This is a genomic window from Rhodovibrio sodomensis (assembly GCF_016583645.1).
Lineage (GTDB): Bacteria > Pseudomonadota > Alphaproteobacteria > Kiloniellales > Rhodovibrionaceae > Rhodovibrio > Rhodovibrio sodomensis.
Genome location: NZ_NRRL01000028.1, coordinates 1 through 56,981, shown reverse-complemented (window position 1 = coordinate 56,981; position 56,981 = coordinate 1). Strand labels below are relative to the sequence as shown.

Genomic DNA, 56,981 nt, shown 5'->3' with positions numbered 1-56,981 from the left:
CTCGCCCCGGGGACCGTGACGGTGGAAAGCAACCGAAAGCTGGTGCAGCACCCCGAGGGCGGTGTCGTCAGGGAGATTTCGGTGGCGGAAGGGGCCCGCGTGCGGGAAGGCGATTTGCTGGTCAAGTTGGATCCAGTCGCACCGAGGGCCAACTTCGAGGCGGTTCGCCAAAAGCTCAATTCCGCGCTGGCGCGTCGGGCACGGCTGAAAACCGAGCGCGCGAACAAGGCGCCGATCGAGTTCCCGCGAGAGTTGGTGCAGCAGGCCGACGAGGGCGAAGCCCAGGCCCGTCAGGTGATGGCGACGGCACGCAACCAGTTCCGCCAACGCAGACAATCGCTTCAGGGCCAGACGGCGATCCAGCGCGAGCGGATCAGCCAGATCGAGCAGAAGATCGCGGGGCTGAAGGCGCAGCGCAACAGCCACGAGCGCCAGGTGTCGATCATGCGTGACGAGTTGGCGGGGCTACGTGACCTGTACGAGAAGGGCTACTACCCGCGCACACGCATTCTGGAGATGGAACGCGAGCTCGCGCGGCTGGACGGACAAATCGGCTCGACGACCGCCTCGATCGCGCAAGCCCGCAACGCGATCAGCGAGGCGCGCCTTCAAATCGAACAGCTGAGGCAAGAGTTCAACCAGGAGGTGGCGCGCTCGTTGAGCGAAGTTGAGGACCAGGTTGCCGAGCTGCGGCAGCAGCTCGTCGTCGCGGCCCAGAAGCTCGATCGCACGGCGATTCGCGCGCCTCAGGACGGGGTTGTCCAGAATCTGACAGTGCACACGGTGGGGGGCGTCGTCCGGGCCGGCGCGGAAATCATGCAGGTGATCCCTGTCCAAGACCGCTTGATCATCGAAGCCGAGGTGACGCCGCGCGACATCGATATTGTCGAGCAAGGGCAGAACGCGGAAGTGCGGATGTCAGCGCTATCCGGGCGAACCACGCCCACCCTGATCGGGACGGTGACGCACGTCTCTCCGGATCGGGTCGTCCGCGAGCAGGAGAGCGGACAGACCCGGAGCTTTTACAAGGCCAGGGTGGAGATCCCCCCCGAAGAGTTGGACAAGCTGGGTACGCAGAAGCTGCAGGCCGGCATGCCCGCGGAGGTTCTGATCAATACCGGCGAGCAGACCGTTCTGGACTACCTGATCCGTCCGATCACGGACGCGATGGCGCGCGGCTTTATCGAGCCGTAATCCGGCGCGAAAAGGCGCGTCGTGCTTATCGCGTCCCTGGCTGCGGTACGATCATACGATCGCTTGAGATGCCCGTGCTCGGCACAGGCCCCGTTCGCACATGGACCGTGCGACGCACCAGCCATCTGAGACGGAGGTCTTCGACCGCCTTGCAGCCCAGGGCGGCGGCTACGACGAGCCCTGCTTCAGATTGTGATCCGCCAGCAGCTGGTAGAAGGTCGGCCGGCTGACCCCGAGCAGCCGGGCCGCTTCGGACATGTTGCCGCCCGCGCGCCCCAGGGCCTTCTGGATCGCGTGGAACTCGCCGTTGCGCCGGGCCTCCTTGATGGTGGGCACGTGCTCCGTGCCCTGGACGTCGAGCCCGAGATCCGCGGCGGTGATCTTGCCGGTGGCGCTGACGGCGCCGCGCTTGACCCGGCTCTGCAGCTCGCGAACATTGCCGGGCCAGTCGTGCTGGGTGATCGCTGCCAGCGCGTCGGGTGCGAAGGCGAGGGCCCCCAGGCCCTGCTCGCGAGCCCAGCGGCCGAGGAAGTCCTGGGCGATCATCAGGGCGTCTTCCGGCCGGTCCCTGAGCGGCGGGATCACGATCGTGGTTTCGCCGAGGCGGTAGTACAGGTCCTCCCGGAAAGTGCCTTCGGCGACCATGGCCTTCAGATCACGGTTGGTCGCCGCGACCAGGCGGAAGTCGACGTTGATCGCCTGGCGGCCGCCCACGCGTTCGACCGACCGCTCCTGGAGCGCGCGCAGCAGTTTGCCCTGGAGGGCGAGCGGCAGGTCCGCGATCTCGTCGAGCAGCAGCGTGCCCTTGTGGGCCTTCTCGATCTTGCCGGGGGTGGTCTTGTTGGCGCCCGTGAAAGCGCCCTTCTCGTAGCCGAAGAGTTCGCTTTCCAGCAGGTTTTCCGGGATCGCGGCACAGTTGATGGCGACGTAGTGTCCCTGGGCCCGCTTGCTTTGGGAGTGCAAGGCGTGGGCAACGAGTTCCTTCCCCGTTCCGCTCTCGCCGTTGACCAGCACGGAGACGTCGGCGCGGGCGAACTGGACCACCTGCTTGGCGACCCGGCGCATCCGCTCGTTGCCGGTCAGCAGGCCCGGGATGGCTGCCTCGTGCGCGCTTTCCTGCAGGTCCCGGTTCTCACGTTCGAGGGCGTGCAGGTGACTGGCGCGTCGGACGATGAGATGCAACTCGTCGACATCGATGGGCTTACGGTAGAAGTCGTAGGCGCCGCGGTTGACGGATTCGAGCGCGTGCTGGCGTTCCTTCTGCCCCGTCATCACGATCACCTTGGTCTCCGGGGACCGCCGGAGGATGTCGCTGAGCGCCGCCAAGCCCTCGCTCGGACCGTCGGGATCGGGCGGCAGGCCAAGGTCCAGCAGCGCCACCGCCGGCGCGTCCTCGTCGACCGCGCGTACGGCCTCATCTCGATCGGCGCATTCGACGGCATCGAAGTCGGTGAACGCCCATTTCAGCTGTCGGCGCAAGCCCGGATCGTCGTCGACGATCAGGATGCGCGTGCCCTCGCTGCTCATCCCGTGGCCCCCAAGGTGGCGTCGTCGCCGGCGCCCGCCAGCGCCGGTAACTTCAGGCGCATGGTCGTACCAGAACCGGGGCTGCTGATCACGTCCAAGTCACCCCCGCGCTCGCGGGCGAACTCACGGCACTGGTAGGCGCCGACGCCGAACCCGTGGCGCTTGTTCGACCGGAAGGGCGAGAACAGGCTGTCCCGGATGAAATCGGCCGACATGCCCGGACCATCGTCGATCACGTCGACGATGGCCGCGCCCGCCTGCGTATCGACTTCCACGCTCACCCGGCCGTTCGGCCCGGTCGCCTCACCGGCGTTGGCGAGCAGGTGCCCGACGATCGCCACGAGGCGGTCCGGGTCGGCGGGGACCTCCAGGGTCTCGGCACTTGGACGAACCGCGACCTCCACCTGGCCGCCGGCGGCTTCGAATTGCTGCGCGGCCTGCTGGACCGCCGAGGCGAGCGGGGCGCGCGTCCCCTCGACCGTGGCTTCGTGGCCTTCCCGCAGCGCGTTGAGCCGGTCCACGAGGTATTGCATGCGCTCGACAGTGTAGCCGACCGTCTGGCGCATGTCCTGCTGGAACTCCGGATTGTCGGCGTAGCGGTCGAAGTTCTTGAGCATGACCGAGAGCTGGCTCATCAGGTTCTTGATGTCATGCGCGACGAACGCGTACTGCCGGTTGAAGCGCGCAAACTGCCGGTTTTCCTCCAATTCGATCGTAGCCCGCTTCTCCGCCAGCTGGCTGGCGCACTGCCGGGCGGCCAGCAGCATCAGTTCCTGGTCCTCCATGTCGAAGTCATGGTGCGCGCGCGGGGGTGCGAGAACGATGAGCCCAAGCAGACGATCCTCCTGCGGAAGCGGGACCGCGAGCCAGCAGGTGTCGCTGGAAACCTCCAGCGTCCCTTCGAGCGTACTGCCATGAAGAATCTGGAACCGTCCGTCTGATCGTTGAAAAGTCTTGGCGGGCAGTTGATTCGGCAGGCCCGGGGGCCGGAAGTTCCAGGTCGCTTGCAGGCGCGGCCGATCGCCGTCCATCAGCCACAGCGCGCCGCCGGGCACCTCCAGCACGTTCGCGCAGGCGCGGATCACGCGGTTTTCAAGGGGGCTGGTCACTTCGGTCGCCAGGGTATTCATGAGCTTGCGCCACTCGTGCTGGTAGTCGTATTTCCGCGTGAAGAAGTGACGGCTGAGAAAGAATTTGATCTTGGCCCGAGTGGTACCCGACGCGAGAAAGAAGACCATCGCGAGCGCGGAGACGAACAGGACGACGATCTGAGCCTGGACGGATAGCAGGCCCGGGTTCGCCTGGGCCACCATCCCCAAGGCGCCGACGAGGACGAAGTACGCTCCGAGCGCTATCAGGACCGTGGAGTACAGCGCTGCTTGATGAGAGACCCGGAAATCCGAACGTCCGGGCTGAAACCGGAACAGGCCGATAGCGATCGGAACAGCCGTTACCGCGCTTAGTGGACCTCGGGTTGTGAAGGCAATTGTGTTCGGAAAGGCGTTCATCCACGAGGCCGTTAAAACGGCGACGTCGTACCCGAAAAGGGCGATCAGGGGGAAGGCAAGGGCTTTCAGAGCCCACCGTTCCGACTCCCCAGCACCGCGGAACACGCTCACCGCCATGACGAGCCCGAAGGCGGCGGCGATCAGGCTCGTTACAACGACAGTTGGCGCTCCAAGGGAATCACCGATGCTGCTGTAGCCCCAAACCAAGTTGACCGAAAGTAGTACAAAAAGGGCCAGGACCGCATAAACAACCGGCAACCGAGAACGCTTGCAGGCCAGAGCTGTGAAGAAAACGGCCCAAGCCATCGGGCGAAGCGGTTCTGTTACGAGCTTGAGAAAATAGCCGAGTTCGTTTGCCAGGAAGGGCGTTACGCTCCATGAAGCGTGCGTGAGACACGCCCCGATCAGCAGGTACGAACTTAAGTGTTTTTGCGGACGCAGCGATTGAATTACCGCCAGCACCAGGAACGCGGCTGCGCTCGCTGCAAAGCCGAGACTGGGGATCATCATTTGACTACGCTCATCGACCAGTACCATTGTTTCTCGGGGGGGCAGTTTGACGGGCCTGCGTTTTGCAAGCAAACTGTCGATATGAATCGCGCCAGGGTGCCGAGAAACCGGTCGGACCTGTGACCCCATGAAGTTGCCAGATGGTCCGCAGCGGAGATGCCTAAGCGGCCCGTCGCGACCGTGCCGCGTCCTTCGGACCGCTTAATTCGGACCCGGACCCGCAGTTACGGGCCGTTCGTCACGCTTGGGCGTCTTCGCCTAATGGTGATTAGGCGGCGCTCCATATACCTGGAACAGTGAACGGCGGGCTCTCGCGCGCACCTGAAGGCCGAATTCGTCTCTGCCAACTTGGTCTACTGGGCCGATGCAGGCCCTGCGAATCCGGACCGGGCGAACAAGGGACATCAGCTTCGCTGTCATCGCTAACTGGCCGGTTAAAGCCGCGGGGCACGCGTGGGTTCGACGGGGGATGGGTCGGGCTTGGTCTCGACGAAGCCCCTAACAAGCCCCGGAAACACCTCGCGACGATCGTGCACAGTATAGCAGACAGCGCTCGCGGGCTCACCCGTGCGTATAGCCCAAGCTCCTTGGGTTGTTAGCTGGACTTTACAACATTGGGCCGAACCCGCGGCGTACCTGTCAGAATTTTTTACAGATGGCGTTGCGCGGCTAATTGCGTCGGAGCTAACCTCCTGAAAACTTGCGCAAAAACATTTTGGCATACGCTTTGCAGGGTGCTCAAACACACGCCAAACCCTGGGAGGTTTCGAATGACACGCAGGATCTTAGCACTTGCCCTGGCTTCGCCAGTTGCTCTGTGTGCGGGGCTTGCATCGGCTTCAAGTCTCGACAATACGTTGCCCGCGGGCACGTTTCAGCTAGATGACAACGACTTTGAGAACTATTATGACATCAACGGTAACGGTGTCGTAGATGCTGGTGACCGGTTTCTCCAGTTCATCGAATTTGATGACCTGAACAAAATTTCGGCGCCGCCGTCGACAACGGTAATTAACAGTGACCCAGAAACAACCGGCATTGCCGCGTTTGAGGTCTTGTCATCTGAGACTGACTCTACTGAAACTGCGATCTATGACCTCGCCGGCGGCGGCTTTGAGTCGCGACAGGTCGGTGGTCTTGAGCTCGGAAAGCTTCAGGATGGTGACACGATCTTCACCTTCCTCGATACTTTGCAGGCCGGTTTGGGCACGGGTCTACAGACGAACGTTACAAGTCAGGGTAGTTCGATGGGGGATCCACTAGGGTTCATCTTCTCCGACAGTACCGATGATATATCTACCAGTCTCCAGCTCGCGAACAGCACCTACGGTAACTTAACAGAACTCTTCAATGTGACGACATCCGGAGACTTGGAGTATACGCTGGATTTTGATGCGGGAGACGGCGATAGAGTTGGCGCAAGCGGTGGTTTCCTGCTTCAACTTGGCGGGCCGGCGTTGGCTGCTGGGCAGAACCTCGGTAATCTCGGTAACTCGGTCGTAACGATCGCGGAGGAGTTCACGCCGGGGTTCTATCTGGCGCAGCGCGGTAGCCGACCCGATTTTCGTATCATAAGCGGAACTTTCGCCAGCGCCACTGGCGGCGTCTCTGGGGATGGCATTGCCCCTACGGCTGGCATCCAAAGTAACGTCACTCTGCAGGCTGTGAGGGTTCCCTCGCCGTCGACTGGGTTGTTGTTCGGCATCGGCCTGATTGCTCTGGGCGGCGTAATTCGTCAGCAAGCACGCAGGGCCTAGCTGATCAGCGGTCTTCGCGCGGGTTGGGCTGCTGCACAAAGCTGCCCGACCCGCGTCCGCGGGAGGGCGACAGAGGTGGCCTGTTGCCATGCGCAGGTACCACCGGCTAACGATCTGTAGCCGGTAAGTGTGTCGTTCACCGACAAGGGCGGCAACCGATTGCGCACTCAGGCACGCGGCTTCTTCGGGTATGGGGCGTTCCACACGACGCACGTTGAGTGCTTTGGGGTCTGGAATCGGTATCCCGAATAAACCGTTGTGTCTTCTTGAGCGCGCTATGGCGGTGGGTCTCCACCGAACAACGCTTGGGATGGTTACGAAAGGTCTGACTCCGGTGCGCTGGGCGGGCGGTGGATCGATCGCCCGCGTCTCACGTCGGGCCCTTGATCTCCAGCATGTGCTATCTGCTGTGCCGTAAACCGTGTGTGCGGGTTGCTAACCCGTGCGGGCTGAACCTGGCCCGCGACGATCGCGATCGGTCGGTACGTTGCATGTTTCTGGGAGTCGGAGCAGGTAACAGGCCGTCGCGCCGATCGATAGCCTATGACTGGCTTACCGCGCCCGTGTAACCGCGCGGGTTACAACGACGCCGGCCAAATTGCTCGTTCGACCAAGTGTTCGTCAACGTAACCGTCCCGGGCCTCTGATTCAGCTGAGAACTTGATCGCGAAGATGCACAATAAATATAAGCGAGAAAATAAAAACGCAGTGGTGTCGTCCTACGGCAAATAAAAAATACATGTGAAAGGAATAACAACAGCACGTCTGACGTGCTATCGATAAAAGTATGTCGCATTTGATAGAAAAATGTCACATGTTGTACGAGAACGACACTCGACAGCCAATCCATAAAAACTTACCTCATTCACGCATCGTTAACAGAAGTGGTGGTTATACTGCCGCTAGGTAAATTCGGCTAAGGAGATCTGAATGCTTGACGCCAAACTGGACGCGCATTCCGAGCCGTGTATACACACTGAGAGCAAGCAACTGCAGCCGGAGGTTGACCCACAGGCGCACACACCGAGGAACGACTTTGATCGTTTTTTTGCCGTATCTCAAGCGATGTCCGAAGGCGATATGGTACTTGCATATCGTCTCCGATACCAAGTCTATTGCGTAGAGAACAACTTCGAAGACCCGGCGGATTTTTCGGACGGTCTTGAGCGTGATCGTTACGACAGGAATAGCCATCACGCGCTCTTATGGCATCGCGCAGGGGAAACCGCTGTCGGAACGGTTAGGTTGATTACACCGCAAGGATCGGGTTTTACGGGATTACCCGTAAATGAACTGCCCGACAGTCCTTTTGGCGACATGGATTTGCCGGGCAATGTTAAGGTAGCTGAAGTGTCACGCTTCTGCGTCGTAAAAGGTATGCGGCAGAGAAACGGCGAGGATCAACATGCGGATATCAAATGGCCGTACGAAGAGACCGCGCTATCTATCCGCCGGCACATGCCAAACATTTCACTCGGGATTATGAAAGGTGTTGTCTCGCTCGCGCGACGGCTCGACGTGTCGCATCTGTGCGCTGTCATGGATCCGGCATTGCTCGTGTTGTTGCGGCGCGTTGGCATAAATTTTACGCCCGTTGGACCGAAGGTGGACTATCACGGCTTACGTCAGCCGTGTCACCGTGCTCTTGCTGACATATCAGCCGAGATGCGGGAGTCCCGCCCGGAGCTGTGGGAAGTGGTGTTTGGCGGCGACGGCGAAGAGCATTGTAGGTCGAGCCAGCCACGCGGTGGTGACGGCGAAGGGATGGATGCGCTTAGACTTGGCACGACTTTTCCAACCGTGCCTTCGCCCCGCGACCCTGGATGCAGGGCTGTTCAGTTTTCTTCATGAGCCGGCATAGTCGAAGAGTTTGTCGGGGTTGAGCGCGGTTGCGTAGCGCGCTTGAGCCACGTTGCGCACGCCGTTCGCCCGGAGGATGTTGAGCGCGAAGCTGCGGATACGAGTGAAGGGCCCGGGTGGGATACGGATCCGGCTGTGATCTTCGCCCAGGGTCACGTCGCGGACGTGATGGTTGCGGTTCTCGATGGTCCAATGCGCGCGCACCGCCTCGGCGAAGTCGGCGGCGGACAGCGCGATCTGGCAGACATAGAACGCGGTTTCGCTGCGTTCAGTCCAGCGGCCTGTGGCCGGCTGCTTCAACTAGGTACACGCATGCGGCCCGCACGATCAGTCCGTCCCAGGCGGGATCCAGTTGATCGCTCACGTCGAAGGTTTCGACCGAGCGGTGCTCCTGTCGGCCGTGCCGGTTGCGAACAACCGTCTCGTCCCGGTCGCGAGGCGACTGGGACCGGGCAAGATGCTGAACGCGGCCCAGGTGGTGTGGTTGGTTGCCTTTGACCTGCGCCAAGACCGCGTTACCGCTCGTCTGGGCGGCCTCAAAGGTTTTTTTGGCAGTGGAGGGCGTCGACCGTGAACAGGACGCCGGAGACGTTCAGGTCCGCGATCATCTCTTGCACGGCAGCCACCTCGTCGCTGGACCCATCGAGTTCGGTGTGTGCCAGGATGAGCGCGTCGTCCGAGGCGAAGGCGCNCGCGCAGCGTGTTCAGCGCGGGCGCCCGGGTCAGGCGCGTGCCGAACAGCTCATTGAGCTGATGGCGCCGTTCCCGGATGAAGGTGATCACGTCGCGGTACGACCGCGCGCCCGCCAGCACGGCCAGGACCGTGAACACCATCAAGGGCGTGAAAGGATAGCGCTGCCCCCGGGTGCCGCGCGGGTCGGTGACATCTTGGAGGGCCTGCCAGAGACACGGAAACGGTGTCATGGCAACTCCGTACGCTGTTCAGAGTTGCCAACCCAGGAGTCACATCTCAGCGAGCTCGCAAAGACTCGTTTCTGGTGGATGACCCGCCGCTCGGACTCGCCTCACGCGAGGCCACTCACTCTACCCGCGAACACTGAACAGCCCTGGGAGAAGCCCTGGTGTAGTCAAGCCTGATGTTGTTGGCCATGGCGGAAGCAACTTAGAACCATTTTACACGCTTGATTTCTGGAACCCATCACTTGCACGCCCGATACAGGGAACTAGTTTTGCAGCACCGAGTGTTATGCGCCGAGCAGTTGGAGTTAGAGCTACTTTCGGAGACTATATTAATGCTCCTGCAATAAAGGCATTGATTATCAATAAGTCGGATTTACGAGGAAACAAACAGGAAGAAGTCGGTTGGGGGAAGGCAAGCGAGCTTGATCAACTTTGTACGTGTGAAGATAATGAGGTAACCGTTCTGTACAAGGGATATCTCGATCCAAGACGATGGATGCGCTTTCCAATACCCGAGCCCTCGGGTGGTTTTGTTTCCATGACAAGGGTAAGAGCGACGTTTTGTCTATTTCCCGACACTGATCCTGATGATGCGATCAATTATACCCGAGCGGGTGTCAACATCGTGTTTCGTCCCAACACTAGAGGGCACCCTGGATATCAGAATGGGAAAGCAAGGCAGCTTCATAAATCAAAGACGTTTTTCAGTCCTAGCCAAGACTTCCCCGATGAGGCATCCCTAAGATCTGGTGGTCACAAATGGGAACCTGTTCTGTCCGCTGAGCGACGGTTTCAACCAAGCACATTAAATCGCCCAGTTTTTGATGTGGAACATCAGTCGAGATGGCGCGGGAAGCCTGCTGCGCGGCGGAGCGATATCCCATATGGAATGGTTATAACTGTGACTTGCGAGAAAGATCATGAATTATATAATAAGATCGTGAGAGCGTACAGTGGAACGCTGGAGGTATTGCAGCCGCAAATAGAGATTCCGGCTTACACGTAAAGCTGTTTTCACCCCCTAGCCGCCCCCACCCCCGGCGCCCTACATTGGGGCCATGCCACAGGACACCGCGCTCGTCATCCAGGATCCGGCGGAGGTCGCGCGTCAGCGCATGACCAAGCCGGAGTCGGTTCCCTTCGACCTGCAGTCGGACTACCAGCCGGCCGGCGACCAGCCGGGGGCGATCCGGGAGATCGTGCAGGGGCTGGAGGCGCAGGAGAAGGATCAGGTGCTGCTCGGCGTCACCGGCTCCGGCAAGACCTTCACGATGGCGCACACCATCCAACAGGTGCAGCGCCCGACCCTGATCCTGGCGCCCAACAAGACGCTCGCCGCCCAGCTGTACGCGGAGATGAAGGGCTTCTTCCCGAACAACGCGGTGGAGTACTTCGTCTCCTACTACGACTACTACCAGCCGGAGGCGTACGTCCCGCGCACCGACACCTACGTCGAGAAGGAATCCTCGATCAACGAGCAGATCGACCGGATGCGCCACGCCGCCACCCGGGCGCTGTTCGAGCGCGACGACGTGGTGATCGTGGCCTCGGTCTCCTGCATCTACGGCATGGGCGCGCCGGAGACCTACTCGCGGATGACGGTCACGGTGCACCAGGGCGACCGGCTGGACCGCAACGCGTTCCTGCAGTCGCTGACCGAGCTGCAGTACAAGCGCAACGACATCAACTTCGAGCGCGGCACCTTCCGGGTGCGCGGCGACACCGTCGAGATCTTCCCGGCGCACTACGAGGACCGGGCCTGGCGGGTCTCGCTGTTCGGCGACGAGGTCGACGCGATCCATGAGTTCGACCCGCTGACCGGCAACAAGACCGACACGCTGGAGCGGATCAAGCTGTACGCCAACAGCCACTACGTCACGCCCCGGCCGACGCTCCGCCAGGCGATCAAGCAGATCAAGGAGGAGCTGAAGGAGCGCCTGGAGTACTTCAAGCAGCACAACATGCCGCTGGAGGCCGAGCGGCTGGAGCAGCGCACCACCTTCGACCTGGAGATGATGGAGGCGACCGGCTCCTGCCCCGGGATCGAGAACTACTCGCGCTACCTGACCGGCCGCAATCCGGGCGAGCCGCCGCCCACGCTGTTCGAGTACCTGCCCGACGACGCCATGCTGATCGTGGACGAGAGCCACGTCACGGTGCCGCAGCTGAACGGCATGTACCGCGGCGACACGGTGCGCAAGAAGACCCTGGCGGACTACGGCTTCCGCCTGCCCAGCTGCATGGACAACCGCCCGCTCAAGTTCGAGGAGTGGGACGCCATGCGCCCGCAGACCACCTACGTCTCGGCCACGCCGGGGCAGTGGGAGCTGCGCCAGACCGGCGGCACCTTCACCGAACAGATCATCCGCCCGACCGGCCTGATCGATCCGGTCTGCGAGATCCGGCCGACCGACGGCCAGGTCGACGACCTGATCGCCGAGGTGCAGGAGGTCCAGCACCAGGGCTACCGCGCGCTGGTCACCACGCTGACCAAGCGGATGGCGGAGGACCTGACCGAGTACCTGCACGAGGCGGGCCTGAAGGTGCGCTACATCCACTCCGACGTGGACACGCTGGAGCGCATCGAGATCATCCGCGACCTGCGCCTCGGCCACTTCGACGTGCTGGTCGGCATCAACCTGCTGCGCGAGGGCCTGGACATTCCGGAGTGCGCGCGGGTCTGCATCCTGGACGCCGACAAGGAAGGCTACCTGCGCTCCGCGACCGCGCTGATCCAGACGATCGGCCGGGCGGCGCGCAACGTCGACGGCAAGGTGATCCTGTACGCCGACCAGCGCACCAAGGCGCTCGACCAGGCGCTGGGCGAGACCGAGCGCCGGCGCGAGAAGCAGATGGCCTACAACGAGGAGCACGGCATCACCCCGGAGACGATCCGCAAGCAGATCTCCGACGTGATGCAATCGGTCTACGAAAAGGGCGACCACGTCGAGGTCGGCACCGCCAGCGGCGACGGCGAGACGCCGGGCGTGGGCCACAACCTCAAGGAATCGATCGCCGATCTGGAGAACCGCATGAAGGAGGCGGCGGCGAACCTGGAGTTCGAGGAGGCCGCCCGGCTGCGCGACGAACTCAAGAAGCTTGAGCAGGCCGACCTCGGCGTGCCGACCGAGGGGGCGTCCGGCGGCAGCGGCCGCAACGCTGGCGACTTCGCCGGCAAGGTCGCGGAGGCCGACGCGGCGTCCAAGTCGAAGCAGCAGCGCGGCAACAAGGCCGGCGGCCGGGCCGCCTCGAAGCAGCGGTCCGGCAAGCCCTCGGGCAAGCGCGCGCAACGCTAGGGAGCGCTAGGAGCACTAGGGTCGACTCCCGCGGGCGCGCGGCCGCCGGCCGCGATCTTGCCCTTGTATCTGCATACTTAGTTATGCAGGCTGGCTAACATTTGCGGGTATGCAACATATCGGATAACCGACTATAGGGTTACGCTCACAAAGCCGAGGCAATCCGATCCGTGCCCACGGTCCTACCCGCAGGAGGCTGGCGATCCGTCCACAGACTTCGGAGGCTGCAATCAACTGGCGCTACGCCAAGTGTGACCGGGACGCCGCGCCGGAACGCTTTGGACCGTTCGCGGACCTGGTCCGCCTCTGGCAAACGCGCGCACCCGGCGACGCAGGGTTGCCCGGCCGCAGCGACTTCGACGTCTTCGACTTCAAGGACTGGCTGGGGCGGATCTTCATCGCCCGCGTCGAACGCGAGCCGTTCAACCTGCGGTTTACCCTGTGGGGCACCCAGCTGACCGAATGGTGGGGCGTCGACTACACCAACAAGTCGCTCGGCTCGGTCTCGAACGACCCGCAGGCCCTGCAGGCGGTCGAACTGGCCTACTTCGAGGAGATGGACCGGGCACCCTTCATCGGACTGGCGTGCGGCCTGCTCGACCAGTACGACCGCTCGTTCATCAAGGTGATCGGCCTCGACCTGCCCCTGCTGGACGGCGGCCAGCTGAGCCAAGTGCTGTCCGCCCATCTGGAGATCGATCCCGACCGGGACATTCCGGACGTTCTGCCCGACTGTCCTGTGTTGCGGTACTTCTGAATTCGGACCCGTTACAAGCGTCGCCCGATCCGTCGTATGCACCCATGGGCTGCAGGGCGTTAACAACCCGGTCACGACCGGACCTGCATACTTCTGTTAGCGTAGAAAGCATCGGGCCGGGCTCTCCCCGCGGCCCGGGCGGCCAGACCGTCAGGTGCGACCGGCTTGCTGGTCGCCCCCGGCCGGCTTATCAGGACGGCCGAACCAACCCCAAGCTGAAGGCACGTGCGACCTTCGGCGCTTTCGCCTTACGGCGGCAGGAGCACAGCATGCGCCAACCCGATGCCGACCGCCGCGTCGCCGGCCCGATCGCGGGCCTGCTGCTGGCCGGGCTCTTGAGCCTGCCAGGCGCGGCCGCCGCGGACGGACGCGTCACGCTGAACGTCGTTACCCGCGCGGGCGGACCGGCGGTGACCGACGGCGTGGCGTTCCAGATCTGGGCGCGCGACGGTAAGCGCGCCGTGCGCAAGGTCGGCGAGCACCGCGGCGCGCCCGCCGAACTCGACTTGGCGGCGGACGAATACCGCGTGGTCACCACCTACCGGCAGGCCCGCGCGGTGACCGATTTCGCGGTCCAGGACGGCACCGCGCTCACCAAGACGGTCAACCTGAAGCTGGGGCGTGTGAAGCTGGAACTGCTGCCCGGGCCCGGCGCCGCCCCGGTGCAAAGCGATGTCGCCTGGACGGTGCGGCCCTACCGCCGCGGCGGCGGCGAGGCCGACCCGATCGCGCGCACCCGGGACGCCGCGCCCGAACTCGGCCTGTCGGCCGGCTGGTACAAGGTGGCCGCGCGACACCGTGACGGGATTTCCACCCACTTGGTGGAAGTCGCGGCCGGGCGCCGGGTCACCTACTCGCTGTTCCTGAAATAACCCGGCGGGAATCGAAACGGGCGGCGACCGCGTTGGCCGCCGCCCGTCACTCGATCGCCCGTCATTCGATCGCCCTAAGACCGGCTTAGCCTAGAGCAAGATGCTGAAAGGTGAAGCCACCTTTCAGCTGAATCTTGCTCTCTCTTCAAGCCGTTAGAACAAAATTCCCGATCAAGGTCAGCTCGACCTTCATCGATTTTGCTCTAGAACAGCTGGATCTCGACGCGGCGGTTGCGCTGCTCGCGAACGCCGTCGGCCGTCTCCACCGCCAGCTGGTTTTCGCCGCGCGCGGCGGTGCTGATCCGGTCGGCCTCGATGCCGCGGCCGCTCAGGGCCTGCTTCACCGCCTGGGCGCGCCGGAACGACAGGTTCTGGTTGTAGTCCTCCGGACCCACGGTGTCGGTGAAGCCGGTCACCGAGATCTGGGCGTCGGGACGGTCCTCGGCTGCCTCGGCAACTTGGCTCAACACCTCACGCGCATCCGAACTCAGCTGCGCGCTGTCGAAGCCGAAGTACACCGTGTAGCTCTCCGGCTCCGGACTTTCCGGCTGCTCGGGCGCGGCCGGCGCGGTCTCTGTCGTCTGCTGCGCCTGGGCCGGCTCGACCGCGTTCCGCGCGGTCTGCAGCGCCTTGTTGAAGCGCGTCCGGCAGTCCTGGATGTGATCCGCCTGGGTCTCCTCTACCCAGCAATCGAAGGCGACCTGCGCCTTTGCGGCGGCTTCCGGGGCCTTGGTGCGCGCGCTGCGGCCGAGCACGGAGACCAGGTCCGCCCGGGCTTCGCGGATCGCCGGCATCTTGCTCTGCATCTCGCGGGCGCCCTCGACGACCCGGTCGCCCTCGCCGTCGAGTTGCAGCGGCTGCACCCGTTCGCCGGCCGCCGCGCGCTGCGCCCGGCGGGCGAACAGATCGGAGGAATCGTAATCGCCGTATTCGTATTCGTGCTCCGAGCGCTCAACATAGCCCTGATACAGCGCCGAATTGAACGCCCCGCCTTGCACGTCCATGCCGCGGATGTTTTCGAGTTTGGTCCCCGCACACGACGCGAGCAGGACTGCGCACAGTCCGGTCGCGACCGTTGCACTGAGCTTGGCTGCCATGTCGCCATCCCCTTTTATTCACAGTTCTGGGGCGAAATCGCCGACGGAAGGGATCTTCCGCGATCTTGCCCGACGTGGCCCGTGCGGACAGGGCCGCACCGACCCTGCCTCCACACTTACGGATCAAACGAGCCGGCATAAACCGGACCTGCGAAAATGCATCGATGCATCACGCAAATCTCACCGGCGCCGCTGACCCTGGATGGATGCACGGCTCGGCTATTCCCGGTCAAGCCGCGCCCGCATCGCCGCCAGCGTTTCCGCGCTGACGTGATGCTCGATGCCTTCCGCGTCGGACAGCGCGGTATCCTCGCTGACCCCCAGCGTGCGCAGGAACTGCAGCACGACAGCGTGGCGCTCGCGGCTCGACTCCGCCATCTCCCGGCCGGCGCGGGTCAGGAAGATCGCGCGGTAGGGCTCGGTCTCCACCAGGCCACGGTCCTGCAGGCGGCGGACCATCTTGGCCACCGTGGCCTGGCGCACGCCCATCCGCTGGGCGATCTCGACCGCCCGCGCCTCGCCCTTGGCGTCGATCAGGTCGGCGACCAGTTCGACGTAGTCCTCGATCAGCTCGGTCTCGTGCGCCTTGCGGACGCTGGCGTGCTGGCGCGCGTGCGCCGCCGCGCCCAGCAGCTCGCCGCTGTCGGTGGAAACGTGGGAAAGCCGTGGTGTGCCGCGTGCCCGTGCCATGCCCCGCGTGATAGCCGATCCACAGGGCCTTGGCAAAAGGCGGCCGCCGACCCGTTGGACCCGCCAGGTCGTCGATTGTCAGCCGGTCAGCCGTCAGCCGGTCAGCCGTCAGCCGGTCAGCCGTCAGCCGGTCAGCCGGTCAGCCAGCGGCGCAGGCGCTGCGCGGCTTCCGCCACCTCGTCCTCGCGGCCGGCGAAGGAAAAGCGGACGAAGCGCTGGCCGCGGAATGGGTCGAAGTCGACGCCGGGCGTTGCCGCCACCCCGGTTTCGTGCAGCATGCGCTTGCAGAACGCCTGGCTGTCCTCGGTCAGATGGCCGACGTCGGCGTAGATGTAGAACGCCCCGTCGGCCGGCGCGAACCGCTCGATCCCGGCCTTGGGCAATTCGCGCAGCAGGACGTCGCGGTTGCGGCGATAGGACTGCACCACCGCCTCCAGCTCGTCGCCCGCGTCCATCGCGCCCAGCGCCGCGTACTGCGAGGGCGCCGGCGCGGAGATGAACAGGTTCTGCCCGACGCACTCCGCGGCGCGGACCATGTCCGGCGGCAGCACCAGCCAGCCGACCCGCCAACCGGTCATGGCGTAATACTTCGAGAAGGAGTTCACCACGATCGCGCTGTCCGTCGTCTCCAGCGCGGAGACGCCGCGGCCCTGGAACTCGATGCGGTGGTAGATCTCGTCGGAAATCAGGCGGATGCCGCGGGCGTGGCACGCGTCGACCAGCGCGCGCATCCCGGCCTCGTCGACCATCGTGCCGGTCGGGTTGGACGGGCTCGCCACGATCAGGCCGTCCAGCTCGCCGTCGACCTGGTCCAATAGCTCGGGGGTCGGCTGAAAGCGGCTTTCCAGGTCGGTCTGCAGCCACACCGGCTCCAGACCCAGCGCGGACAGGATGTTGCGGTAGGCCGGATAGCCGGGGGCGGCGAGGGCGACCCGGTCGCCGGCGTCGAACGCGGTCAGGAAGGCGACCACGAAACCCGCGGAAGAGCCGTTGGTCACCATCACCCGGCCCGGATCGAGGTCGGCGCCGTGCAGTGTGCGGTAGCTCTCGGCGATCCGCCGGCGCAGCGCGGGTAGGCCCAGGGCGTCGGTGTAGCCCAGCTGCTCCGTGTCGATCGCGCGCTTGGCCGCCTCGCGCGCGGTCCGCGGGGCGCCGTGGCCGGGCTGGCCGACCTCCAGATGCAGGACGTCACCGCCTTCCTGGGCGCGCGCGTTGGCCGCGCGCAGGACGTCCATTACGATAAACGGGTCGACCCTGCCGCGATCGGCGACCTTGAGACTCATGCCTGTCCTGCCTTCCGCCTGTTCGTGTCGGCACCGGCTCGGGCCCACGGCTCGGGCCCAAGGTTGGGGGCACCCTGGCTGGGCGCGCCAGCCGCGGACTACTGCGCCCGGACCGCAAGCCCGCTGCCGCGCGGGTCGACGGCGGCCGCGCAGTCCGACCCGTCGCTGTCCGCGCCGCCCTGGCAATAAATCGCCGTGAGACGGCCCAGACCAGGGCGTTTCACGAGGGCGTGACCCATCGTGCTCAGCCGTTGGGTGACGTCCTCCGGCAGGCCCGGCTCGACCTGGAGGCGGTCCGGCTGCCCGGGATGGTACAGGCGCGGCAGCCCCAGGAAGCCCTGCAAGTCCGGCTGGCCGGCGCCGGCGCTATCCAGCTTGCGCACCAGCTCGGCGGCATTCAGCACCCCGGCCGCACCGTCGCTGCCGGACACCGCCAAATAGCCGCGCCCGGTAAACTGGTTGGCGATCACGCCCGGCAGCAGGTCCGCCCCGGCCGCCGTTTCCGCCGATGGATTGGCGAGCAGCACGCCGGTGCCGATGGTGTCCGCGCCGCTGCCGAACAGGCCGTTCATGGTGAACCCGCAGGCGACCATGTTGCCGAACCGGTCGACGGCCGTAAGCCCGGCCGTCGGTACGTCGCCGGACAGCCGCGGCGGCGGCGGCGTCAGGCTGGCCGCAGGGGTCGCGGCGCCGGGATCGATGCTGTTGAAAGACGGCGTGAGCGAATTTTCCGAGAGCAGGCTTTGCGGGTCCGCGCGCTCAGCCTCCGCGGTCGACAGCCAGCGGCCGGTGCGCGACAGACTGCGCTTCCACGCCTCCGCAAGCAGATGCGCGCTGTCGCCGGACAGCGCCGGCGCGTTGTCGCCGCCCGCGCGCAGCATGCCCCAGGTCTGCCCCGCCAGCAGGCCGCTCATCGCCGGCGGCGGCGGCAGGTGCAGCTGGTGATCGCCGTAGGGCACGGTCAGGGTCGATTGCGCGCGCGCCCGGTAGCCGTTGAGCGCGCTTTCGCTGAACGGCTGGCCGACATCGCGCGCGGCCTGCGCCAGCCGTTCGGCAAACTGTCCGGTGTAGAGATAGCCCGCGCCCTGCTGGCGGATACCGGCCAGGACCGCCGACAGCGCCGGGTGGCGGATCCGCTGGCCGACCGCCGGCGGGGTGCCGTCGTCGCCCAGGAAGCGGTCCCGGGCCGCGCCGTGCAGCCGGCCGGCGCCGGCGTCGAGATCGCGCTTGAACGCCCGGCTGGTCAGGTGGCCGAAGCGCGCCAGACGCTCCGCCGGGGACACCACCTGGCGCCAGTCGCGCGCTCCGTGCCGGGCGTGCAGCAGGGCCAGGCCGCGCGCCAGTCCGGGGACCACACCGCCCTGTGCCGCGCGGCGCGGCAGGAACGAGATCGCTTCGACATTCTGCTCGGCGCGGTCGCTGACCACGCACACACCGCCGCCCCCCAGGCCGACGCGCGAGGGCAGCGTTACCGTCATGGTGAACGCCATCGCGGCGGCGGCGTCGGCGGCCGTGCCGTTGTTGGCCAGGATTTCCCGGCCCACGGTCGCGGCCCGCGGCTCGTCCGCCGCCGCCAGGCCGGCATAGCCGGAGATCAGCCGGGTTTCCTCGATGTCGCCGGAGCCGGTGCAGGCGGCGGCGAGCGCGCCGGTGGCGAGGACGGCCGCGGCGCGCGCCGCGCGGCCGAGCTTGGGAACGAGACAGCGGATCGGCCGGTCGCGCCTGGGCGGCGCACCGGCGGGGGCTGGAAGGGTCACGCCGGGTCCTCTGTCGATTGAAAGGGCGCGGTGCAGGGGATACCTTCGGACCGTGAAGCACAAGGATGCCGTCGTGCGCAAGCTCAAAGCCCTATTCGCCCTGCCGCTCGCTCTTTGCCTCGCGACAAGCCTGGGCCTGCTGCCGATCGCGGCGTCCGCGCAGAGCGACCGGCCCAGCTTCATCCGCGACGCCGAGATCGAGGAGATTGTCCGGCGCTACGCCAAGCCGGTGTTCCAGGCGGCGGGCCTGAGCGCGGATCGGATCGACGTCTACCTGATCGCCGACGAGAGTCTGAACGCCTTCGTCGCCGGCGGCATGAACATGTTCCTGCATACCGGCCTGCTGCGCCGCGCGGAGGACCCCACGCAGGTGATGGGCGTGATCGCGCACGAGGCGGGGCACATCTCCGCCGGCCATCTGGCCAGCCGCCGGCAGGAGCTGGAAGCCACCACCACCCAGATGATCACCAGCATGCTGCTGGGCCTGGGCGCGGCCGCCGCGACCGGCAGTCCGGGCGCGGGCACGGCGGTGATGTCGCTGGGCCAGACCCTGTCGATGGCCGACCTGCTGGCCTACACCCGCACGCAGGAAGGTTCGGCCGACCAGGCGGCGATAACCTACATGAAGCGCGCCGGCTATACCCCGCGCGGTCTGGTCGAATTCATGCGCATCCTGGAAGACCAGGAAGTCCTGCTGAGTTCGAGCCAGGACCCCTGGATGCGCACCCACCCGCTGACCAGCGACCGCGTTAACACCCTAGCCGCCGCAGCCCAGCGGATGGCGGACCGGGAGGACCTGCGGGCAGAGGCGCCGCCGGAGCTGGAGCGCCTGCACGCCCGGATGCAGGCGAAACTGGCCGGCTTCCTGCAGCCGCCCGCGAAGACGCTCGAGGCGTTCCCGGCCAAGAGCGACGCGATCCCGGATCGCTACGCCCGGGCGATCGCGTACTACCGCAAGCCCGAACTCCCCAAGGCGCTGGAGCTGGTCAACGGGCTGATCGAGCAGAAGCCCAAGGACCCGTACTTTCGGGAGCTGAAGGGCCAGATGCTGTTCGAGAACGGCCGGATCCAGGAAGCCCTGCCGGCCTATCGAAAAGCCGTCGATCTGGCCCCGGACCAGCCGCTGATCCGGATGGGCCTGGCCGAAGTGCAGCTGCAGACGAACAGCCGGGAGCTGACCGAGAAGGCGCTCGCCAACGCACGCCGCGTGGTCGAAGCCGAGCCTAGAAACGCGTTCGCCTGGCGGCTGGTCGGAATCGCCCACGGCCGCCTGGGCGACAAGGGCGAGGCGGCGCTGGCACTGGCGGAATACGCCATCAACCGCGGCGACCTGGGACAGGCAATCGGGCAGGCCCAGCGCGCCCAGCAGCTTCTTCAAGAACACACGCCCAGCTGGCTGCGTGCGCAGGACATCGAACGCACCGCCAAGAACCGCCGGGAGCGGCAGAACGGCTGACCACGGCATCCCAAGTCCGTGCGCGCAGCAACCACCTGTTCACCCCCGCCTGATCCGCATAAGGACACGCCCTTTACGATGACCGCCCTGGCCCGCCTGTTCCGCCGCCTGCTTGGCACGCTCGCCCTGCTCGCCCTGCCCCTGCTCGCCCTGACATTCGCCGCCGCGCCCGCCGGCGCGCAGCAAAGCACGCCCACCGGGTCCGCCGCGCCCGGGGACGCTTCGCCGTTCTCCGGGCAGGAACAGGACGCGATCGACCGCCGCGTGCGGGCGTACATCCTGGACAACCCCGAGATCATCATGCAGGCGGTCCAGATCCTGCGCGACCGGCAGGAACAGCAGGCCGAGAACGCCCGGCGCCAGGGGGTCCGCCAGCATGCGGAAGCCTTGCGCGACTCCGGCCCCCTGCCGGTGCTGGGCAACCCGGACGGCGACGTCACGATCGTCGAGTTCTTCGACTACCGCTGCCCCTACTGCAGGCAGGTTTCAAACCTCGCGCTGGCGACGGCCAAGGCCGACGGCAACGTGCGCGTGATCTACAAGGAGTACCCGATCCTGGGGCCGGACAGCGAGTTCGCCTCCCGCGCGGCGATCGCCGCGGCGATGCAGGGCGAATACGCGGCCTTCCACAAGGCCCTGATGACCGAGGTGCAGACGGTCAACCAGGACAGCGTGATGCGCCTGGCGGAGATGATGGATCTCGACATCGCGCAGCTGAAGGCGGACATGCAGTCCGACACCGTGACCCAGACGATCCAGCGCACCCGCCAACTTGGCCAGCAGCTGCGGATCAACGGGACCCCGGCCTTCATCGTCGGTACCGAGGTCGCCCCGGGCGCGATCAGCCGCGACGAGCTCGAGAAGATGATCGCGCAGGCCCGCCAGGAGGGGTGAGCCGGCGGCGCTGCCCGCCCCTCTCCCTCGCGGGGCGACTGCTGCACGCCGATTTCGATCACCGTCAGACGTCCGTCGACCCGGCCTTCCGCGATTCCGCCCTAATTCCCGCGCATCCGCAGGTCCTCGCCGCCGCCGCGGCCGGGGGACATGCTGCGCAGGGTGGCGGGGACCTGTTCCAGCGTCTTGATCACCCGGCCCAGGCGGCCGCCGATCTGCACCGTCTCGTCGATCCGACGATCCAGGAACGCCCTGGTTGCGGCGTAGTCCTCGCTCGAATCCGCTAGCCAGTACAGCAGGGTGGAGGAGTAGACGCCGGACAGCAGCCCGCGCTTGGTGTAGAAGTTGTAGTCCGCGCTGGCGTCGCCGGCGGCCGTCCAGACCGCGTCGCAAGTGCGGTACAGCAGGCGCAGGGCAAGCCGCTGGTGCTGCGGCAGGGCCAGGAACGACAGCGCCCGGCGGATTGCCTCGCGGTGCGGCTCGTTCTGTTCCAGCCGGATCCAGATCGCGAGCGCGACCTGGTCGCGCACCCGCATACTGTCGGTGGCGCGCTGCTCGAATTCCGCGAGCATGGCGTAGTCCGCGTCCGTGCTGTGCAGTTCGATCACCTCCGCCGGGCCGCCGGGAAAGGCGCTCTCCGCCTCGCGCCGGTCGACGCCAAGCTCGTCGGCGGCGGCGTTGATCGACGCCCAGGACCAGCCGTCGAACGGCACGTTTTCCAGGGTGCGCTGCATGATCTCGCGGCGCAGCTCGTCCAGGTCGCGCATCTCAGGTCTCTCCTGTGGGCTCATCGCGCGCCGCCGTGTCGGCGGGGCGCGGCGTTTCCTCGGCGTCCGTGCGAGAGGTGGCGATCTCCTCGACGAAGGCCAAGGTGGCGAGATCGCGCATCCGTTCGGGATAGAGCAGCCCGTCCAGATGGTCCACCTCGTGCTGCACCAGCCGGGCATGGAAGCCGCTGGCGACCCGCGCGACCGGCCGGCCGTCGGGGTCGAACCCGCGGTAGCGAATGTGCCGCCAGCGCGCCACCCGCCCGGTCAGGCCCGGCATCGACAGGCACGCCTCGTAGCCTTCGTCGACAGCCGCGCCCAGCGGCTCGACGCTGGGGTTCAGCAGGCTTGTCAGCCCCACGCCGTCGGCCGCCGTCTCCGGCTCCGGCAGGTCGTCCAGCTGGGCGACCGAGCGGCGCTGGCGCTCCGCGTCGACCTTGAAGACGATCGCGCGCAGCGGCTGGAACACCTGCGGCGCGGCGAGCCCGGTGCCGTGGGCGGCCGCCATCGTCTCCGCCATGTCGTCCAGGAATTGCCGCATGGCCGCGTCCAGCGGCAGCGCGACCTCGGTTGCCCGCCGGCGGAGCACCGGCTGACCCATACGGGCGATTTCCAGAACGGCCATGGCTGCGGGCTCGCGGCTTGACTTACGGGGCGGTGAGGCGGGCGGTACCGATACGCCAGGACGATGGCGCCGGTCCGCCCCGCCCGCAAGGGCGCTTGCCGCTGCCCTAAAACTTCGCCCGCCGGATCGCTTTCCCGCCGGACCCGCCTTCACATAGGGGTAAGCGTGTGATAGACCCGCCACACTCGACGGCTCGGGCGACTGTGCCGCGCGGCCCGGGATGCCCCGGCAGGCCGCGTGATGGCATTGGGTCCGTCCTGGGCCAAGTCGACCAAGGACACGCCGCCCACCCCGATGCGGTTTCGGGGTCCGCTCGGGCGGCCTCAAGGGTCGGAACCGCGAAAGGAGTGTGAGCGTAACCGTGCAGGTACACGTCCGCGACAACAACGTCGATCAGGCCCTGCGCGCGCTGAAGAAGAAGATGCAGCGCGAGGGTGTTTTCCGCGAGATGAAGCTTCGTCGGCACTACGAGAAGCCGTCGGAGAAGAAGGCCCGCGAGCAGGCCGAGGCCGTGCGCCGCTGGCGCAAGCTGCAGCGCAAGCGCCGCGAGCGCGAGGGCTTTTAAAGCCTCCGGGCTTGCGATCCCGCCGGTCCGGCGGGGTCCAGCGACCGATCCGATACACGGCGAGCCGCCGGCAGCGCAACGCGCCGGCGGCTTTTCGTGTTTGCTGCGCCGTTAAGTCGGCCGGTTCCCGCAGCGCGGCCAAAGCCCCTCTCCCTCGAGGGCAGAGGAAGCGTGAGGGTGGGACTCCGCGCCGTCACGCCGGGACTTCCAGCCTCACCTGCCCTCTCCCTTGAGGGAGACTTTTGCACGCGGGCATCAGCATCCGTGTGGGGTCTTCGACACGCCAGCCTGCGGCTGGCTACTCAGCATAAAGCTGTATGTAAGCGTCTGACGAACCTACAACTTCATCCTGAGTAGGACGCCGAAGGCGTCCGTGTCGAAGGACCCCATACGGGCGCCCACGCGAGCTGTGCACAAGTCTCCCTCAATGGAAAGCGGCCGTCCGGGGCGGTCGTCCTACACGCCCCTTCAATCCAGCTTGGGATCGAGCGTGAACAGCTCCTGCGGCCGCCGTACGCCGCGCAGGGCGTGGCGGCCGAGCGAGACCAGACGGTCGCGGCTGCCCGGGCCGGCGTCGACGAACGCGCTGGAGACGACGGCGTCCTTGTCGACCGCCTTGGCCATGTCGGCGATCCGGCTGGCCTCGTTGACCGCCGGCCCCACCACGGTGAAGTCCAGGCGTTCCGGGCTGCCGATGTTGCCGTAATAGACCCGGCCGACGTGCAGGCCGAGGTAGAGCGTCGTCGTGACCTCGCCGCGCCGGTCGCGGGCGCGGTTCAGCTCGCCGATCGTGGCAAAGGTGTCCTCCGCCGCGTCCAGCGCGGCGGCGCAGGCCCGGTCCGCGTCACCCGCGCCGGTACCGCCGTCGATCGGGAAGATCGCCAGCAGTCCGTCGCCCATGAACTTCAGCACTTCGCCGCCGTACCGCTCGACCGCGGCGACCTGCGCCTCGGCATAGGCGTTCAGCAGCGGGACCACTTGGTCGGGATCGACCTCGTCGGCGATCTTGGTGAAACCGTGCAGGTCGGACAGCCACAGCACCGCCTGGATCTCCTCGGCGGCGCCGCGCACGATCCCGCCGCGCAAGACCCGGCGGCCGGCGTTGCGCCCCAGATAGGTCTCCATCAGCGCATAGGTCATGCGCGGACCGGTAGCCAGCCGCATCGCGCCCGAGATCGCCGCGACGCTGGCGCGCAGCCGGTCCAGGGCGGCTTCGCTGAACCCGTCCGCCGCGCGGGTGGCGAAGGTCAGGAAGGTCATGTCGTTCTCGCCCAGGATGTGCGGACCCTGGCGGCGCAGCATGAAGGCGACGTAGTCCCGCACCCCGTCGGCGACGGCCTCGTCGACCACCGGAAACTCGCCTTCTACGTAGTTGGTCCCGACCCGCCGGCGCAGTTCGGGCGAACCGGTCTCATGCAGCTGGGCGAGCGGGCTGACCTCCCATTCCGCCTGGTCGTCGTCGAACCGATCCAGATCGTGGCGGCTGACCGTGCCCTCGCGGCTGTCCCAGCGGTACAGCTGGCCGTCCAGCAGCGGATGGATCAGCTCGATCCCGGCGAACGCTCGGTCGACGGGCACCGCCGCACGACGCAGCCGGTCGCAGGCGCCGGCCAGAATGTGTTCCTCCGACGTGCCGGTTTCCGCGGCCTCCGCCAGCCAGCGCAACAGTCCCGGCACCTCCGCCGAGCCGTCGCGCGGGCGCGGGCAGCAAGCCAGCGGGCCGCTTTCGGGCGGCCCGGCCGGCGTGGGGTCGGGGATCTGCGCGGTGTCGGGGATCGGCGCGGTGTCTTGGGAGTCGTCCATGGGCTCGCTGCCCTTCCTGGAGTTCGTCGATTCGGATCGGCGGCGGGTCCCTCTCGCTCGAGGGAGACTTTTACACGCGGGCACGCGCATCCGTGTGGGGGGCTTCGACACGCCAGCCTGCGGTGGGCACCTCAGCCATGAAGCTGTATGTAAGCATCTGCCAAACCTACAACTTCATCCTGAGCAGGACGGCGAAGGCCCCCATACGAGCGTTTAGCGAGCTGCGCAAAAGTCTCCTCAAGGCAGAGGGGATGCGTGCCGTGCAGCTTACAGATAGCGCGCAAAAGAACGGGCGGCGACCCCGAAGGGATCGCCGCCCGCGTCGTCTGCCGCTGGCGCCCGGCGCGTCCGGCCGGGCGCGCGGGGTTACTGGTCTTCCAGCGCCTTGACGATGCTTTCGGTCATCTGCTTGGCGTCGCCGAACAGCATCATCGTGTTGTCGCGGTAGAACAGCGGGTTGTCGATGCCCGCGTAGCCCGGCGACAGGGAGCGCTTGACGAACAGCACGGTCTTGGCGTCGTCCACCTTCAACACCGGCATGCCGTAGATCGGCGACTGCGGATCGTCCTCCGCGGCCGGGTTGGTGATGTCGTTGGCGCCGATCACGAACGCGACGTCGGTCTGCTGGAAATCGCGGTTGATCTCCTCCATCTCCAGCACCTCGTCGTACGGCACGTTCGCCTCCGCCAGCAGCACGTTCATGTGCCCCGGCATGCGCCCGGCGACCGGGTGAATGGCGTAGCGCACGTTGACGCCCATGCCCTTGAGCATGTCCGCCATCTCGCGCACCGCCTGCTGCGCCTGACCCACGGCCAGACCGTAGCCCGGCACGATGATCACCGAGCCCGCGTTGGCGAGAATGAACGAGGCGTCCTCCGCGCTGCCGGAGTTGACCGACTTGTCGCCGGTGTCCGCCGATCCCGCGCCGGCTTCGCCGCCGAAGCCGCCCAGGATGACGTTGAAGAACGACCGGTTCATCCCCTTGCACATGATGTACGAGAGGATAGCGCCGGACGAGCCGACCAGCGCGCCGGTGATGATCAGCAGGTTGTTGCCGAGCGTGAAGCCGACGCCGGCCGCCGCCCAGCCGGAGTAGCTGTTCAGCATCGAGACGATCACCGGCATGTCCGCGCCGCCGATCGGGATGATCAGCAGCACGCCGAGCGCCAGCGCGATCACCACGATCGCCCAGAAAGCCCACTGCGGCTGGCTGACCGCGAACAGCACCACCAGCAGCACGATGGCGACGCCGAGCGCGGCGTTGAACAGGTGCTGGCCCGGGAACACCACGGGCTTGCCCGTGATCAGACCCTGCAGCTTGCCGAACGCGAGGATCGAGCCCGTAAAGGTGATCGCGCCGATGCCCGCGCCGATCGCCATCTCGATCAGGCTGGCGGTCTTGATGTCGCCCGGCACGCCGATGTTGTAGGCTTCCGGCGCGTAGAACGCGGAGCCCGCGACCAGGACCGCCGCCAGACCGACCAGCGAGTGGAAGGCGGCGACCAGCTGCGGCAGCGCGGTCATGTCGATCGTGCGCGCGATCACCGCGCCGGCGGTGCCGCCGACCGCGATCGCGACGATGATGCCGACATAGCTGGTGACGATCGGCGAGGCGATGGTCGCCAGGATGGCCAGCGTCATGCCGACCATGCCGAACATGTTGCCCTGAAGACTGGTCTTCGGGTGCGACAGGCCCCTCAGTGCCATGATGAAGCAGACCGAGGCGACCAGGTAGACGAACGTCGTCAAATCCTGAGACATCTAAGAACGGCCCCCCGGTTATTTCTTTTTAAACATGGACAGCATGCGCTGCGTCACGATGAACCCGCCGAAAATGTTCACCGACGCCAGCACGACCGCCGCCAGACCGAAGCCCTTGGAAAGGTCGAACCCCGCCGGGCCGGCGGCCAGCAGCGCGCCCACGATGATCACCGACGACACCGCGTTGGTCACCGCCATCAGCGGCGAGTGCAGCGCCGGGGTGACGCGCCAGACCACGTGGTAGCCGACGAAGATCGCCAGAATGAACACGGTCAGGCCAAACATGAAGTTGTGGCCGCCGCTTTCGCTGGCCTGCCGCGCGGCATCGCCCGCGCGGGCGGGCAAATCGCCGGCCTGCGCGGCGAGCGCGTTCGCCGTCGTCGACAGCTGATCGGCCAGGTCGCGCAGGCGCTCGGCCGTCGACTGCATCTCCTGTGCGGAGTCTGCCATGACTTAGCTCTCCTTCCCCTGGGCGCCGCCGCCGGAGCGTTTGGCGCCGGAGCGGTTGGCGCCGGAGCTGTCCGCGCCAGAGCTGTCGGCGCCAGAGCCGTCCGCGGACGAGCCGCCCGACTTGCCGGCGCCCGACTTGCCGGCGCCCGACTTGCCCCCCGACGCCTTCGAGCCCGACGCTTTGGCGCCCGACGCCTTGGTGGCGCCGCTCTTGCTCGAAGACGCCTTAGTGCCCGACGCCTTGCTGCCGGATGCCTTGCTAGCGGACGCCTTGCTGGCGCCGCCCGAGCCGCTGCTCGCGCCGCCGCCGCCGTCTCTCCCGGACGGCCCGCCCTTGCCCTTGGCCGGGACGGCGTCCTTGACCCGTTCGTGGATCACCTCGCCGTCCTGGGTCAGGCGGGTGCCCGAGACCAGCTGGTCGTCCATGTTCACTTTCAGCTGCTTGGACTCCTTGTCCACCATCAGCTGCAGGAAATTGAACAGGTTGCGGGCGTACAGGCTGGACGCGGACACGGCAACGCGGCTCGGCCAGTTCGCGTAGCCGACCAGCGTGACGCCGTGTTTCTCGACCACCTGATCGAACTCGGACAATTCGCAGTTGCCGCCCTGCTCGACCGCCAGATCGACCACGATCGAGCCGGGCTTCATCGACTTGACCATGTCGGCCGTGACCAGCTTCGGCGCCGGCCGCCCGGGGATCAGCGCGGTGGTGATCACGACGTCCATCTTCTTGATCGTCTCGGCGATCAGCTCCGCCTGCTTCTTCTTATAGGCGTCACTCATTTCCTTGGCGTAGCCGCCCGCGGCCTCGGCCTCCTTGAACTCCTCGTCCTCGACCGCGACGAACGAGGCGCCCAGGCTTTCCACCTGCTCCTTGGCGGCCGGCCGGACATCGGTCGCGGAGACCACGCCGCCCAGGCGCCGGGCGGTGGCGATCGCCTGCAGGCCGGCCACGCCGGCGCCCATCACGAGCACCTTGGCGGGCGGCACGGTGCCGGCGGCCGTCATCATCATCGGAAAGCCGCGCTTGAACTGCGACGACGCGTCGACCACCGCCCGGTAGCCGGCCAGGTTCGCCTGACTGGACAGGGTGTCCATCGCCTGCGCCCGCGAGATCCGCGGCATGAATTCCATGGCGAACGCCTCGACGCCCGCGTCGGCATAGGCGCGCACGGCCTCCGGCGACTGGGTGGGATCGAGGTTGCCGATCAACAGCACGCCCTTCTTGAGCGGAGCCAGTTCGTCGGTACTGCCCTGTTCGCCCTTGATGATCGGCCGGCGCACCTTGAACACCACGTCGGCATCCTTGACGCAGGACGCGTAATCCTTGGCGATCGTGGCCCCGGCGTTCTTGAACTGCTCGTCCGGGATCGACGCGCCGTCGCCGGCGCCGGTTTCAACCGCGACCTCGACCTTATCGGCCGGCAGGCCCAGCAGTTTCTTCACCGTATCCGGCGAGGCTGCGACACGGGCTTCGCCGTGACGACGCTCCTTCGGAATGGCGATCTTCATATCGTCCTGAGACCCCCCAAGAGTTCGCCGCGGCGGATTGAGCCCGCCGCGGACCACGCGACAAGATTGCAAGCCGCGGGCGATTTGTGAAGAGGCGACCTGTATGCGTATGCGGGAAGGGTGGACACGTACGGGTCCGTACGTGCCGCATGTGCCCCGCACGTGTCCAGGGCCAATTTCAACCGGCCCGGGCCCGCCGTGGGGCCGACCGCCCCGCCCCGTGTAGCGCAAACGCGGCCCGGGCGGAACCGCTTTCGGCGCGGATCAGGCGGCGTCCTGGGTGTCGTTCTCCGCGATCACGGTCAGGATCCGCTCCGCGACCGCCCGGCTGGAGCGCGGGTTCTGGCCGGTGACGAAGCCCTGGTCGTGGACCGCGCAACCGCGGAACGGCGACGATTTCTCGAACCGCGCGCCGAGCTCCTTCAGCCGACTTTCCAGCAGGAACGGCACCGTCTCGGCGAGCCCGACCTGCTGCTCCTCGGCGTCGGTGAAGGCGTTCAGCCGGACCCCCCGGATCAGCGGGCTGCCGTCGGCCCGCTTGGCCGCGATCAGCCCCGCCGGGCCGTGGCAGACCGCGCCCAGGATCCGGCCGTGGCCGTGTGCAGCCGTCAGCAGCCGGCCCAACTCGGCGTTGTCAGGAAAGTCCCACATCGTGCCGTGCCCGCCGGCAAGGAAGATCGCGGCGTAGCCGGCTGGGTCCAACTCACCGACCGGAACGGTTTCGCGCAATTTGGCGCAGGCGTCTGGATCGGCGCGGAAGCGCGCGACGCTGCCCGGCTGTTCCGCCGGATCGCCCGGCAGCGAACTCGGGTCGTGCGGCGGTTCACCGCCTGCGATCGACGCGATGTCGACGGCGTAGCCCGCGTCGACGAACGCCCAGTACGGCGCCGCCAGTTCCTCGTAGTGAAAGCCGGTGGGGGTGCCGGTCGTTCCCAGTGTGCCGTGTGATGTCAGCACGATCGCGATCCGCGCGTCTTGCTGTGCCATCGCGCCTTCTCCCGTGACGATCGGCCGTGGGCGCTTGCGGCGCGGCGTGCGCACGCGCGCCGGCGGCCTGGCGGTGGCGGCCTGGCGGTTGGCGGCCCGGCGGCGGCCGGACCGCGGCCGCGGGGCCCTGCAATCCATGTCTAAAAGTCGCCCCCCGCGGTTCGGTTTCAAGGGTGTGACCCGGGCGCGCCGTCGCCCGCGCAGCTGCGGACCGCGTCGCGCGATTGGCACACCAACGTCACGCAGACTTTGGCAGAACATCGGCATCGGACGAACGTCGCGGTCCGGCGTTCGGGTCCGGCGTCATCGACCAGGGAGCGCCCTCGTGACCCCTCACCCGCTGCCCAAGACGGCCGTTTGGCCCGCCGGTCCAACGGTCGCCGTCCGCCGGCCCATCGCGACTTTCGCGGGAACGATCGCCGTGTTGGCCGGCCTCGCCCTGGCACCCGCGGCGGCGGAGCCGTCGACCGGCGCCAGCCAGCCCCGCGCCCCGGAAGCCGAGCGCGCGGTCGCCCGGCTGGGCGAGCGGCTGGTCACCACCGTCAACGACGCCAGCAAGGACACCGGCGCCCGCGAACGCGCGCTGGAAAACGCCTTGCGCGCGGCGCTGGACTTCGACGCGCTGGCGGACTTCGTGCTGGGCCGCTATGCGGCCGAGTTGAGCGCCGATCAGAAGGCGACCTTCCAACGGACCTTCTCCGCCTACGTCGTCGGCACCTATGCCCGGGTGATGGCGGGCAACGCGATCGACGACTTGGACGTGGTGAAGTCGCGCAAGGTGAGCGCCGATACCGCCGCGGTCGCGACCCGGGTCGCCCGCCGAACCGCCGACGACACGCGCTGGATCTGGCGCCTGCACCGCCGGGAACCGGGCTGCTGGGGCGTGGTCGATCTGCAGACCCCGGCGGCCTCGCTCGCGGTCAACTATCGCTCGGCGTTCGGCAACCTCCTGGACCGGCGCGGTTTCGACGGACTGATCCAGCAGATCCACGCCCACACCAAGCGCGAAGCCGTCCTGCCGTCCGAGAACCGGGCGATCCTGATGCTGATCCGCGGCCTGCAAGCCAACAGGCTTGCATTAACCGCTCAATAACCCTACCCCGCGGGCGAGGTGTGGGGGCACCTCGGAAGACGAGAGAGCGGCTGTTACATGAGATTTCCGATCCGTCCGGCGATGGCCCCGCGCGCCGTCATGGCCGCGGTCGTGCTGTTGTCCGCCAGCGGCTGCACGCACGTCGGCGTGTCGCCCGCTCACGCCAACGATCCATCCGTGGACGCGCTGAAAGCACCGTCCATCGCGCCCAACCCGGCGGGTAGCGGCGGCAACGGCCCAGCCGACAACGTCTCCAGGTTCGACCTGCGGTTAGCTGCCGCCGGGCCCGCGCAGGTCCAGCCGCCACTGGTGCGCATGCGCCGGCTCGACCTGGACCGTGTGCGCCAGGGCGCGCAACTGGTCCCGCAGGCGAAGGTCACCGACCTTCCCGCACGCCTCGCGAGGGTCGACCGGGTCGGGGCGCGCAAGCGTCTATTCATCAAGACAATATTGCCGGCCGTGCTGCGCGCCAACGCGGAAATTCGCGAACAACGCGACTTCGTCACCACGCTGATCGCGCTCGACATCCCGCCCGACGAGCTGCCCCAGGGCATGGCCGACAAGCTGCAGGATCTGGCGGACCAGTACCAGGTCGAGCCCGCCAACCTGCAGAAACTGAAACGGCGTGTGGACATCGTGCCGCCGGCCCTTGTGCTCGCCCAGGCGGCGATCGAGACGGGCTGGGGCACCAGCCGGTTCGCCCAGCAGGGCAACGCCCTGTTCGGCCAGCACACGCGCGATCCGGACGTGCCCGGCATGGTCCCGCAAGGCTTGGAAGATCCGGACTTCCGGGTGCGCGCCTTCGCGACGGTCACGGCCTCCGTGGAGGCCTATCTGCGCAACCTGAACACCCATCCGGCCTATGCCGAGTTGCGCACGATCCGCGCCGAGGCGCGGGCCCAAGGCGCCTATCCCGACAGCGCGGAGATGGCCGCGGGGTTGCTCGACTACTCGGCGCGCGGGCAGGACTACGTCTCGGACATCCGCGTGACGATCCGGGCCAACGACCTGCAGGCGTTCGCCGGAGCGCGCCTGCGCCCGCGGGCGGATCAGCTGGTCGACGCGAGCTCGTTCACCGACGACTAGAGCAAGATGCTGAAAGGCAAGTCCACCTTTCAGCATCTGGTCCTAATGCCGGCTCGGCTGGGCGTACGCCGCTGGCGCATCCAGTGCCAGCGGGGCGCCCTCATCCGCCGCCAGCGCCTGGCGGATCACCTCGACCCCGCATTGGCCGGTGCCGGTCGCGCAGCGCCGGCAGTTGGCGCGCAGCAGCTGGTGAAAATCCTCGCTGATACTCAGCAGGGCGCCGCAGGCATCGCGTGCGGGATGGCGCTTGGGATCGCTCGGCTCGGTCATGGCGGTGGGCTCGGTCGTGCGCGGGAAATGGCGGTTAGAGCAAGATGCTGACAGGTGAAGCCACCTTTCAGCTGAATCTTGCTCTCTCATCAAGCAGTTAGAGCAAAATTCACGATGAAGGCCGACTCGATCTTCATCGATTTTGCTCTAGCCGGAGCCTGGACGGCGCCACTTAACAAGCTGTGAAAAGCGCGTCCGCTCTTTCGTAGTACGTCTAATCCGACCCGCCGTTACATCTTCGGTACTTCGGCTATACGCCAACACCCAGCGTCTCTCCGCCTAGCATCTTCCGGTCCAGGCGTTCTGTTCAGCGGCCGCCGCTGCCATCGCCGGTCCCGCGTTCGCTGCGCCGGCGCCGGCGCGGCGCGATGTGGCGGGCGAACCAGCTGCCGGTCTCGGTTAGCTTTTCCGTGTCGCCGTTCGCCTGTTCGCGCTCCTCCAGCAATTCGTCGAGCAGCGCGTAGTCGTTGCGCCGGAAGGCGTTCAGGCTTTCCTCGACCCGCGCGTCGTCCGTGCCGGACAGGCGCAGCACGGTCGCGCCCAGCTGCAGGCTGGCTTCCACCGCTTCGGAGACCACCGCGCTGGCGCCGGCCAGTTCCAGGCGCTTACGGTGCCGGCCGTCGCGGGCGCGCGAGACGATCGTGAACGCCGAATCGTGGCCGCGCAGGGCGCCGACCGCGCGCTCGGCCAGCCCCGGCTGGTCGAGTGTGATCACCGCCGCCCGCGCGCGTTCCAGCCCGGCGGCGCGCAATACCTCCAGCCGGCTGGCATCGCCGAAGTAGACCGGCATGTTCTCGTTCCGCCCGCGGCGCACGCGCTCCATGTCGAAATCGAGCGCGACGTAGGGCACGTCGTTGCGCTCCAACAGCTTACAGACCGTCCAGCCGACCCGGCCGAACCCGGCGACCAGCACGTGATGGTCCAGATCGCCGGTGGCTTCCTCCAGCTGCTCGGCGCTGCCCGCGGGCCGACTCTCGTGGCCGAACCAGCGCCGGCCGGCCCAGGCGAACACCGGGGTGGTCGCCATCGAGATCGCGACCACCGCCAGCAGCGCCTGGCCCACCGGGGCGCTCACCACGTCGAGCTGCAGGGCGAGGCCCAGGATGACGAACGCGAACTCCCCGCCCTGCGCGAGTAGCAGCGCGACCCGCGCGGCCATCCGGTGACCCTGGCGGAAGGCGCGCAGCAGCGCGTACAGGATCGCCGCCTTGCCGGCCAGCAGCGCCACCGCCAGACCCAGCAGCGGGAACAGGTTGTCGACGATCCGGCCCAGATCGATCGACATGCCCACGGTGATGAAGAACAGGCCGAGGAACAGACCGCGGAACGGCTGGATGTCCGCCTCGATCTGGTGGCGATACTCGGTATCGGCGAGCAGCAGGCCCGCCAGGAACGCGCCCAGCGCCATCGACATGCCCGCCTGCGCGGTCGCGTAGCCGGTGGCGAGCACGATCAACAGATTCGTGGCGGCGAAGATCTCGGGGTTCCGGGTCTCCGCGATCACCCGGTAGACCGGGCGCAGGAACAGCCGGCCGATCAGCAGGATCGCGCCGATCGCGATCGCGGCCTTGACCGCGGCCAGGCCGAGCGCGCCCACGATGTTGGTCGACCCGCCGGCCAGGATCGGCAGCAGGGCCAACAGCGGCACCACGGCGAGGTCCTGGAACAGCAGCACCGCGACCGAGAGCCGGCCGTGGCGGTCCGCCAGTTCGCGCCGCTCGATCAGCAGCTGCAGCACGGTCGCCGTCGACGACAGCGCGAGCGCGCCGCCCAGGATCAAGGCGGTCTCCACGCTGAGCCCGGCGGCCATCGCGACGCCAGCGATCGCGGCCGAGGTCAGGGCGACCTGGGCCAGCCCGAGGCCGAAGATCAGATGGCGCATCTCGACCAGCCGGCGCAGCGGCAGGTCGAGACCGATCGTGAACAGCAGGAAGATCACGCCGAACTCGGCGAGCAGCTCGGTGCCCGCGGGGTCCTGGACCAGACCCGCGGCGTACGGCCCGATCAGCATGCCCGCGGTCAGGTAGCCCAGCACCGGCGTGATCCGCAGCCGCTGGAACAGCGCGACGCACAGGATCGCCGCCAGCAGGATGATCAGCACGTCGTTCAGGTGGCCGTGGTCGGGCATCGGGATCGCTTACGGGTTTGCCTGGGGCGATTTGGGCTGGGGCGATTTGGGCTCGGCGCGGCTAAGCCGGACTCCAGTCCGAAGGCGGGGGCCGCCTTCAGGCGTTCTGCGCTAGACGGCGTTGGGGCTAACGCGCCCCTTGTATCACGGGCACGCGGTTAAACCAGCCGGGCCGGCCCCCTCAGCCGCCCTCACCGACCCGGAACAGCCGCCCGCGTTCGGTCACCAGCACGGTCGCCAGGGTGCACAGGGCGAGCACCGTGAAGCCGATCGTGACCGGCCGCACCGTGCCGTCGAACTGCGCGCCGACCAGTCCGGCAAGGCTGGCCCCCGCCGCCATCATCCAGAAGCCGACCAGCGAGGAGCCGACCCCCGCGACCCGGCCAAGCGGCTCCATCGCCAGCGCGTTGAAGTTCGGCACCACGTGGCCGAAGCAGAAGAACGTGCCGGCGCAGAACAGCGCGTACACCACCAGCGGCGGCTCCGCCGGGAAGCCGAACACCGCCATGCCGCCGCACAGCGCCAGGTACGCCAGCAGCGCCGCGTGCGACACCCGGCGCATGCCGAGCTTTTCCACGATCCGGGAGTTGGAGAACGAGGCCGCGACAACGGCGAACGCGATCGCGCCGAACAGCAGCGTGAACGCCTGCCCCAGGCCGTAGACCCGGGTAAATACCTGCTCGGCGGTGGAGACGTAGGTCATCATGTTGCCGAACATGAACCCGATGGCGAGCGTGTAGCCCACGCACTGCGGCGTGGTCAGCATGGTCTTCACCGCCGTCTTCAGCGGCACGGCGGCGCCCGGCGGGCAGGTCTCTTCCAGCCGCAGCGCCGACCACAGCGCGAGCCCGGCGCCGGCCAGCACCAGAAAGGCGAAGATCCAGCGCCAGGGCCCGAGCAGCAGCACGCCGCTGCCCAGCGTGGGCGCGATCACCGGCACCATGATGAACACCATCATGACGAACGACATCACCTTGGACATGCCGCGTCCGGCGTAGCGGTCGCGCACCACCGCCATCGCGACGACCCGCGGGGCGGCCGCCCCCAGCCCCTGGATCACCCGGCCGATCAGAAGGGTGACGAAGTCCGGCGCCGCCGCGGCCAGCAGGCTGCCGACGGCGTAAACCAGCAGGCCGGTCATCAGGATCGGCTTGCGGCCCAGCCGGTCGGACAGCGGGCCGGCGTAGAGGTGTCCGGCGGAAAAGCCGAACAGGTAGACGACGATCACCAGCTGGGCGGCGTTCGGGTCGGCCAGCTGGAAGGCGCGCCCGATCGCCGGCAGGGCCGGCAGCATCATGTCCAGCGACAACGCGGTCAGCGCCATCATGCCGGCAATCAGCACGATGAATTCCGGGAACGCGATCCGGCTTTCCGCCGGCCGCGCGGGCGTGTCGGTCGCCTGGGTCATGAAACGCGTGGAATCCGGGTGGCGGACAGAGGCGCGGCGGCGCGCTGCCGCACCTTATGGCACGAACCGCGCGCGCTACCAAAGTCGCGCCGCGCAACCCTGTGTCCACCCTTTCGCCGGGTGTACGTCCCGATCGGCGTCGGGCGTACGGGTGTACGTCTGCCGCGGCCGACCGGCGCGGATCAGGCTGTCTGCCTGTGGCAACCGCCGTCAGGCATCCGTCGGCAGGGCCGCGGCCGGCTCAGGATGCAGTTGTGTCCCTTAAAACAGCCCGCTTCCTGCTGAGCAGGCGCGGCAGGCGCCGTGTCGAACCCCGCCCGACGGGGCCCGCAGGCCCGCTTACGTCCCGCAGAAGGTGTTCCGGACGATCTCGTTCTGCGCCGGCGGCTGGGCGAGGTCGGCGTGCTCGGGATGGTCGGCGAACGGCTCCGCCAGCACGGTCAGCAGCGCGTCCAGCGGGCTGTGGTCGCCGGCCAGGATGCCGTCGTAGGCGCGGTAGACGTGGTGCTTGCGCAGCACGAAGGCCGGGTTGACCGCGCGCATCGCGGCCTTGCGGTCGCTGTCCGCCCGCGCCTCGCGCGCGAGGCGCGGGCGCCACTGCTGCGCCCACGCGTCGAACGACGCGGGATCGCGGAACAGCGCCCGCAGTTGCTCGTCGTGGCCCGTATCCGCGCCGTCGGCGTCCGACAGCCGGCGGAAGGTGAGCGTGAAGTCGGCGCTTTCCTCCGCCATCCGGCGCAGCAGGTCGAGCGCCAGGTCCACATCCCCTTCCTGCTCGGTCTGCAGCCCGATCTTGGCGCGCAGGCCGGCGTTGAAGCGGGCGTCGAACGCCGGCTCGAACGCGCCCAGCGCGTCGTAGGCCGCCTGCTTGCCCTGCTCGGTATCCTCCGAGAGCAGCGGCAGCAGCGTCTCGGCGAAACGGCAAAGGTTCCAGTGCGCCATCTGCGGCTGCTGGTTGAAGGCGTAGCGCCCGCCCATGTCGACGGCGGAGAAGCAGGCCGCCGGGTGGTAGCTGTCCATCCAGGCGAACGGGCCGTAGTCGATCGTCTCGCCGACGATCGAGACGTTGTCGGTGTTCATCACCCCGTGGATGAAGCCGACCAGCATCCACTGCGCGACCAGGTCGCCGGTGCGCCGCGTGACTTCCTGGAGCAGAGCGGCGTACGGGCTATCGGCCGCCTTCAGTTCCGGATAGTGCCGGTCGAGCACGTAGTCGGCGAGCTGCTTGACGCCCTGCTGGTCGCCGTTCCGGGCGAAGTACTCGAAGGTGCCGACGCGCACGTGGCTGGTCGCCACCCGCGCGATCACGCCGCCCGGGCGGATGTCCTCCCGGATCACCCGCTCGCCCGTGGTGACCATGGCGAGGGCGCGCGTCGTGGGCACGCCCAGCGCGGCCATCGCCTCGCTGCCCAGATACTCCGCGACCACCGGGAACAGCGCCGCGCGGCCGTCGCCCATCCGGGAAAACGGCGTCTTGCCCGCGCCCTTCAACTGGACGTCGCGCTTGACCCCGTTGCGGTCGGTCAGCTCGCCCAGCAGCACGGCGCGGCCGTCGCCCAGCTGCGGCACCCAGTTGCCGAACTGGTGGCCGGCGTACGCCTGGGCGATCGGATCGGCGCTTTCGGGCACCCGGTTGCCGGCGAACACCTGCAGCGCCGCGTCGGTCTCCAGCTGATCCGGATCCAGCCCGAGCTCGCGGGCCAGCGTCCCGTTCACACGCAAGAACTTCGGGTCGCGCACCTGGGCCGGCTGCACCCGGGCGTAGAAGCGCTCCGGCAGACGGGCATAGCTGGTCTCGAAGCCGAAGACGTCCGGCCTGTCGCGTGCACCGTCCTGCGTGCGGTCGGCGGGGCCGGCGGGCTGCGCGTCGCTGAGCGCCATGACGGTCAGGCCTTTCCTTGCCAGTTGGATCGGGCAGATACCCGAGCTGGAATGTAGGCCTCTTGCTGTGAAAACAAAACCGCCGGGCACCCGGCTATTATGACACGACCCGGCGGAGACCATGGCTCTCGCAACTGCGCCAAGGGCGGCCGTGTTTGCCGATTCCCCGATCGCGCCTCTGGTGACAGCGCCGTACTGAGGCGCGATCCGAAAACATCGCGCCGCGAAGCATCCGGTCGACGCCCCAGTCGGCACCCCCGGTGGGCGTGTGTGCCGCCGCCCGCGCGCTACTCCTCCGGCTCGGTCGAGAGCATCAGCGGATGGCCTTCCTGCCGCGCCATCTCGCAGGCTTCCTGCGCCTTGGTCTCGGCGATGTCCTTGGCATAGACGGCGACCAGCGCGGTGCCCTGCTGATGCGCCGCCATCATCACGCTGTAGGCCTTGGATTCGTTCATCCCGAACACGCTGTACAGCACTGCCACGACGAACTCGCGCGGGGTGTAGTCGTCGTTGTGCAGCAGCACCTTGTACATGCGCGGCCGCGCCGTCTTGGTGCTGGTCGTGGTTTTCGGGGTGACGACGTCTTCACTCATCGCACGAACCCGGCTTGGATACCGAGGCGCCTGGGCGCCCGACGTGGGGGCACGCCGGTCGATCGCGGGCGCGCCGCCGGCCGCGCCCACGCCGATAACGCGCACCGGCGCGGCCGCACGGGGACAGAGCGGGCTTACCCCCTCGGTCCAACCGGCCCTGATCCTACTGGCCCTGACCCTGCTGCTGGGCCTTCATCATGCCCAGCACCTTCCGGCGCAAGTTCTCGTCTTTGCGCGCGTCCTGCGCGATCTGCTGGTACTCGCGGCTGCTGATGCCCTCGGTCGCGGCGATCTCCTGCTCGACCGCCTGGCGCGCCTGCATCCGGACCTTCTCGAACTGCGCGCGGTCCTGGTTCTGGCGGGCCTGGCGCAGCTGCGGCCGGTACTCCTGCATCACGGTACGCACCTTGGCCGCGGCCACGGCGAACGATTCCAGCTTGGCGTCGGAGTAGTCCGGCGTCTGCTGCTGCGACGGCTGGCCGGAGCCCTGGTTACCCGAGTTCTGGGCGGCGGCCGGACCGGACACACCGGCGACGGCGAGGCCCGCCACGGCGGCCAGCGCGATGGCGAGGGCGCGCAACGGGGAGCGGCTGGTCATGGAGACTCTCCTTTCAAGGTCAGTCTCGGTTGGGGGCGATCCGACGAGCGCCCGGCGGAACACCGGCCGGCGCGCAGCGGCGGCCGGCACGGGACGGCACGGCACGGCACGGCACGTCTGCGCACCAACGTTGGGTCGAACACGGCGATCGCAACCGTTAGCATGTGAGATTCCGGTTTCAGCCGTGCGTGAGACGGGCGGCCAGATGCAAGTCTTCCGGCCGGTTGAGCGTGCAGCCGAGGTCGCGCAGCCGGCCGTCGCCCAGGCCGTAGATCCAGCCGTGCACCGAGACCCGCTGTCCGCGCCGCCAGGCACCCTGCACGATCGGCGTTTGGGCGACGTTGGTCGCCTGTCGGACGACGTTGATCTCGCACAGCCGGTCGGCCCGCGCCGCCTCGCCGTCGTGGGCGGCCAGGTCCTCCGCGTGCTGGTCGCACAGGCCGCGCAGCGGCTCCAGCCAGTTGTCGATCAGCCCCAACTCGACCCGCCGCAGCGCCGCGCGCACGCCGCCGCAGCCGTAATGGCCGCAGACGATCACGTGGCGCACCCGCAGGATCTCCACCGCGTACTGCAGCACCGACAGCATGTTCAGGTCGGACGCGACCACCAGGTTGGCGACGTTGCGGTGCACGAACAGTTCGCCCGGATGCAGATCGACGATCTCGTTCGCCGGCACCCGGCTGTCGGAACAGCCGATCCAGAGGTACTCCGGGCTCTGCTGCTCACTCAGCATGCGGAAGTAGTCGGGGTCTTCCGCATCCTTCTGCGCCGCCCAGCGGGCGTTGTTGTCGAGCAGGTCCTTCAGCGACATGGCCTGCCTCCTGCTTAGCCGTCGTGTGTCTTGACGCGCCCCGGCCGACGCGCGGCGGCGCTACAGCTCGTCGACCTCCAGCAGGTCGCCGCGATCGCCCAGGTCGTCGCGCACCCGCGTCCGGATCGCCGGGTCCAGGCGCTCGGACTCCAGCTCGAAGATCCCGCAACTGCCCAGCGCCGCGCGCAGGTCGGGCGTCCGGCCCAGATACTTCAGCAGCACCTTGCCCGCCGTGGGCTTGCGTCCGCGCACGGTGGGCGCCCCGGTCTGGATGCCAATGACCACCGTAATCGGGTTCTCGTAGCTGGGATACAGGATCAACTGGGTGATCGAGGAGCCCAGCAGCGACTCGTGCTCGATGACGTAAATCCGGTCGCCCAGCAGCAGCGCCGAGCCCTCGTACTTCATCACCGTGCGCGTCGCGCCCGGCCGGGGCGGGCGGATCGCCTCCATGGTCTTCCAGGTGTACTCGTCGCCATGCCGGCCGATCGCCGCCAGGGAGACAGTGACGTAGCCCGGGTAGCCGCAGGCGTAGGCGATCCGCAGGTAGTACCCCAGATACCGGTCAAGCCCGCCGCGGCTGCGCTCGACCAGCCGGGCGTAGACGCCGAGCGGCCCCTGCCGGCCGAGGCTCACGCCGCGCGCGCTGCCGGGCGCGGCGGCCAGCTCGGCGAAGCGCGCGGGCGGCAAGTCCAGGTCGTCCGGCTGGATGCCGAAAAAGTCCGCCAGACGCCGGCGGTTGTGACGCGAGGGACGGACCTGCCCGCTCAAGTATTTGTTGAACTGCTGCCGGTTGATACCCAGCCGCCGGCATACCTCGGAGATCGAGGGGTAGAAGCCGCACAGGTAGCGCAGATTTGCTGCCCAGGGCGGTTCGCTCATCAAAGCCCCTCAAGGTGCGTCAGGTTGCGACAGGACCTGCATAAGCCAGTGAACTTGCCCTGTCACGCCGTTTCGGCCCTGAGCAAAATCGATGAAGGTCGGGTCGACCTTCATCGTGAATTTTGCTCTAACTGCTTGAAGAGAGAGCAAGATTCAGCTGAAAGGTGGGTTCACCTTTCAGCATCTTGCTCTAGCATCGGCGCCAGCCGACCCGATGCAAGACGCCAACCGGACAGTCTGGAGACCCGATGCGCCGAGTGACCGACTTCCCCAACGCGGTCGAAGAACACCGACACGTCGCCGTGCCGATGCCCGACGGCACCACCCTGTCCGCCCGTCTGTGGCTGCCCGAGGATGCCCACGCGGCGCCGGTTCCCGCGATCCTGGAGTACATTCCCTACCGCAAGAACGACGCCACCTACCCGCGCGACGCGGAGGTGCACCGCTACTTCGCCGGCCACGGCTACGCCAGCGTGCGTCTGGACATCCGCGGCAGCGGCGAATCCGAGGGCATCCTGACCGACGAGTACACCGAGCAGGAGCTGCAGGACGGCTTCGACGCCATCCAGTGGCTCGCCCGGCAGCCCTGGTGCTCGGGCAAGGTCGGCATGATCGGGATCTCCTGGGGCGGCTTCAACGGCCTGCAGGTCGCGGCCAAGCGCCCGCCGGCGCTGTCGGCGGTGGTCTCGGTCTGCTCGACCGACGACCGCTACGCCGACGACGTGCACTACATGAACGGCTGCCTCTTGAACGACAACTTGTCCTGGGCATCGACCATGTTCGCCCGCAACACCGCCCCGCCCGACCCGACGATCGTGGGCGAAGACCGCTGGCGGGCGATGTGGCTGGAGCGCCTGGAGCACACCGGACACTGGCTGATCCCCTGGCTGACCCACCAGCGCCGCGACGCCTACTGGAAGCACGGCTCGGTGTGCGAGGACTTCACCGATATCCGCTGCCCGGTGATGGCGGTCAGCGGCTACGCCGACGGCTACGTCCGCTCCGTCTTCCGGCTGCTGGAGAACCTGGACGTGCCGCGCAAGGGGCTGGTCGGCCCGTGGGCGCACAAATACCCGCACCTGGGCCGCCCGGGCCCGGCGATCGGCTTCCAGCAGGAATGCCTGCGCTGGTGGGACCGCTACCTGAAGGACACCGACAACGGGGTCGACCGCGATCCCATGCTGCACGCCTACATCCAGGACCCGGCTGAGCCGCGCCCGGACTACGACGAACGCCCGGGCCGCTGGATCGCCGAGGATGCCTGGCCGAGCGCCAACGTCCAGACCGCACGCTACCTGCTGACCGCGGCGGGGACGCTCGCTGCCGCGGACGGCGCCCACGCGGCGGCGCGCGAAGAGACCGTGCTCGTCCACCACTCCCCCGGCTGGGTCGGCGGCCAGGGCGGCAAGTGGTGTTCCTACGCCAACCCCGGCGATCAGCCGGGCGACCAGCGCCCGGACGACGCCGGCAGCCTGGTCTTCGACACCGCCCCGCTTCAGGCGGACGTCGACGTCCTCGGCCAGCCGGTCCTGGACCTGACCTTCAGCGTCGACCAGCCGGTGGCGATGATCGCGGTGCGGCTCAACGACGTGCACCCGGACGGCCCGGTGACTCGCGCCACCTACGCTCCGTTCAACCTGTGCCACCGCGGCGGGCACGAGACGCCGGAGAAACTGGAGCCCGGCCGGCGCTACCGCGTGCGCGTGCCGCTCAAGCACGTCGGCCAGCGCTTCGCCGCCGGTCACCGCATCCGGGTGGCGATCTCGACCGGCTACTGGCCGCTCGCCTGGCCGTCGCCGGAGCCGGTGACGCTTTCGCTGGTCGCCGGGACGACCGCGCTGGAATTGCCCGCGCGCACGCCGCAGCCGGACGACGGCACCCGCACGCCCGTGCTGGAGCCCGAGGCCGCCCACGGCGCCGAGCGCGAGGTGATCCGCCCCAGCAGCCACCGCTGGCAGATCACCGACGCGATGGAAAGCCGCCGGCGGACCGTCTACATCAGCGAGGACTACTCCAAGGCCTACCAGCCGGCCAACGACCTTACGCTGGGCTACCGTGGCGACGAGTGGCTGACCCTCGACGGCGATGCCCCCACCAGCGCCACCGGTACGACCCAGTGGTGGGTCGCGTTCGAGCGCCCCGGCTGGGACGTGCGCACCGTCACCTCGACCAAGCTCACCTGCGATGCGGAGAACTTCTACGTCGAGGCGGAGATGACCGCCCACGAGAACGGCGAGCAGGCGTTCCACAAGACCTGGCAGCGCACGATCCCGCGCGATCACCTGTAGGCTTGACCCGGGTTGCCACGGCGGGTGCGCGGCGTCGACCCCGTGCCCGATGCGCCGCCGCAGCCGTGCGGTACCTTTCGCACCCTGACGCAGATGCAGCGTCACGTGGCGCACAACACAGAACGCCTGCGAAATTGCACGCCGCACGGCCATGCGTTCACAGTTCCCGTCCGTGCACACACGACATAGCATCGGCGGTCCGCCCGGCCGCGCGAACCGGGCGACCCTGCGGGACATCTACCGCCCCGGCACCAGACCACTCGGGAGGCTCAAACAGCTATGACCGATCAAGACATCCGCTTGCCCAAGGCCGCGCTCGACCGCCGCGGCTTCCTCAAGGGCACGGCCGCCGTCGGCGCCGGCGCGATGCTGGCGAACATGCCGATCACCCGCCACGCCTTCGCCCAAGGGGCCAAGGGCGGGACCCTGCGCGCCCGCGCCTACGCCGACATCGACGCGCTGGACCCGGGCTTCTATCAGAACGCCTACAACGTCGATGTGATGAACTGCATCTACTCCAAGCTGATCCACTACAAGCCCGGGCGCGAGTGGGACTGGGAACTGCAGGCCGCGGAGAGCATCGAGCAGGTGGATTCCACGCACATCCGCTTCAAGCTGCGCGAAGGAATGATGTTCACCGGCGGCTACGGCGAGATGACGGCGGAGGACGTGAAGTTCTCCTTCGAGCGGATCATCCAGCACGACAGCCCGGTGAAGGGCGACTGGGGGCCCCTGGAGCGCGTCGACGTGGAAGATAAGTACACCGGCGTGATCGTGCTCAACGAGCCGTTCCAGCCGCTATGGAACATCACCCTGCCCTACGGCTGCGGCCACATCGTCTCCAAGAAAGCCGTCATGGAGGCGACGAAGAACGGCGGCAACTTCGGCATGGAGCCGCCGTGCTTCTCCGGCCCCTATGTCCTGGCCGAATGGAAGCCCGACCAGTACGTCAAGCTGACCCGCAATCCGGATTATACCGGTCCGGACGAGGTCGCCTTCGACGAGATCCGCATCTTCCCGATGGACGACGAAAAGACCGCGGAGATCGCCTACGAGGCCGGCGACATCGACTACACCGGGATCAGCCTGGCCTCGCTGAACCGCTACAAGCAGGACAAGCCGGACAACACCACGATCCGCGAGCACCCGTCGCTGTATTACGTCTGGATCGGGATGAACACGGACCATCCCAAGCTGAAGGACAAGCGGGTCCGTCAGGCGATCCAGTACGCCATCAACGTCCCGCAGATCCTGCAGGCCGCTTATTTCGGCCAGGCCGAGGTCGCCAACGGCATCGTCGCGCCCGGCCTGATCGGCCACCGGGAGCGGACCATCGTGCCGCCCGAGGGCAACCAGGCGAAGGCGAAGCAACTGCTGGCCGAAGCTGGGGCCGAAGGCCTGGAGGTCACGGTCGACACCCTGAACGCCTCCAAGTGGAAGACGATCGCGGAAATCGCGCAGGCCCAACTGGCCCAGGTCGGCATCACCCTGCAGATCAACGTGCAGGATTCCGGGTCGTTCTGGACCCTCGGCATGGAGAGCGAGGGCGACCGCTGGAAGGATCTGCAGCTGATCATCAACCGTTTCTCCATGGTCCCGGACCCGTACTACGCCACGCAGTGGTTTACCTGCGAGCAGGTCGGCGTGTGGAACTGGGAGCGCTTCTGCAACGAAAAATACGACAAACTTCACAACAAGGCGGTCAGCGAGACCGACCCCGAGAAGCGCGACCGTATGTACCGCGAAATGCAAGACATCATGGAGGAGTCCGGCGCCTACCGCTTCCTGACCCACGAGGGCAGCCCGATCATGTACCGGAACACGATCGTCGAACCGGCCACGCGCCCGGACGGTCGCCCGCTGTACCGCTACGCGAACAAGGCGTAGACGCAGGCGACCGTCCCGGCCGTCCGCGCCGGCAACGGCCGCTTCGGAGGGTCCCTCTCCCTTGAGGGGAGAGGACAGGTGAGGGTGAGACTCCTCGCCGTGACGCCGGGGAGTCCCACCCTCACCCTCCCACCGGCCTGCGGCCGGCGGGCCCCTCCCTCTCCCCTCAAGGGAGAGGGGATGGGTCGCGCGACCTGCCGACCCTCACAGCCCCCTCCACAGCAGCGAGCGTGCGAACCGTGTGGATCTACTTCACGAGACGTCTGTTTCTGGCGCTGGCGATCGTCGCGGTGGCGGTGACGCTGCTCTACGTGATGATCCACGCCGTGCCGGGCGACCCAGCATCGATCATGCTGGGCCCGCGCGCCACGCCGGAATTGAAGGCCGAGCTGCGCGCGAAGATGGGCCTGGACGAGCCGCTGCCGATCCAGATCCTGGGCTTCTTCGGCGACCTGCTGCGCGGCGATCTGGGCACCGACGTCTTCACCGGCCGGGAGGTCGGGCAAATCGTCTTCGAGAAGGTGCCGTTCACGGTCACGCTGATCGCCACGTCGATCGGCTGGGCGGCGCTGATCGGCATTCCGCTCGGCTGCTATTCGGCGATCCGGCGCAACACCATCGTCGACAAGGTGACGGGCGTGCTCTCGGTCAGCACGATCGCGATCCCCTCTTTCGTGATGGCGATCTACGCGCTGTTGATCTTCGCGGTCTGGCTGAAGGTGCTGCCCGCGATCGGCGCGGGCGCGGGCGGCTTGCTCGATACGCTCACCCACCTGATCCTGCCGGCCTTCGCCGTCGGCGTGTCGTGGGTCGGCTATCTGGCCCGGGTGGTGCGCGCCTCGATGCTGGAGGTGCTGGGCGAGAACCACGTGCGCATGGCGCGCGCCTTCGGCCTCCCGGAGAAGCGGATCGTGTTCCGCTACGCCCTGCCGATCGCGGTGCTGCCGACGATCACGCTGATGGGGGTGGGCGTGGCCTACCTGCTGTCGGGCGCGGTGTTCGCGGAGGTGGTGTTCGCCCGCCCGGGGATCGGGGCGCTGATCGTGGATGCGGTCGACAGCCGAAACTACCCGGTGGTGATGGGCTGCGTGGTGGTCACGACGACCCTGTTCGTCGCCGCGACCACGCTGGCCGACCTGATCAACGCGCTGCTCGATCCGCGCGCACGGGAGGGCTGAGGCCATGCGTACCAGCGATACCACCGCGGCCGAAGAGAGCCGCGCCGAAGCCGACACGGTACGCGGCGCCGGCGCGCTGCTGCAGACATGGCGTCTGCTGCGCCGCGACCAGTTGGGCATGCTAGGCCTGGTGCTGGTCGTGATCATGGTCGGCAGCGCGATCTTCGCCGACCTGATCGTGCCCTACGACCCGACCCAGATCATGGTCGGCCCGCGCATGGCGCCGCCGTCCTGGGACCACTTGCTGGGTACCGACCACCTGGGCCGGGACACCCTGTCGCGCGTGATCGCGGGCGGCCAGGTCGCCTTTCTGGTGGCGCTCGCCTCGCTCGGCGCGGCGCTCAGCTTCGGGCTGCTGCTGGGCCTGACCGCCGGGTTCGGGCCGCAGTGGCTCGACAACGGCTTCCTGCTGCTGTTCGACGGCGTCCGCGCCTTCCCGGTGATCATCTTCGGGCTGGCGACCGTGACCCTGCTGGGCCCCAGCCTGTGGACGGTGATCTTCGTCGTCGCGGTGACCTCGATCCCGATCTACGCGCGGATCGTGCGCACCCAGACGCAGGCGATGAAGAACAACGAGTTCATCGTCGCCGAGCGCGCCATGGGCGCCGGCACGCCGCGCATCCTGGGGGTGCACGTGCTGCCCAATGTGATCGGGCCGCTGCTGATCCTCGCCTCGATGGACGTGCCGCTGGTGATCACGACGGAAGCGGGTCTGTCGTTCCTGGGCATGGGCGTGCGCCCACCCACCCCGTCCTGGGGCACGATCCTGAACGACGGCTACAGCTACATCCGCAACTCCCCCTGGCCGGTGATCGCCGGCGGCATCCCGATCGTGATCACCACGCTCGGCTTCACCTTCCTGGGCGAGGCGCTGCGCGACATCTTCGACCCCAAGCTGCGCAAGGACCTGTAGCCATGGCGAACGCCAGACCCACGTCCGGCGGCCCGGCGACCGGGTCCGCCGGCGCCGAGCCGCCGCTGCTCTCCGTGCGCAACCTGTCGCTCGACTTCGGCAGTCCGAAGGGCCGCGTGCACGCCCTGCGCGACGTCTCGCTGGAGGTCCCGAAGGGCCGGATCGTCGGGATCGTGGGCGAAAGCGGCTGCGGCAAGTCCACCCTCGCCTCCGCGATCATCCGGCTGCTGGCGGCCAACGCGGAAGTCGTCGGCGGCAGCGTGGAATTCGAGGGCCAGGACCTGATGGCCCTGTCGGAGCGCAAGATGCGCGACCTGCGCGGCCGGCGCATGTCGATGATCTTCCAGGACCCGATGACCGCGCTCAATCCGGTGCGCACGATCGAGGCGCAGATGCTGGACATCCAGTACCGCGAGCCGGCCGACGAGCAGGAGAAGCGCCGCCGGGCGATCGCGATGCTGGATACCGTCGGCATCCCGGACCCGGCGAACCGGCTAAAGGCCTACCCGCACCAGTTCTCCGGCGGCATGCGCCAGCGCATCTGCATCGCCATGGCGCTCTTGGTCGAGCCGGCGCTGGTCCTGGCGGACGAGCCGACGACCGCGCTCGACGCCACGCTGGAGGTGCAGATCGTCAACCTGTTGAAGCGCCTGCAGGCGGAGATGGGCTGCTCGGTGATGTTCGTCTCCCACCACCTGGGCACGGTCGCGGAGCTGTGCGACGACGTCGTCGTGATGTACGCGGGCGAGGTCGTGGAGAGCGGCCCGGTGCGCGATATCTTCCGCAACCCGGGTCACCCCTACACCCAGGCCCTGCTCGCCTGCGATCCCGGCCGGATCAAGCAGAAGACGCGCGAGCTGCCGACCATTCCGGGGGAAGTGCCGAACCTCGTCAGCGTGCCCCACGGCTGCATCTTCAAGAGCCGCTGCCGCGAAGTGCACGACCGCTGCGAGGCGGAAGTGCCGGGCGTGCACCCGGTGAGCAACGAGCGCCACCGCGCCAAGTGCCATCTGCGCGAACCCGGCAAGGCGGCAACCCGCGCGGAGGCGAAGGCATGAGCGATCTGCTGACCGTTCGGGACCTGCGCGTGCGCTTCCGGGTGGCGAGCCCGGTCAAGGCGCTGATGACCGGCATGAAGGACCCGTTCATCGACGCCGTCTGCGGGGTCGACTTTGGAATCGCCGAGGGCGAGACGCTGGGCTTGGTCGGCGAATCCGGCTCCGGTAAGTCGACCATCGCGCGCGCGGTCATGGGCCTGGTGCCCGCGGCCAGCGGCAGCGTGACCTTCGACGGCCAGCAGCTGGTCGGCCTGCCCAACCGGCAGTTCAACAGGGTCCGCCGGGACCTGGCGATGATGTTCCAGGACCCGGTCGGCTCGCTGTCGCCGCGCCTGACCATCCGCTCCCTGGTGACCGAGCCGTTCCGCATCCACGGCGCGGGCGACCGGGAGCTGGACCAGGAGGCCAAGCGCCTGCTGGAGATGGTGGGCCTGAGCGCGGACTTCGGCCGGCGCTTCCCGCACCAGCTCTCCGGCGGTCAGGCCCGGCGGGTGGGCGTGGCGCGCGCGCTCGCCATGGACCCCAAGCTGATCATCGCCGACGAGCCGACCGCCGGCCTCGACGTCTCGGTCCAGGGCGAGGTGTTGAACCTGCTGGCCCGGCTGCAGCGCGAGCTGGGACTGTCGATCCTGATCATCACCCACAACCTGAACGTGGTGCGTCACATCACCGACCGCATGGCGATCATGTATCTCGGCCGGTTCGTCGAGCACGGGCCCACGGAGCAGGTCTTCCACCACCCGCGCCACCCCTATACCGAGGCGCTGCTCTCCGCGAACCCGGAACCGGACCCGGACGCGGCCAGCTCGCGGGTGGAGATCTCGGGCGAAGTGCCGTCGCTGATGAACCGCCCGACCGGCTGCGAGTTCCACACCCGCTGCCCCTACGTGGGCGACCGCTGCCGCCACGAGGCGCCGCCGGTCACCCAGGACGACCACGGCCGCGCCTTCACCTGCCACTACCCGCTGGGCGACCGCCAAGCGGCGGAGTGAGGGCGACGCGCCGGGGCGCACTGTCCTCGCGCGCCGCCGTGGGTCGGCACGGAACAGGTCGAGACCGCGATCCGACGACACGTCGGAGCCGCTTTACCTGGCGTCCGCTGAGCGCGTGTGTGCGGACGTCGTCGACTTGGACGACTGGGGTGCAGGGCTACACAGCCTGGCCCGGTTTCGGGACCCGAACATCGACGACCAGGCGGTTGCCGACCAGGCTTGGCGCCCGCGGCTTGGGCCTGCAGCCGGTGTCCGCCTATTACCTCGATACGCCCCGCGAACGGGGCCTGGTCCTCGGCTTCGCGAACGTCGAGACAGACGACGCCGAAGGCTGTATCCGGCAGTTGCGCCACGCCATCGACACCACGCTCCAATAAACACCGGCCTGCAAACCTGGGCGTTCTCGACGCTCGTCGGTCGTCAGCCTACCCCAGCAGCCGTTTCATCCACTCCGGCAGGGCGAAGGCGGCGGCGTGCATGTCGGCGTTGTAGTAGTCGGTTTGGATGCCGCTCGCCTCGACCGCGCGGCGCAGCGATGAGGCGTCGGCCGTTCCCAGGTCGAGGCCGTTGGCGCCCCAGGTGAGCGCCATGAATCCGCCGGTGTAGGTGGGCACCACCGTGACGTAGACGCCGGCGTCCTGGAACACGCCCTGCAGCAGCTTGTGCGTCTCGGTGAGTTCGTCGCCCTGGTAGAACGGGCAGCCGGTCTGGAACACGCCGACGCCGCGGCCTGCGAGCGCGCTTTGCAGGCGGCTGTAGAAGTCGTTGGCGAACAGGCTCTGCGCCGGGCCGACCGGGTCCGGGCGGTCGGCGATCGCGAGGTCGTAGGTCCCCTCCGCCGTGCGGCCCAGGAACTCGAACGCGTCCTCGGGGTAGAAGGTCAGGCGCTCGTCGTCGAACGCGCCCTTGTGGACGTGGCCGAAGAACTCCTTGGCGACATCCACCACCTCGGCGTCGATGTCGACCAGGTCGACCCGCTCGACGCCCGGGTGCTTCAGCACCTCCTCGGCGACCGCGCCGTCGCCGCCGCCCACGATCAGCACGCGCTTGACCGCGCCGTGCTCGAACACCGGCGGGTGGACCAGCATCTCCGAATACGCGCTCTCGTCCCGGTCGGTCAGCTGCAGGATGCCGTCCAGCACCAGCACCCGGCCGTTGGCGACGCTGTCGAACACCTGGATGTGCTGAAAGGCGCTTTCCCGGTCGACCAGCGGGTCGCCCTGGAGGTGCAGCATCTGCTCGTAGCCGGTGTGCAGGGTCTCCCGGAAAGTGCGCATGGCAAGCTGGCTCCCGATCAAGGCAGCGAGGGAACGGACAACGCGGGCCGGGCCGCTGGCCCGCGGATCGGCGTAGAACACGGCCCGCTGGGGGTCAAGGTCGCGCCCCCGCCCACCTCGGGGGGCGAGCGGGTTGCATGGCGGTCCGCGCGCACGCACGATTCCAGCAGGGCCCGTGGGCGACGGGCACGTCGCGAACAACACGGACCAGCAAGGTCCCAGGCCACCCGATCTTGTTGGGGAGGATGCCTTGGCGGCAAGCGAAACCCTGCGCGACCGTGCGGTCGGCGCGCTGCTCGGCTGCGCGGTGGGCGATGCGATCGGCGAGCTCGCGTTTACCCACGCCAGCAAGGATCGCCTGCAGGCCGCGGTCGCGCGCGCCCAGCATCTGGTCTACACCGACGACACCGCGATGGCGATCGCGGTGGCCAACGCGCTTGTTGAGGACGGCCTGATCCACGCCCAGGCGCTGGGCGACCGCTTCGCCCGCGGCTTCCAACTGGAGCCCTGGCGCGGCTACGGACCGGGCCCGCCCGCAATCTTCAAGACGGTGGCCGAGACCGGCCGCGCGTACGAGGAGGTTGCGCGCGAGCTGTACGGCGGCGAGGGATCGCTCGGCAACGGCGCGGCGATGCGGGCCGCCCCGCTCGGGGTGGCCTACCGCGACACCGAGCGCTTGCCGGCCGCCTGCGACACCGCGAGCGCGGTCACGCACGCCCATCCGGTCGGACGCGACGCCGCCCTCTTGGTCGCGCGCGCGGTCGGCCAGGCGATCGAGGCGGCCATCGAGGGCCGGCGGATCCGCCCGCACGCGCTCGCGCAGCACCTGACCGACGGCTGCCGCAGCGAGGAGATGCGCCACAAGATGCAGGCGGTGACCGACTATCTGGAGGCGGGGGCGCAGGCCGAGGCGGTCGCCGATGCGGTCGGGCGCAGCGTCTCGGCCCCGGAAAGCGTGCCGTTCGCGGTCTACGCCTTCCTCGCCACGCCGGACGACTTCGAGGCGTGCCTGGACACCGCGGCGCTGCACGGCGGCGACCGCGATACGCTGGCCGCGATGGCCGGCAGCATCGCCGGCGCCTATCTGGGCGAGCCTGCAATTCCCGCCCCCTGGCGCAGCCGGATCGAGCACCGCTGCCAACTGCGCGAACTCGCCCGCCGCCTGGCCGACGCGTTCCCGGACAGCGCCCGAGCCGCGGCGGCGCAGTAAATATTTATTCCCGTCTTCCACTGGGAGGAGGGGCTAGTCTTGCTGAGTCGCAAAATCCGGATCGTTTTTCCGCGCTTCCCGCAAGATGTTGTGGTGGGTTTGAGGATTCGGTCCAGGGGCGGGAGGCGACGGGGGATCTGGGGTGGGATGAGGGAACGGCAGCGCGGTTTGCAGGCTATGTCGAGGGCGTGGCGAAGTGTCTGGGCCACCAGGATCGGGTCGATCCCTTCCGGCGCTATTGCACGCGGCTGTTGCTGCCCGGCGCGCGCAAGTCAGTCGAGCCGATGGCGGCCCGGTTGCGCCCGGATCGCACGGCGCCGGAGCATCAGGCCCTGCTGCACTTCGTGGGCCAGTCGCCTCGTGGGCCAGTCGCCCTTGGGACGCCGGCGGCCTGCTGAACGCGGTGCGCGCGGCGGTGCTGCCGGCGATGACGGCGGCAGGTCCGGTGCGCGCCTGGATCGTCGACGACACCGCGTTTCCCAAGAAGGGCACCCATTCGGTGGGCGTGGCCCGGCAGGACTGCGGCCAACTGGGCAAGCAGGAGAACTGTCAGGTGGCGGTGTCGCTGTCGGTGGCCGCCGAGGCGGCCTCGCTGCCGATCGCCCGGCAGCTCTACCTGCCCAAGGCGTGGAGCGACGACCTGCCGCGGCGCGCCAAGGCCAAGGTGCCCGCCGGGGTCGCCTTTCGCACCAAGCCCCAGATCGCCCTGGGGCAGATCACCGCGGCACGGGCCGCGGGCGTGCCCGCCGGGGTGGTGCTGGCCGCCGAGGCGCTGGCCCGCCCGGACGCTGCCCGCCGAGGCCTGGCAAACCGTGGCCTGGCGCGACGGCACGAACGGCCCGCTCGCGGGGCGCTTCGCCGCGGTGCGCGTGCGCCCGGCCCAGGGCGACCATCGCCGGGCCACCCCGCGGCCGCCGCACTGGCTGCTGATCGAATGGCCCCCCGAGGAGACCGACCCCAGCGGCGTCTGGCTGTCCACGCTGCCCGAGACCACCCCACTCGCCGACCTCGTGCGCCAGGCCAAGGAGCGCTGGCGAATCGAGCGCGACTATCAGGAGCTCAAACAGGAACTCGGCCTGGGCCACTACGAGGGCCGAGGCTGGCCCGGCTTTCACCACCACGCGGCGCTGTGCGTCGCCGCCTACGGATTCCTGGTCGCCGAACGGGCGGCTTTTCCCCCCTCAGGACCTGCCCCCGCCGGGCGACGCCAAACGCCTGGACTTCCCAAAAGTGGACGACCCGACCGCGCCCCCGCTGCGACCGGAACGCCACGTCCGAACCTCCATCGCACCCCTGCGCCGGCACGTTGAACGGGCGCTCGCGCGACTGCTCCCGCGATGCCCCAGTTGCCACCAATGCCTACCCGCCGCGCCCCCAAACCGGTTACGCTTATGACGCAGTAAGACTAATGCCGGGTGGCGTTCTCCGGCGCTTCCTCCTCGTCGGCGAGCCGTTCGGCGAGGTCGAGCAGGACGCGCTCGGCCCAGGCCGCGCCCTCGTCGTCCAGGCGCGCGAACGAGCCGACCACCTCGTCCAGCGGATCGTCGGTCAGCACCTGCTGGCCGGCCTCGGTCAGCTCGATCGGGCCGCGGAAGCCGCGCTTCACCAGATAGCCCTTGCCGACCAGCGTGGACACGGTGGTCGACGCGGTGCCCATGGTGGTGCGGTGCGCCTTGGCGAAGTCGCTGAGCGAACGCTTGTCGCTGGCCGCCAGCTTGAAGTAGCGCAGCGCCGACCACTGCGCGGGGTGCATGCCGCGGTGGTAGTTGCGCTGCAGGTAGCGGCGCATCACCGATTCCAGCAGCAGCGCCAGCCGGTAGGGCCGCGAGACGGAGATCCCCTCGCCGCGCTCCAGGTCGCCCAGGGAGCGCTCGAACGCGACGTAGACCTGGGGATCGTCGTCCGCGCCGGTCAGCCCGGCCGGCCGCGGCGAGCACACGGCCATGATCTCGGCGAAATACGGCGTGCCGTCGCCGCGGTAGTTCAGCAGGACCGTGCCGGCGTGGCCGTCGCTGTGCAGCCGCTCGACGAAGTTGCGCGCCATCTGCCGGTCGGTCTCCGGCCCCTGCAGGATGCTGGGCGAGCGGCCGACCAGGTGGTCGCGCGTGTAGCCGCACATGTCGCAGAACGCGGTGTTGCAGTAGAGGATGTCGAAGCCGCTGCCGTTCGGCCGGCTGCCGGTCACCAGCATCGGCACGTCGAGATCGTCGCCGTGATCGAACAGCGTGTCGATCATGCTGGGCTGCTCCGCCAGCACGTTCGCCAGCACGCTGGCTGCATGCGAGATCGTCGTTCCCTCGCTGGGCGAGGCGCCCGTGGTCGCCGGATTATGTTGGTTCATGGTTATACCGTGCCCGTTGTTCCGTATGGCATTCGCCGCGTCACGCGCCTGCCGCCGCGCGCATGTGCGACCTTACCATTCGCTACGTTAGCACTGCTTAGCGCCCGGCCGGTTGATCCGGAGCAAGTGCTGCCTGGTTTTTTACAGTCGCGGTCAAACCGCCCCGTGTTTTGACTGCGATAAGTTTGCATCCCAAAGCGGCGGGAATTCAAGTCCTGCCAACGTCCCGGCCGCGCGCTTGCGCGATATCGGCGAAACCGTCGCGCGCCAGCAGCCCGGCCAGCTCGGCCTTGATCCGCGCCACCGCGGCCGGGCCGTCGTAGATCAGGGCGGTATACAGCTGCACCAGGCTGGCCCCGGCGCGGATCTTGGCGTAGGCGTCGGCCCCGCTGGCGACCCCGCCGACGCCGACCATCAAAAGTCGCCCCTCGGTCCGCCGGGTCATCTCGGCCAACAGCTCGGTCGACGGCTCGAACAGCGGCCGGCCCGACAGCCCGCCGGTCTCCGCCCGGGCCGGGCTTTGCAGGCCGTCCGGGCGGGCCATCGTGGTGTTGGAGACGATCAGGCCGTCCAGCTCCAGCGCCAGCGCCACCTCGGCGATGTCGGCGCGGTCCTGCGCGCTCAGATCCGGGGCGATCTTGAGCAGAAGCGCCGGCGGGGCGTCCGCCATCAGCTCCCGGCGGACCGCCTGCAGATGGCCCAGCAGCCGGGCCAGCGTGTCCTTGCCCTGCAGCGCGCGCAGTCCGGGCGTGTTCGGGGAGGAGACGTTGATCGCGAGGTAGTCGGCGTAGCGCGACAGCCGGCGCAGGCCGGCCTCGTAATCCGCCTGCGGATCGGTGCTGGTCTTGTTGATGCCGAGGTTGACGCCGACCACCCCGCGCCCGCCGGTGCGCCGGTAGCGCCCCAGGTGGGCGTCGGCGCGGTCCAGGCCGCCGCTGTTGAAGCCCAACCGGTTGACGATCGCCCGGTCGGCCGGCAGCCGGAAGATCCGCGGCTTGGGATTGCCCGGCTGCGGCCGGGGCGTGACCGTGCCGACCTCGACGAACCCGAAGCCGACATCGAGCAGGCCGGCAACCGCCTCCGCGTCCTTGTCGAAGCCGGCGGCCAGCCCGAGCGGATTGGCGAGATCGCGGCCGAACGCGCGCACGGCCAGGCTCGCCGGATCGCCGCCCGCCAGCTTCGGCCCCAGCCCGCGTTTCAGCGCGGCGATCGCGAGGTCGTGCGCGCGCTCCGGCGGCAGCCGGCGCAGCAGCGGCGCGCCCAGGTCGGCGAGCGCCATCAGCCGGCGCCATCCGGCCGGGCCGCGCCCGGGTCGGCGGTACCCGGCCGGGCGTGCGCGGGAAGCACGTGCCGGCCCGCGGCGTCGAGCGGCAGGTCGTGAACCGACCGCACGACGGCGGGGTCGAGCGCGGCGTAAAGATGGGGGAACAGCGTGCGATCGCGCGATTCCTCCCACACCAGCGCATCGCCCAGCGCGTCCGCGGCGACCTCCAGCAGGCACAAGCCCGGCTGCCCGGCGAGGTGCGTCGCCAGCGTGCCGGCCAGCGTGCCCGGCGTGGAGAAGTGGATGAAGCCGTCCCGCCGGTCGAGCGGCCCGCCCCGGTAAACCCCCTCGGCCCGCGCCGCGCGCCAGGCTTCCCAGGGGCAGACGTGAAAGATCACCGATGCCATGACGGGCCGGAGCCTAGCGGAGCCGACCGCGGATGGAAACGGGTGGCACGCCGCTACCCCTTCGCGCCCGTCAGCGGGGCCAGCAGGCGGTCGAGCAGGCCGGGGTCGGGGGGCTGGCCGGCGGCGATGCGCTTGTCCTGGCTGCGTTTGGCGACGTTGATGCCGAGCACCGACAGCGCGACGCCCCAGATCACCGACAGGTGGGTGGTCGCGGCCAGCAGCTCGCCCGCGAACTGCGGCGTCATCACGATGGCGTAGGTCAGGCCGCCGGTCTGCGCGGTCCAGGCGAGCGCGACCGCGTAGCCGAAGGTCGGCCGCCAGCGCCGGACGTAGGGGTCGCTGCTCGACGCCTCGGTGCGCATCGTGCGGTTGATCTGGGCCAGCACGCGGGTGTCGCGCCGGGCCTCGATCTCGGCCATGCGTTCGACGTGGCGGTTGGCGGCGGCGAGCTGCTGGGTGTCGATCTCGCCGCGGTCGAGCTTGCCGCCGACATCGTCGAGCGCGTCGGCGGCGGCCTTGGCGGTCGGGTCGTCGATCACGCGCAGGCCGCTGGAGACCAGCTTGCCGAGCAGCGGGATGCCGACACTGGCGAGCAGGGCTGGAATCATCGGGTTTCTCCTGAGCGGGGCCGCGCACGCCGCCCCTGGGTGACGGAATCAGCGGGGATCACGGGTAGAAGATGAAGTCGCCCAAGGTGCCGCTGGGCATCCGCCCGCGCGCCCAGCCGGGCAGCACGTCGGCGTGGTGATAGCGGGTGGCGCCCGCCGCTTCCGCCGGCACGGCCGCCCCGGCGAGCGCGCGCCGCACGATCCGGCGGCATACCGCCATGTGCGGGTCGGCGATGTCGGGATCGGCGGCCGGCGGCGTTGGCGCCGTGGGCGCGCCGGCCCAAACACGCGACCAGCACGGCGGCGAGCGCTTCCAGCACCCGCACCAACTCGCCGCGGTGGCGGGCGTGCAGACGCCGCGCCAGCCAGTCGGCCAGCTCCGCCTGGCTGGCGGGGCGGTCGACGTGCGGGATCAGCGCCGGACGGCCGGCGGGGCGCAGCGCCACCGCCGGCGCGCGGCGCACGGCACCCGGCGTCCCGCCGGGGGTCGGGCCGGGCGTCCGCGGGCCGGTCACGGCCGGTCCCCGATCGCCGGCCGGCCGAAGCCGAGGCAGTCGAGCTTCTTCTCGATGCGCACCAGGTGCGCGGTCAGGCGCCCCTCGCTCTCCCGCAGCGCGGGGATCGAGGCGTAGCTGGTCGCGACGTCGACCTTGAAGGCGGCCAACTGGTCGCGGGTACCGCTGTCGGTGACGTCCAGCCGGCTGGCGACGCGGTCGAGCGCGTCCTGCGACTCCCGCCGCGCGCGCCAGATCAGCACGAACAGCCCGGCCAGCGCCGGAAGTTCGACGGCGGTGATCCACCAGATCGGATCGAAGGTCCAGGTCATGAACTAAGGACACGCCCAACGATAACAGAATCGGTATGGCTGTCTTTGGGTGCGGCGGTTTGACTCGGGCGGGCGGGATTCCCGTTCACTGGGAGGTATCGTAAGTATGCCAGATGATCGACCGGCGCGGGAT

At 68.2% G+C, this 56,981-nt stretch carries 51 protein-coding genes and 1 pseudogene (1 of these 52 running past the window's edge); 22 read left to right on the top strand and 30 right to left on the bottom strand.

Annotation, left to right across the window (positions count from 1 at the left end; genetic code table 11):
* Positions 1-1,194 carry the 3' portion of an HlyD family type I secretion periplasmic adaptor subunit gene (locus CKO28_RS12035; protein WP_200341024.1) on the top strand. It extends 213 nt beyond the left edge of the window, so 1,194 of the gene's 1,407 nt are visible here — the last part of the coding sequence; the start codon falls outside the window, past its left edge; it ends in the stop codon at positions 1,192-1,194.
* A 168-nt stretch (positions 1,195-1,362) separates the two neighbouring features.
* Here the strand turns inward: CKO28_RS12035 and prsR are convergent, their stop codons facing one another.
* Positions 1,363-2,721: a PEP-CTERM-box response regulator transcription factor gene (gene prsR, locus CKO28_RS12030; RefSeq protein WP_200341023.1), complete on the bottom strand. Its 1,359-nt coding sequence runs from the start codon at positions 2,719-2,721 to the stop codon at positions 1,363-1,365.
* A complete protein-coding gene (gene prsK, locus CKO28_RS12025; RefSeq protein ID WP_200341022.1) occupies positions 2,718-4,766 on the bottom strand; it encodes an XrtA/PEP-CTERM system histidine kinase PrsK in 2,049 nt (682 codons plus the stop codon). The genes prsR and prsK overlap by 4 nt, the downstream gene beginning before the upstream one ends.
* Before the next feature lie 743 nt (positions 4,767-5,509).
* On the opposite strand from prsK, the gene CKO28_RS12020 reads away from it, so the two are divergent.
* Entirely contained in the window at positions 5,510-6,496 is a 987-nt protein-coding gene (locus tag CKO28_RS12020) for a hypothetical protein (protein ID WP_200341021.1), read from the top strand.
* Positions 6,497-7,426: 930 nt separating this feature from the next.
* On the top strand, positions 7,427-8,347 hold the full coding sequence (locus tag CKO28_RS12015) for a PEP-CTERM/exosortase system-associated acyltransferase (protein WP_200341020.1): 921 nt from the start codon (positions 7,427-7,429) through the stop codon (positions 8,345-8,347).
* Here CKO28_RS12015 and CKO28_RS12010 read toward each other — a convergent pair.
* On the bottom strand, positions 8,342-8,656 hold the full coding sequence (locus CKO28_RS12010) for a transposase (protein WP_200341019.1): 315 nt from the start codon (positions 8,654-8,656) through the stop codon (positions 8,342-8,344). The genes CKO28_RS12015 and CKO28_RS12010 overlap by 6 nt on opposite strands.
* Before the next feature lie 392 nt (positions 8,657-9,048).
* Positions 9,049-9,280, bottom strand: a 232-nt coding sequence (locus tag CKO28_RS29300; protein ID WP_367575742.1) for a transposase family protein, incomplete at its 3' end; no start/stop codon positions are given.
* A 1,112-nt stretch (positions 9,281-10,392) separates the two neighbouring features.
* Between CKO28_RS29300 and uvrB the strand changes: the two genes are divergently transcribed.
* The 3 genes from uvrB to CKO28_RS11990 all read left to right on the top strand — a co-directional run bounded on the left by uvrB (position 10,393) and on the right by CKO28_RS11990 (position 14,202).
* Positions 10,393-12,573 (top strand): excinuclease ABC subunit UvrB, encoded by a 2,181-nt coding sequence (uvrB, locus tag CKO28_RS12000; protein ID WP_200341038.1) that lies wholly within the window; start codon positions 10,393-10,395, stop codon positions 12,571-12,573.
* Positions 12,574-12,706: 133 nt separating this feature from the next.
* On the top strand, positions 12,707-13,330 hold the full coding sequence (locus CKO28_RS11995; protein ID WP_200341037.1) for a PAS domain-containing protein: 624 nt from the start codon (positions 12,707-12,709) through the stop codon (positions 13,328-13,330).
* Positions 13,331-13,599: 269 nt separating this feature from the next.
* The gene (locus tag CKO28_RS11990; RefSeq protein WP_200341017.1) at positions 13,600-14,202 is read left to right on the top strand and encodes a hypothetical protein; all 603 of its coding nucleotides are present in this window, start codon (positions 13,600-13,602) and stop codon (positions 14,200-14,202) included.
* Positions 14,203-14,405: 203 nt separating this feature from the next.
* Here the strand turns inward: CKO28_RS11990 and CKO28_RS11985 are convergent, their stop codons facing one another.
* From CKO28_RS11985 to CKO28_RS11970, 4 genes are all read right to left on the bottom strand, one after another.
* Complete coding sequence (locus tag CKO28_RS11985; protein ID WP_200341016.1) at positions 14,406-15,299, bottom strand: OmpA family protein; 894 nt, start codon at positions 15,297-15,299, stop codon at positions 14,406-14,408.
* A gap of 219 nt (positions 15,300-15,518) precedes the next feature.
* The gene (mntR, locus tag CKO28_RS11980; protein ID WP_200341015.1) at positions 15,519-15,989 is read right to left on the bottom strand and encodes a manganese-binding transcriptional regulator MntR; all 471 of its coding nucleotides are present in this window, start codon (positions 15,987-15,989) and stop codon (positions 15,519-15,521) included.
* Between the two features lie 131 nt (positions 15,990-16,120).
* The gene (locus tag CKO28_RS11975) at positions 16,121-17,272 is read right to left on the bottom strand and encodes a pyridoxal phosphate-dependent aminotransferase (protein ID WP_200341014.1); all 1,152 of its coding nucleotides are present in this window, start codon (positions 17,270-17,272) and stop codon (positions 16,121-16,123) included.
* A gap of 98 nt (positions 17,273-17,370) precedes the next feature.
* Positions 17,371-19,029, bottom strand: a complete 1,659-nt coding sequence (locus tag CKO28_RS11970) for a gamma-glutamyltransferase (protein ID WP_200341013.1) — start codon at positions 19,027-19,029, stop codon at positions 17,371-17,373.
* 52 nt (positions 19,030-19,081) lie between these two features.
* Here CKO28_RS11970 and CKO28_RS11965 point away from each other — a divergent pair, with 52 nt between their 5' ends.
* Together CKO28_RS11965 and CKO28_RS11960 are read left to right on the top strand one after the other, a co-directional pair.
* A complete protein-coding gene (locus CKO28_RS11965) occupies positions 19,082-20,485 on the top strand; it encodes a M48 family metalloprotease (RefSeq protein ID WP_207168803.1) in 1,404 nt (467 codons plus the stop codon).
* A 78-nt stretch (positions 20,486-20,563) separates the two neighbouring features.
* Entirely contained in the window at positions 20,564-21,379 is an 816-nt protein-coding gene (locus CKO28_RS11960) for a DsbA family protein (RefSeq protein ID WP_200341011.1), read from the top strand.
* Positions 21,380-21,480: 101 nt separating this feature from the next.
* Here the strand turns inward: CKO28_RS11960 and CKO28_RS11955 are convergent, their stop codons facing one another.
* Positions 21,481-22,146, bottom strand: a complete 666-nt coding sequence (locus CKO28_RS11955) for a COQ9 family protein (RefSeq protein ID WP_200341010.1) — start codon at positions 22,144-22,146, stop codon at positions 21,481-21,483.
* Between the two features lies 1 nt (position 22,147).
* Complete coding sequence (locus tag CKO28_RS11950; RefSeq protein WP_200341009.1) at positions 22,148-22,771, bottom strand: peptide deformylase; 624 nt, start codon at positions 22,769-22,771, stop codon at positions 22,148-22,150.
* A gap of 361 nt (positions 22,772-23,132) precedes the next feature.
* Between CKO28_RS11950 and rpsU the strand changes: the two genes are divergently transcribed.
* A complete protein-coding gene (rpsU, locus tag CKO28_RS11945; RefSeq protein ID WP_027287933.1) occupies positions 23,133-23,336 on the top strand; it encodes a 30S ribosomal protein S21 in 204 nt (67 codons plus the stop codon).
* A 468-nt stretch (positions 23,337-23,804) separates the two neighbouring features.
* Here rpsU and CKO28_RS11940 read toward each other — a convergent pair whose 3' ends face one another.
* The 5 genes from CKO28_RS11940 to CKO28_RS11920 all read right to left on the bottom strand — a co-directional run bounded on the left by CKO28_RS11940 (position 23,805) and on the right by CKO28_RS11920 (position 29,849).
* Complete coding sequence (locus tag CKO28_RS11940; RefSeq protein ID WP_200341008.1) at positions 23,805-25,139, bottom strand: adenylate/guanylate cyclase domain-containing protein; 1,335 nt, start codon at positions 25,137-25,139, stop codon at positions 23,805-23,807.
* A gap of 366 nt (positions 25,140-25,505) precedes the next feature.
* Positions 25,506-26,900, bottom strand: coding sequence for an NAD(P)(+) transhydrogenase (Re/Si-specific) subunit beta (locus CKO28_RS11935; protein WP_200341007.1), 1,395 nt, complete (start codon positions 26,898-26,900; stop codon positions 25,506-25,508).
* Positions 26,901-26,918: 18 nt separating this feature from the next.
* The gene (locus tag CKO28_RS11930) at positions 26,919-27,350 is read right to left on the bottom strand and encodes an NAD(P) transhydrogenase subunit alpha part 2 (protein ID WP_200341006.1); all 432 of its coding nucleotides are present in this window, start codon (positions 27,348-27,350) and stop codon (positions 26,919-26,921) included.
* A gap of 3 nt (positions 27,351-27,353) precedes the next feature.
* The gene (locus CKO28_RS11925; protein WP_200341005.1) at positions 27,354-28,862 is read right to left on the bottom strand and encodes a Re/Si-specific NAD(P)(+) transhydrogenase subunit alpha; all 1,509 of its coding nucleotides are present in this window, start codon (positions 28,860-28,862) and stop codon (positions 27,354-27,356) included.
* A 264-nt stretch (positions 28,863-29,126) separates the two neighbouring features.
* On the bottom strand, positions 29,127-29,849 hold the full coding sequence (locus CKO28_RS11920; protein WP_200341004.1) for a type 1 glutamine amidotransferase domain-containing protein: 723 nt from the start codon (positions 29,847-29,849) through the stop codon (positions 29,127-29,129).
* A 325-nt stretch (positions 29,850-30,174) separates the two neighbouring features.
* On the opposite strand from CKO28_RS11920, the gene CKO28_RS11915 reads away from it, so the two are divergent.
* Positions 30,175-30,942: an ABC transporter substrate-binding protein gene (locus tag CKO28_RS11915; protein ID WP_200341003.1), complete on the top strand. Its 768-nt coding sequence runs from the start codon at positions 30,175-30,177 to the stop codon at positions 30,940-30,942.
* A gap of 57 nt (positions 30,943-30,999) precedes the next feature.
* Entirely contained in the window at positions 31,000-32,028 is a 1,029-nt protein-coding gene (locus CKO28_RS11910) for a glucosaminidase domain-containing protein (RefSeq protein ID WP_200341002.1), read from the top strand.
* A gap of 42 nt (positions 32,029-32,070) precedes the next feature.
* Here the strand turns inward: CKO28_RS11910 and CKO28_RS11905 are convergent, their stop codons facing one another.
* The 8 genes from CKO28_RS11905 to CKO28_RS11870 all read right to left on the bottom strand — a co-directional run bounded on the left by CKO28_RS11905 (position 32,071) and on the right by CKO28_RS11870 (position 40,599).
* A complete protein-coding gene (locus CKO28_RS11905) occupies positions 32,071-32,298 on the bottom strand; it encodes a hypothetical protein (RefSeq protein WP_200341001.1) in 228 nt (75 codons plus the stop codon).
* A gap of 307 nt (positions 32,299-32,605) precedes the next feature.
* On the bottom strand, positions 32,606-34,426 hold the full coding sequence (locus tag CKO28_RS11900; RefSeq protein WP_200341000.1) for a monovalent cation:proton antiporter-2 (CPA2) family protein: 1,821 nt from the start codon (positions 34,424-34,426) through the stop codon (positions 32,606-32,608).
* 181 nt (positions 34,427-34,607) lie between these two features.
* Positions 34,608-35,834, bottom strand: coding sequence for a multidrug effflux MFS transporter (locus CKO28_RS11895; RefSeq protein WP_200340999.1), 1,227 nt, complete (start codon positions 35,832-35,834; stop codon positions 34,608-34,610).
* A gap of 339 nt (positions 35,835-36,173) precedes the next feature.
* Positions 36,174-37,715 carry a protein adenylyltransferase SelO gene (locus tag CKO28_RS11890; RefSeq protein ID WP_200340998.1) on the bottom strand — a complete coding sequence of 514 codons (1,542 nt, stop codon included), beginning with the start codon at positions 37,713-37,715 and terminating at the stop codon, positions 36,174-36,176.
* A 287-nt stretch (positions 37,716-38,002) separates the two neighbouring features.
* On the bottom strand, positions 38,003-38,308 hold the full coding sequence (locus CKO28_RS11885) for an ATP-dependent Clp protease adaptor ClpS (protein ID WP_200340997.1): 306 nt from the start codon (positions 38,306-38,308) through the stop codon (positions 38,003-38,005).
* A 163-nt stretch (positions 38,309-38,471) separates the two neighbouring features.
* A complete protein-coding gene (locus CKO28_RS11880) occupies positions 38,472-38,906 on the bottom strand; it encodes a DUF4168 domain-containing protein (protein ID WP_200340996.1) in 435 nt (144 codons plus the stop codon).
* Between the two features lie 178 nt (positions 38,907-39,084).
* The gene (can, locus tag CKO28_RS11875) at positions 39,085-39,717 is read right to left on the bottom strand and encodes a carbonate dehydratase (RefSeq protein ID WP_200340995.1); all 633 of its coding nucleotides are present in this window, start codon (positions 39,715-39,717) and stop codon (positions 39,085-39,087) included.
* Between the two features lie 60 nt (positions 39,718-39,777).
* Entirely contained in the window at positions 39,778-40,599 is an 822-nt protein-coding gene (locus CKO28_RS11870; protein WP_200340994.1) for a helix-turn-helix domain-containing protein, read from the bottom strand.
* 248 nt (positions 40,600-40,847) lie between these two features.
* Here CKO28_RS11870 and CKO28_RS11865 point away from each other — a divergent pair, with 248 nt between their 5' ends.
* From CKO28_RS11865 to CKO28_RS11835, 7 genes are all read left to right on the top strand, one after another.
* Positions 40,848-42,887 carry a CocE/NonD family hydrolase gene (locus CKO28_RS11865; protein ID WP_200340993.1) on the top strand — a complete coding sequence of 680 codons (2,040 nt, stop codon included), beginning with the start codon at positions 40,848-40,850 and terminating at the stop codon, positions 42,885-42,887.
* A 279-nt stretch (positions 42,888-43,166) separates the two neighbouring features.
* Positions 43,167-44,774, top strand: coding sequence for an ABC transporter substrate-binding protein (locus CKO28_RS11860; RefSeq protein WP_200340992.1), 1,608 nt, complete (start codon positions 43,167-43,169; stop codon positions 44,772-44,774).
* 239 nt (positions 44,775-45,013) lie between these two features.
* Positions 45,014-45,952 (top strand): ABC transporter permease, encoded by a 939-nt coding sequence (locus tag CKO28_RS11855; protein ID WP_338050115.1) that lies wholly within the window; start codon positions 45,014-45,016, stop codon positions 45,950-45,952.
* Positions 45,953-45,956: 4 nt separating this feature from the next.
* Complete coding sequence (locus CKO28_RS11850) at positions 45,957-46,865, top strand: ABC transporter permease (RefSeq protein WP_200340991.1); 909 nt, start codon at positions 45,957-45,959, stop codon at positions 46,863-46,865.
* A gap of 2 nt (positions 46,866-46,867) precedes the next feature.
* Positions 46,868-47,923 (top strand): ABC transporter ATP-binding protein, encoded by a 1,056-nt coding sequence (locus CKO28_RS11845; RefSeq protein ID WP_200340990.1) that lies wholly within the window; start codon positions 46,868-46,870, stop codon positions 47,921-47,923.
* A complete protein-coding gene (locus tag CKO28_RS11840) occupies positions 47,920-48,915 on the top strand; it encodes an ABC transporter ATP-binding protein (RefSeq protein WP_200340989.1) in 996 nt (331 codons plus the stop codon). Before CKO28_RS11845 ends, CKO28_RS11840 begins: the two co-directional genes overlap by 4 nt.
* A gap of 206 nt (positions 48,916-49,121) precedes the next feature.
* Positions 49,122-49,292 (top strand): hypothetical protein, encoded by a 171-nt coding sequence (locus tag CKO28_RS11835; protein ID WP_200340988.1) that lies wholly within the window; start codon positions 49,122-49,124, stop codon positions 49,290-49,292.
* A 48-nt stretch (positions 49,293-49,340) separates the two neighbouring features.
* On the opposite strand, the gene speE is transcribed toward CKO28_RS11835, so the two are convergent.
* On the bottom strand, positions 49,341-50,192 hold the full coding sequence (gene speE / locus CKO28_RS11830) for a polyamine aminopropyltransferase (protein WP_200340987.1): 852 nt from the start codon (positions 50,190-50,192) through the stop codon (positions 49,341-49,343).
* A gap of 250 nt (positions 50,193-50,442) precedes the next feature.
* Here speE and CKO28_RS11825 point away from each other — a divergent pair, with 250 nt between their 5' ends.
* The 4 genes and pseudogenes from CKO28_RS11825 (at position 50,443) to CKO28_RS29285 (ending at position 52,712) form a co-directional block, all read left to right on the top strand.
* On the top strand, positions 50,443-51,402 hold the full coding sequence (locus CKO28_RS11825; RefSeq protein ID WP_200340986.1) for an ADP-ribosylglycohydrolase family protein: 960 nt from the start codon (positions 50,443-50,445) through the stop codon (positions 51,400-51,402).
* Between the two features lie 188 nt (positions 51,403-51,590).
* Positions 51,591-51,800 (top strand): transposase, encoded by a 210-nt coding sequence (locus CKO28_RS29295; protein WP_367575741.1) that lies wholly within the window; start codon positions 51,591-51,593, stop codon positions 51,798-51,800.
* A 29-nt stretch (positions 51,801-51,829) separates the two neighbouring features.
* A pseudogene (locus CKO28_RS29290) lies at positions 51,830-52,318 on the top strand (IS701 family transposase); the annotation flags it as partial.
* Positions 52,215-52,712 carry a hypothetical protein gene (locus tag CKO28_RS29285; protein WP_367575740.1) on the top strand — a complete coding sequence of 166 codons (498 nt, stop codon included), beginning with the start codon at positions 52,215-52,217 and terminating at the stop codon, positions 52,710-52,712. The pseudogene CKO28_RS29290 and the gene CKO28_RS29285, both read left to right, overlap by 104 nt.
* A gap of 95 nt (positions 52,713-52,807) precedes the next feature.
* Here CKO28_RS29285 and CKO28_RS11815 read toward each other — a convergent pair whose 3' ends face one another.
* From CKO28_RS11815 to CKO28_RS11790, 6 genes are all read right to left on the bottom strand, one after another.
* Complete coding sequence (locus CKO28_RS11815) at positions 52,808-53,743, bottom strand: MarR family winged helix-turn-helix transcriptional regulator (protein WP_200340985.1); 936 nt, start codon at positions 53,741-53,743, stop codon at positions 52,808-52,810.
* Between the two features lie 208 nt (positions 53,744-53,951).
* Positions 53,952-55,022: a quinone-dependent dihydroorotate dehydrogenase gene (locus CKO28_RS11810; protein WP_200340984.1), complete on the bottom strand. Its 1,071-nt coding sequence runs from the start codon at positions 55,020-55,022 to the stop codon at positions 53,952-53,954.
* Entirely contained in the window at positions 55,022-55,414 is a 393-nt protein-coding gene (locus CKO28_RS11805; RefSeq protein ID WP_200340983.1) for a DUF952 domain-containing protein, read from the bottom strand. The genes CKO28_RS11810 and CKO28_RS11805 overlap by 1 nt, the downstream gene beginning before the upstream one ends.
* Positions 55,415-55,467: 53 nt before the next feature.
* Complete coding sequence (locus CKO28_RS11800; RefSeq protein ID WP_200340982.1) at positions 55,468-56,022, bottom strand: 3TM-type holin; 555 nt, start codon at positions 56,020-56,022, stop codon at positions 55,468-55,470.
* 58 nt (positions 56,023-56,080) lie between these two features.
* On the bottom strand, positions 56,081-56,242 hold the full coding sequence (locus tag CKO28_RS11795; protein ID WP_200340981.1) for a hypothetical protein: 162 nt from the start codon (positions 56,240-56,242) through the stop codon (positions 56,081-56,083).
* A 291-nt stretch (positions 56,243-56,533) separates the two neighbouring features.
* Complete coding sequence (locus tag CKO28_RS11790; RefSeq protein ID WP_200340980.1) at positions 56,534-56,848, bottom strand: hypothetical protein; 315 nt, start codon at positions 56,846-56,848, stop codon at positions 56,534-56,536.
* Positions 56,849-56,981 lie beyond the last annotated feature (133 nt).

Bases quoted from the DNA above. Each gene is read 5' to 3' on its own strand.
- prsR (WP_200341023.1), bottom strand. From the start codon at position 2,721: ATGAGCAGCGAGGGCACGCGCATCCTGATCGTCGACGACGATCCGGGC.
- prsK (WP_200341022.1), bottom strand. From the start codon at position 4,766: ATGGTACTGGTCGATGAGCGTAGTCAAATGATGATCCCCAGTCTCGGC.
- CKO28_RS12020 (WP_200341021.1), top strand. From the start codon at position 5,510: ATGACACGCAGGATCTTAGCACTTGCCCTGGCTTCGCCAGTTGCTCTG.
- CKO28_RS12015 (WP_200341020.1), top strand. From the start codon at position 7,427: ATGCTTGACGCCAAACTGGACGCGCATTCCGAGCCGTGTATACACACT.
- uvrB (WP_200341038.1), top strand. From the start codon at position 10,393: ATGACCAAGCCGGAGTCGGTTCCCTTCGACCTGCAGTCGGACTACCAG.
- CKO28_RS11990 (WP_200341017.1), top strand. From the start codon at position 13,600: ATGCGCCAACCCGATGCCGACCGCCGCGTCGCCGGCCCGATCGCGGGC.
- CKO28_RS11985 (WP_200341016.1), bottom strand. From the start codon at position 15,299: ATGGCAGCCAAGCTCAGTGCAACGGTCGCGACCGGACTGTGCGCAGTC.
- mntR (WP_200341015.1), bottom strand. From the start codon at position 15,989: ATGGCACGGGCACGCGGCACACCACGGCTTTCCCACGTTTCCACCGAC.
- CKO28_RS11975 (WP_200341014.1), bottom strand. From the start codon at position 17,272: ATGAGTCTCAAGGTCGCCGATCGCGGCAGGGTCGACCCGTTTATCGTA.
- CKO28_RS11960 (WP_200341011.1), top strand. From the start codon at position 20,564: ATGACCGCCCTGGCCCGCCTGTTCCGCCGCCTGCTTGGCACGCTCGCC.
- CKO28_RS11955 (WP_200341010.1), bottom strand. From the start codon at position 22,146: ATGCGCGACCTGGACGAGCTGCGCCGCGAGATCATGCAGCGCACCCTG.
- CKO28_RS11950 (WP_200341009.1), bottom strand. From the start codon at position 22,771: ATGGCCGTTCTGGAAATCGCCCGTATGGGTCAGCCGGTGCTCCGCCGG.
- CKO28_RS11940 (WP_200341008.1), bottom strand. From the start codon at position 25,139: ATGGACGACTCCCAAGACACCGCGCCGATCCCCGACACCGCGCAGATC.
- CKO28_RS11935 (WP_200341007.1), bottom strand. From the start codon at position 26,900: ATGTCTCAGGATTTGACGACGTTCGTCTACCTGGTCGCCTCGGTCTGC.
- CKO28_RS11930 (WP_200341006.1), bottom strand. From the start codon at position 27,350: ATGGCAGACTCCGCACAGGAGATGCAGTCGACGGCCGAGCGCCTGCGC.
- CKO28_RS11925 (WP_200341005.1), bottom strand. From the start codon at position 28,862: ATGAAGATCGCCATTCCGAAGGAGCGTCGTCACGGCGAAGCCCGTGTC.
- CKO28_RS11920 (WP_200341004.1), bottom strand. From the start codon at position 29,849: ATGGCACAGCAAGACGCGCGGATCGCGATCGTGCTGACATCACACGGC.
- CKO28_RS11910 (WP_200341002.1), top strand. From the start codon at position 31,000: ATGAGATTTCCGATCCGTCCGGCGATGGCCCCGCGCGCCGTCATGGCC.
- CKO28_RS11905 (WP_200341001.1), bottom strand. From the start codon at position 32,298: ATGACCGAGCCGAGCGATCCCAAGCGCCATCCCGCACGCGATGCCTGC.
- CKO28_RS11900 (WP_200341000.1), bottom strand. From the start codon at position 34,426: ATGCCCGACCACGGCCACCTGAACGACGTGCTGATCATCCTGCTGGCG.
- CKO28_RS11895 (WP_200340999.1), bottom strand. From the start codon at position 35,834: ATGACCCAGGCGACCGACACGCCCGCGCGGCCGGCGGAAAGCCGGATC.
- CKO28_RS11890 (WP_200340998.1), bottom strand. From the start codon at position 37,715: ATGGCGCTCAGCGACGCGCAGCCCGCCGGCCCCGCCGACCGCACGCAG.
- CKO28_RS11885 (WP_200340997.1), bottom strand. From the start codon at position 38,308: ATGAGTGAAGACGTCGTCACCCCGAAAACCACGACCAGCACCAAGACG.
- CKO28_RS11880 (WP_200340996.1), bottom strand. From the start codon at position 38,906: ATGACCAGCCGCTCCCCGTTGCGCGCCCTCGCCATCGCGCTGGCCGCC.
- can (WP_200340995.1), bottom strand. From the start codon at position 39,717: ATGTCGCTGAAGGACCTGCTCGACAACAACGCCCGCTGGGCGGCGCAG.
- CKO28_RS11870 (WP_200340994.1), bottom strand. From the start codon at position 40,599: ATGAGCGAACCGCCCTGGGCAGCAAATCTGCGCTACCTGTGCGGCTTC.
- CKO28_RS11865 (WP_200340993.1), top strand. From the start codon at position 40,848: ATGCGCCGAGTGACCGACTTCCCCAACGCGGTCGAAGAACACCGACAC.
- CKO28_RS11860 (WP_200340992.1), top strand. From the start codon at position 43,167: ATGACCGATCAAGACATCCGCTTGCCCAAGGCCGCGCTCGACCGCCGC.
- CKO28_RS11850 (WP_200340991.1), top strand. From the start codon at position 45,957: ATGCGTACCAGCGATACCACCGCGGCCGAAGAGAGCCGCGCCGAAGCC.
- CKO28_RS11845 (WP_200340990.1), top strand. From the start codon at position 46,868: ATGGCGAACGCCAGACCCACGTCCGGCGGCCCGGCGACCGGGTCCGCC.
- CKO28_RS11840 (WP_200340989.1), top strand. From the start codon at position 47,920: ATGAGCGATCTGCTGACCGTTCGGGACCTGCGCGTGCGCTTCCGGGTG.
- speE (WP_200340987.1), bottom strand. From the start codon at position 50,192: ATGCGCACTTTCCGGGAGACCCTGCACACCGGCTACGAGCAGATGCTG.
- CKO28_RS11815 (WP_200340985.1), bottom strand. From the start codon at position 53,743: ATGAACCAACATAATCCGGCGACCACGGGCGCCTCGCCCAGCGAGGGA.
- CKO28_RS11810 (WP_200340984.1), bottom strand. From the start codon at position 55,022: ATGGCGCTCGCCGACCTGGGCGCGCCGCTGCTGCGCCGGCTGCCGCCG.
- CKO28_RS11805 (WP_200340983.1), bottom strand. From the start codon at position 55,414: ATGGCATCGGTGATCTTTCACGTCTGCCCCTGGGAAGCCTGGCGCGCG.
- CKO28_RS11800 (WP_200340982.1), bottom strand. From the start codon at position 56,022: ATGATTCCAGCCCTGCTCGCCAGTGTCGGCATCCCGCTGCTCGGCAAG.
- CKO28_RS11795 (WP_200340981.1), bottom strand. From the start codon at position 56,242: ATGGCGGTATGCCGCCGGATCGTGCGGCGCGCGCTCGCCGGGGCGGCC.
- CKO28_RS11790 (WP_200340980.1), bottom strand. From the start codon at position 56,848: ATGACCTGGACCTTCGATCCGATCTGGTGGATCACCGCCGTCGAACTT.